The sequence below is a fragment of the Enterobacter cloacae complex sp. IR5459 genome, from assembly GCF_049238005.1.
Taxonomy (GTDB): Bacteria; Pseudomonadota; Gammaproteobacteria; order Enterobacterales; family Enterobacteriaceae; genus Enterobacter; species Enterobacter hormaechei_C.
Map to the genome: position 1 here is coordinate 1 of NZ_JBMKIG010000013.1, position 57,671 is coordinate 57,671.

Consider the following 57,671-nt stretch of genomic DNA (forward strand, 5'->3'; position numbering starts at 1 on the left):
CATGTGAGAGTAGGGAACTGCCAGGCATCAAACAAGTGAAGAGGCCATCCGCAAGGATGGCCTTTTTGCGTTTGTTTGCTGAAAAACGGCAGGCCTTAAGAAGCCGTCACCCGGCAGATTTCAGACTGCACACCACGCCGAAATAAACGCTGCAATCCCCTCCACATTATTTAAATCCAGAACCGGTACTTTCAGCGTCAACGCAACGTCACTGGCCACGGCAATCACATGTTCATCCAGCGTTAACTCACTTACGTCATGTCCGGCATCGCTTCTGAATAGCAGGATCTTCGCAACAGCCTCATGCTTAAACCCCTCAACCAGCACCAGATCCAGCGTGGAGTGATCCATCCGGCTGACAAGATAAGCTAGATCCAGCGGTGCTTCATCCGGTGTTTCTGTCATTAACGCCCAGCGCTGGTTACTCGCCACCATCGTTTGTGCAGCGCCAGCCTTACGCAGCTCATAGCTATCTTTCCCCGGTTTATCGACATCCATGTTATGGTGCGTATGCTTAATCAATCCGGGACGAATGCCTTTGGCGCAAAGTGCAGGTATCAGTTTTTTTAGCAGCGAAGTTTTCCCGGTGCCACTCCAGGCTGAGATCGCTAATACGGGTATCATTTTCTCTCCTGCATCATCTGCAAATCTTCCGTCGTGTTTACATTCACAAACGCCGATTTCATGTCGCTGAAATCAACGGAATGCCCTCCGGACTGGCGCATAAATACCATGACGCGTCGCTCTCCTGCGGCCAGGTAATCTTCCAGCGCGGATATTAACGAGCGATTAATCAATGCGATCGTTGGATGGTCGCGTTCACCGTCGTGTACCCAGACGACGGGAGCACCACCGCGCCGCTGCACCAGACGTTCAACCAGACAGGACGGGATGAAGGGCGTATCACATGAACAAAAGAGAAACCACTCTCCGTACGACTGCTGCATAACAGAAAGCATTCCCGCCAGCGGACCGGGGTAGTCCATCAGGTTATCCTGATAAACCGGATACCCGCTGCGCTGATAAATATCAACATGTCGGTTAGCGCTGATCGCCATCGATGACACCTGATCTGCAAGCGTATCAGCAACATGCTGCCATAATGGTGTGTTGTTCAGGAGCTGAAGTCCCTTATCCTTTCCACCCATTCGCGTTGCCCTGCCCCCGGCCAGAACAACCCCGATGATTTCCTGGCATTGATTCACGAATATCGCCTCTTTTATTGTGGGATTGACCCTGCTAACGTGTCTCTCTAAATGAAAGGAGCACTACCATGAAATGTAAACGTCTTAATGAAGTCATTGAGCTTCTCCAGCCGGCCTGGCAAAAAGAGCCAGAGCTGAATCTGATGCAATTTTTACAGAAACTGGCGAAAGAGTCAGGTTTTGATGGCGAACTGGCGGACCTTTCTGACGACATCCTGATCTACCACCTGAAAATGCGTGACTCGGCTAAAGATGCTGTTATTCCTGGCATTCAGAAAGATTATGAAGAGGATTTTAAAACCGCATTACTGCGCGCCCGAGGCGTAATTAAAGAGTAAAAGCTTGTAAGCGGAGCCACCGAAATCGCCACAAGATGATATCCTGAATCATTCGTATAATTTCCGGATGATCGGATGAACGACCAGGCTTTTACTTTCCAGACACTACACCCGGATACCATTATGGATGCGCTGTTCGAGCAGGGTATTCGGGTGGATTCCGGGTTAACCGCTTTAAACAGCTACGAAAACCGTGTCTACCAATTTCAGGACGAAGAGCGCCAGCGCTTTGTCGTAAAGTTTTACCGTCCACAGCGCTGGTCCGCAGAACAAATTCAGGAAGAACATCAGTTTGCCCACGATCTACTGGATGATGATGTTCCCGTTGCGGCACCGATTAAATTCAATAACCAAACGCTGCTGACCCATCAGGGCTTTTACTACGCGGTATTTCCGAGCCTGGGCGGAAGACAGTTTGAGGCAGATAATATCGATCAGATGGAATGGGTTGCCCGCTATCTGGGGCGCATTCATCAGACGGGACGTAAAAAACCGTTTGTTGCCCGTCCGACGATTGGTGTTCAGGAATATCTTATTGAGCCGCGACAGGTATTCGAAACATCGGCGCTGATCCCGAATGCACTAAAGGATAATTTCCTCACGGCGACCGATAAGCTTATTGATGCTGTAAAAGCCTGCTGGCGGGATGATATTACTACTCTGCGCCTGCACGGTGACTGCCACGCCGGGAATATTCTCTGGCGCGATGGGCCGCTATTTGTCGATCTTGATGACGCACGTATGGGACCCGCGGTGCAGGATCTATGGATGCTACTCAACGGTGATAAAGCCGAGCAGCGCATGCAGCTTGAGACCATAATTGAAGCTTATGAAGAATTTATCCCCTTTAATTCAGACGAAATTGCCTTGATAGAGCCTTTACGTGCGATGCGATTTGTTTATTATCTCGCGTGGTTAATCAGGCGTTGGGAAGACCCGGCTTTTCCCCGAAATTTCCCCTGGCTTACCGGGGAGGATTACTGGCGCAACCAGATATCCACATTTACCGAGCAGGTTAAGGTTCTACAGGAACCCCCTTTGCAATTAACGCCGATGTATTAATTGGACACACCCAGGAGAGAGTTGATCATGAAAAAAATTTGGCTGGCGCTGGCTGGTATGATTCTGGCATTTAGCGCAACTGCTGCGCAGTTTACCGACGGCAAGCAGTACATTACGCTAGACAAGCCTGTTGCTGGCGAGCCTCAGGTGCTGGAGTTCTTCTCCTTCTACTGCCCGCACTGCTACGAGTTTGAGCAGGTACTTCATGTTTCTGACAACGTGAAGAAAAAGCTGCCGGAAGGCACCAAAATGACGAAATACCACGTTGAGTTCCTTGGCCCACTGGGCAAAGATCTGACTCAGGCATGGGCGGTCGCGATTGCGCTGGGTGTGGAAGATAAGATCACCGCGCCTATGTTTGAAGCCGTACAGAAAACCCAGACCGTACAAACTACGGCAGATATCCGTAAAGTGTTCGTAGATGCCGGTGTGAAAGGTGAAGACTACGACGCTGCCTGGAACAGTTTTGTGGTGAAATCTCTCGTGGCACAGCAGGAAAAAGCTGCCGCTGACTTCCAGTTGCAGGGCGTGCCGGCGATGTATGTTAACGGCAAATACCAGGTGAATATGCGTGGTATGGACACGACCAGCATGGATATCTTCGTACAACAGTACGCTGATACCGTGAAATACCTGGTTGAGAAAAAGTAACAACCATAAAGAAAAACGCCGGTCACTGACCGGCGTTTTTGTATGAAGATTTAATCTTCGCTATCTGCTCGTCTTTCTCTTTCCAGAGTGTATTAAGCCAAAGCTGGAAACGACGTTTGAAGTTTTTATCGTTGACGTAATCCCCGTGCAGTTCAGTATTGACGGGCACCAGATCAACGCGGACAACGATACGCGTCAGCCTGCCGCTGAGCATGTCGTAGAATGGCGTCCTGTCGTTTTCCGGATAGCAGAGCGTTACGTTCAACAATTTATCGAACTGCTCACCCAGCACGTTGAGCGCCATTGCGATGCCCGCAGCCTTTGGCGGCAACAGGTTCTGATAAGGAGAGCGAGTTTGCTGGCGCTTCTCTTCGGTAAAGCGCGATCCTTCGACGAAGTTAACAATGGTGGTGGGATGCGCGCGAAACTTCTCGCAAGAACGGCGCGTGGTTTCCACGTCCTTACCGCGGCGTTCCGGATGACGAATCAAATAGCTGCGTGAATAGCGTTTCATAAACGGCATATCCAGCGCCCAGCAGGCCAGACCAATGAAAGGCACCCAGGCCAGCTGCTGTTTCAGAAAGTATTTATTCATCGGAATGTGTTTGCGAAACAGTACGCACAATACAACAATGTCGGCCCAGCTGTGGTGATTGCAGATCAGCAGATACCAGTTCTTTTTGTTCAGCTTCTCCAGACCCTGAACGTCCCACTTCAGCCAGGGGTTCAGATGCAGCAGGATCGCCAGGCCTTCACACCAGCAGTACATCATAAAATTACAAAAAGCAGACACCGCGCGCCATACCGGAGGGACAGGCAGCAGGAGCTTAATTATTCCGGCAACGATGATTGGCACAGAACAGGCGATAGTAACCAGAATAGTTAAAATGACGCTTAATAATAATGTTATCGCAGCGAGTATTCTCGACATGATGAATTTTTTCAGATAGTTAGCTGTAATTGAGCAGCCGGCTATCCGGTGCTGGGCGCCGATCTTATCAGAAATTCGCTCAGACCAGGGCGCTTTCACACCAGGAGGCCGCGGCTTTTCCTGGCAGGCCTCGAATTTTTCCCTATAGACAAGGTGCTTAAGCCTTATATCCACATAGACTAAATAACCATCAGTGAGGTGTGATCTTAATTGATCTTGTATTAATTGTTTGATTTAAATAGATAAATAAGTTTTCAATATCACTTTTATGAAGCTGTTATTCACCTGTATTAAAAATATGCACAAACTTATCCACAGTTTTGTTTTGCGAGCGATCTTCCCGATCGCAAAATCTTTTTCTGTATAAAGCGCTAAAACCTGATGTTTTCATCCTTCTGTGGCATCCTTTACCCATAAATTCATAACAGGCACGGACATTATGGTTCAGATCCCAGAAAACCCACTTATACTCGTCGATGGCTCTTCTTACCTGTATCGGGCGTATCATGCGTTTCCTCCTCTGACCAACAGCGCAGGGGAACCTACCGGCGCAATGTACGGCGTGCTGAATATGCTGCGCAGCCTGATTCTGCAATACCACCCAACCCATGCGGCCGTGGTGTTTGATGCGAAGGGTAAAACCTTCCGCGATGAATTATTTGAGCATTACAAATCACACCGTCCCCCTATGCCTGACGATCTGCGTGCGCAGATTGAACCGCTGCACGCTATGGTGAAAGCGATGGGGCTGCCACTGCTGGCGGTCTCTGGCGTTGAAGCTGACGACGTTATTGGTACCCTGGCGCGCGAAGCGGAAAAAGCAGGCCGCCCGGTTCTGATCAGTACCGGTGATAAAGACATGGCGCAGCTGGTAACGCCAGGGATTACGCTGATCAACACCATGACAAACACCATTCTTGGCCCGGAAGAAGTGGTCGCCAAATATGGTGTGCCGCCAGAGCTCATTATTGATTTCCTCGCCCTGATGGGCGATTCCTCGGATAACATTCCTGGCGTGCCGGGCGTGGGTGAAAAAACAGCTCAGGCGCTGCTGCAAGGGCTGGGCGGGCTGGATACGCTGTATGCAGAGTCCGACAAAATTGCCGGTCTTACCTTCCGTGGCGCAAAAACCATGGCCGGAAAGCTCGCCGATAACAAAGAGGTGGCTTATCTCTCCTATCAGTTGGCCACCATCAAAACTGACGTAGAGCTGGAGCTTACCTGCGAGCAGCTGGAAGTGCAGGAACCCGCCGCCGACGAACTGCTTGGTCTGTTCAGAAAATACGAATTTAAACGCTGGACCGCGGATGTTGAAGCCGGTAAATGGCTTCAGGCGAAAGGGGCTAAATCTGCGGCGAAGCCGAAAGAGACCATCGTTGTCGATGCCGTAGAGCAGGCAGAAGAAGAGGCGATAGCGCTCTCCTTCGACAACTATGAAACCATCCTGGAAGAGTCACGGCTCGTCGCCTGGATTGAAAAGCTAAAAAAAGCGCCAGTATTTGCTTTCGATACCGAAACGGACAGCCTTGATAACATTACGGCTAATATGGTGGGTCTGTCATTCGCGACGGAGCCGGGTGTTGCCGCCTATGTTCCGGTTGCTCACGACTATCTGGATGCGCCGGAGCAAATCTCCCGCGAGCGCGCCTTAGAACTACTGAAGCCGATTCTGGAAGACGAGAAAGCGCTGAAGGTCGGGCAAAACCTGAAGTATGACCGCGGTATTCTGCAAAACTACGGCATTGAGCTGCGTGGTATCGCTTTTGACACCATGCTTGAATCTTACATTCTGGACAGCGTGGCGGGCCGCCATGATATGGATTCCTTATCCGATCGTTGGCTGAAACACAAAACCATCACCTTTGAAGAAATTGCCGGTAAGGGTAAAAATCAGCTGACCTTTAACCAGATCGCGCTGGAAGAAGCAGGCCGCTACGCCGCGGAAGACGCTGACGTCACGCTACAGCTGCATCTCAAAATGTGGCCGAAATTGCAGAAGCACGAAGGGCCGCTGAATGTGTTCCGGAACATTGAGATGCCGCTGGTGCCTGTGCTGTCCCGCATTGAGCGCAATGGCGTTAAAATCGACCCAACGGTGCTGCATAACCACTCTGGTGAGCTGGCGCAGCGCCTGACCGAGCTTGAACAGAAGGCGCATGAGCTTGCTGGCGAGGCATTTAACCTGTCGTCACCGAAACAGCTGCAAACCATCCTGTTTGAAAAACAGGGCATCAAGCCGCTGAAGAAAACCCCAGGCGGCGCTCCTTCAACGTCTGAAGAGGTGCTGGAAGAGCTGGCGCTGGACTATCCGCTGCCAAAAGTTATTCTGCAATACCGCGGCCTGGCTAAGCTGAAATCGACCTATACCGACAAACTGCCGTTGATGATCAACCCGAAAACGGGCCGCGTGCACACCTCCTATCACCAGGCTGTGGCGGCGACCGGGCGACTTTCGTCAACCGATCCTAACCTTCAGAACATTCCGGTGCGTAATGAAGAGGGCCGCCGTATTCGCCAGGCTTTCATTGCGCCAGAGGATTACCTGATTGTCTCCGCGGACTATTCGCAAATCGAACTGCGTATTATGGCGCACCTGTCACGCGACAAAGGCCTGCTGACGGCCTTTGCCGAAGGGAAGGACATCCACCGGGCAACCGCTGCCGAAGTGTTTGGGCTGCCGCTGGAGAGCGTGACAAACGAGCAGCGTCGTAGTGCAAAAGCGATCAACTTCGGTCTGATTTACGGCATGAGTGCCTTTGGTCTTTCACGCCAGCTCAATATTCCGCGTAAAGAGTCGCAGAAGTATATGGATCTCTACTTCGAGCGGTATCCGGGCGTGCTGGAATATATGGAACGTACCCGCGCGCAGGCGAAAGAGAAAGGCTACGTTGAAACGCTGGATGGCCGTCGTCTCTACCTTCCGGACATCAAATCCAGCAACGCCGCGCGCCGCGCGGGTGCTGAACGTGCTGCGATTAACGCCCCTATGCAGGGCACTGCGGCGGACATCATTAAACGCGCAATGATCGCCGTCGATGCCTGGTTGGAAAAAGAGAAGCCGCGCGTGAAAATGATCATGCAGGTACACGATGAACTGGTCTTTGAAGTTCATAAAGACGATCTGGCGACGGTCTCTCAGAAGATCCATGAACTGATGGAAAACAGCATGAAGCTGGACGTTCCGTTGCTGGTGGAAGTGGGTAGCGGCGAAAACTGGGATCAGGCTCACTAAGGGTTAACGGAATAACGCGCGTTTTATGTAAGTAAGCAACATAAGTACGCGCGTTTTGTGACGATCATTAGAATTCCCTATGTAAAGAATGAAAAAAAACTACAAAAAGTGCTTTGTCCAGCGATAAAAAAAGAGTAGAGTTAACGACGTAGGGTACAGAGGTAAGATGTTCTATCTTTCAGACCTTTTACTTCACGTAATCGGATTTGGCTGAATATTTTAGCCGCCCCAGTCAGTAATGACTGGGGCGTTTTTTATTGCGGCAAAGAAAGTTTCAGGCGAAAAAAGCGCGGTCATCGCCGCGCCTGTTATTACTCTGCTTCCGCTTCTGTCGCCGGTTCCAGATCGTTAAACCAGCTGTCGAGCTTCTGACGCAGTTTATCCACGCCCTGCTTTTTCAGCGAGGAGAACGGTTCAACCTGTACATCACCGTTGAATGCCAGCACCGCTTCACGAACCTTATTCACCTGTGCCTTGCGCGCGCCGCTCGCCAGCTTATCCGCTTTTGTCAGCAGTACCAGCACCGCAATATCGCTTGCCACCGCCCAGTCAATCATCTGCTGGTCGAGATCTTTCAGCGGATGACGAATATCCATCAGCACCACCAGGCCTTTCAGACACATGCGTTTTTCCAGGTATTCACCCAGCGCACGCTGCCATTTGATCTTCATCTCTTCCGGTACCTGCGCGTAACCGTAGCCCGGTAAATCGACCAGGCGTTTGCCTTCAGCCACTTCAAACAGGTTAATCAGTTGTGTACGGCCAGGTGTTTTTGAGGTACGCGCCAGGTTTTTCTGATTGGTCAGCGTATTCAGGGCACTGGATTTTCCCGCATTGGAGCGGCCAGCAAATGCCACTTCAATCCCTGTGTCTGAGGGCAGGTGGCGAATATCGGGCGCACTGGTGACAAAATGCGTCTGTTGGTAGTTCCAGGTAGTCACGTGGTCGTCTCCAAAAATCGTAATCTGCGGGGATTATACCTGAATGCGGGCAAAAGGCTTTTCCCTTCGTCATTGACATGTAAGTGAAAGCCCTGCGAAATGTAAGAGATTTGCCCTTAAGCGTATGAGAAATTTAAGAGAAATCGCAGGGGCTAAAAAACTCAAGATATTAAAATTCAAAGAGTTATTAATGAGTAATTATCTGAAAATCCGGTTTTGTACCTTTTCGTTGCTTGTTAGTTTAAAGGAACAAGGTAAAGTGTGTGCTACGGCGAGGATGCCAACAGGATAACGACTTAAGGATAAGGGTCAGGAGCGCCAGGAGGCGAAGACTCAGGATTGTCAGGATGACCGGCGCCTGGAGGCGTTTTTAACAGGAAACGGAACCGTATCACGGACGGTAGTAGCCAAGGGATAAACAGGGTTTGTTGCAGGCAAACAGGGAATGTCTGACCCGTTAAGGGTTGTGAGTCAGGAAAAAAGGCGACAGATTGCTCTGTCGCCTTTTTTCTTTGCTTGCTTTCTGCTAGATTTCGCCGCAATTCTATACTGAAGAAAACGACTTAAAGATAAAACATCATGAAAAAACCGACCTCCGCTGCGGGCGCGAAACGCCCTGCAAAAGCACGCCGCAAAACGCGCGAAGAACTGAATCAGGAAGCGCGCGATCGCAAACGCGATAAAAAACATCGTGGCCATGCTGCGGGTAGCCGTGCTAACGGTGGCGGTGCCGCAGGCGCTTCTGCAAAAGGCAAACAGCAGAAAGATCCTCGTATCGGCAGTAAAACTCCCATTCCACTGGGCGTGACAGACACCCCGGTCACTAAGCAGCACAAACCAAAGAGCGAGAAACCTATGCTTTCACCGCAGGCTGAGCTGGATTTGCTGGAGAACGATGAGCGCCTGGACGCGCTGCTGGAACGTCTTGAAGAGGGTGAAACCTTGACCGCCGAAGAGCAGTCATGGGTGGATGCCAAACTGGATCGCATCGACGAGCTGATGCAGAAGCTGGGTCTGTCTTACGATGACGAAGACGACGAAGAAGAAGACGAAAAGCAGGAAGATATGATGCGTCTTCTGAAGGGTGGAAACTAACATTTGCACCCGGCAGGTACACTCGTCCTGCTTATAACCCTTCCGGTTATATGTTATCTGGTGTGGTTATTCGTTAAACTACGGCGGTTGTCGCGGCGACAGAAGTGGCTGCGCACCCGAATGATGGCCCGCAACGGGACCAGAACGGGCCGCCGTATACGAACGCGACACCAACGGAAGGAGTGAGCATGTCTGTACCATCTATCGACTGGGATTTGGCCCTGATCCAGAAATATAACTATTCCGGGCCGCGTTATACCTCATACCCCACCGCGCTGGAGTTTTCTGACGCTTTCGGCGAGGCGGATTTTCAGCATGCTGTGGTGCGCTATCCCGAGCGCCCGCTGTCGCTCTACGTCCATATTCCATTCTGCCATAAGCTCTGCTACTTCTGCGGCTGCAATAAAATCGTTACCCGCCAGCAGCACAAAGCCGATCAATACCTCGATGCGCTCGAACAGGAAATTCTGCACCGCGCACCGCTGTTTAAAGGGCGTCACGTTAGCCAGCTTCACTGGGGCGGTGGTACGCCAACCTATCTGAATAAAGCGCAGATCAGCCGCCTGATGGCGCTGCTGCGCGACAATTTCAGTTTTAACGACGACGCCGAAATTTCGATCGAGGTCGATCCACGTGAAATCGAGCTGGATGTGCTGGATCATTTACGCGCTGAAGGCTTCAACCGCCTGAGTATGGGCGTACAGGACTTCAATAAAGAAGTACAGCGCCTGGTAAACCGCGAGCAGGACGAAGCGTTTATCTTTGCCTTACTCAACCATGCGCGTGAAATCGGCTTTACCTCAACGAATATAGACCTGATTTACGGCCTGCCGAAGCAGACGCCGGAGAGCTTCGCCTACACGCTTAAACGCGTGGCTGAGCTTAACCCGGACCGTCTGAGCGTCTTTAATTACGCGCACCTGCCGACGCTGTTCGCCGCTCAGCGCAAAATCAAAGATGCGGATCTGCCTTCCGCCCAGCAGAAGCTAGACATTTTGCAGGAGACCATCGCCTCGCTGACCGAAACCGGCTATCAGTTTATCGGGATGGATCACTTTGCCCGCCCTGACGACGAACTGGCAATTGCCCAGCGCGAAGGTGTTCTCCACCGTAACTTCCAGGGTTACACCACCCAGGGCGATACCGATCTGCTCGGAATGGGCGTCTCCGCCATTAGCATGATTGGCGACTGCTACGCTCAGAACCAGAAAGAGCTGAAGCTGTACTACCAGCAGGTTGATGAAACGGGTAACGCATTGTGGCGCGGCATTGCGTTAACGCGTGACGACTGCATCCGTCGTGATGTGATTAAGGCGCTTATCTGCAACTTCCGTCTCGAATTCCGCGAGGTGGAGTCGCAATGGGATCTGCAATTCAGCGATTACTTTGCCGAAGACCTGAAACTCCTTGCGCCGCTGGCGAAGGACGGGCTGGTGGATGTGTCGGAAAGCGCGGTGGTCGTCACGCCGAAAGGACGTCTGTTGATTCGTAATATCTGCATGTGCTTCGATGCCTATCTGCGTCAGAAGGCGCGTTTACAGCAGTTCTCGCGGGTGATTTAAGTTGAAAAGCCGGGTAAGCGAAGCGCCACCCGGCTTTTCATCAACAGCTCGTTAGCTAAACAGCCCAACCAGCGCCGCACACAGCACCGCCGCAACGGCAGTTTGTGGCGTGTGGCTTTCTGCTGCTCCGCTCGAAAGCAAAGTCACTAATGATTCCAGCATGATGCTCCCCCCTGTTTCCGGGCACGATCATACAAAACTCATCGGAACAGTAAAGCGCAAAATAACGGCACTTTGCGCTCAATTAGTAACCTTTACACAGCGGAGTAAGATCACTCCATTCCCAGCTCTTTCAGCTTGCGCGTCAGGGTGTTTCGACCCCATCCCAACAGGCGAGCCGCTTCCTGTTTGTGGCCCTGGGTATGACGAAGCGCGGTAGTTAACAGCGTGCGCTCCATCTCAGGCTGCGCTTCGGAGAGCAGATTTTGATGACCGGAACGCAGCGCGCGATCTGCCCACTGCGCCAGCAGCGTCGCCCAGCTGTCCGGCAGCGCATGTCCGGCGGTGCTTTCGGGCACGGTGGCTTCAAACAGCTCGGCGGGGAGATCCTGAATCAACACTTCCTGTCCGGCGGCCATCACGGTCAGCCAGCGACAGGTGTTTTCCAGCTGACGCACGTTGCCAGGCCACGCCAGACGGGTGAGGGCGGCATCCGTTTCCGGATGAAGCTGCTTGGCTTCCACGCCCAGCTCGCGGGCCGCCACTTGCAGGAAATGGCGCGCCAGACGCGGGATATCTTCCCGACGCTCGCGCAGCGGCGGCAGGTGGACACGGATCACGTTCAGACGATGGAATAAATCCTCACGGAATTTCCCCTCCTGCACGCGCAGCTCCAGGTTCTGGTGCGTCGCGGCAATAATACGCACGTCCACCTTCACCGGCGCATACCCGCCCACGCGGTAAAACTGGCCATCTGCCAGCACGCGCAGCAGTCGGGTCTGAACATCCAGCGGCATATCGCCGATTTCATCCAGGAAAAGCGTGCCGCCGTCAGCCTGTTCAAAGCGTCCCTGACGAATGGTATTGGCTCCGGTAAACGCCCCTTTTTCGTGGCCGAACAGCTCAGATTCAATTAAATCCTTAGGGATCGCTGCCATGTTCAGGGCGATAAAGGGGGCTTTCGCCCGCGGGCTGTGGCGATGCAGGGCGTGTGCAACCAGCTCTTTACCGGTCCCTGATTCACCGTTAATCAAGACGCTGATAGACGAGCGCGACAGACGCCCGATGATGCGAAACACGTCCTGCATGGCCGGCGCTTCACCGATGATGTCCGTCGTAGGCCCGAAATCCGGCGCGTGGCGGGGCTGCTGTTGCTCCTGATAGTGGCTGATGGCGCGTTCGACCAGGGCAACGGCTTCGTCGATATCAAACGGTTTTGGCAGATAATCAAACGCCCCCTGCTGGTAGGCGCTAACGGCGGCATCCAGGTCGGAGTGGGCGGTCATTATGATGACCGGAAGCATGGGGTGGCGCTGTTTGATCTGCTTTAAGAGCGCCAGTCCGTCCATGCCCGGCATGCGAATATCCGAGAGCAGAACGTCCGGCGTTTTGGTGGTGAGTGCGTCGAGCACCTCGCTGCCGCTCTCAAACGTCGTGCAGCTTAATCCCGCTCCTGTGAGTGCGCGTTCAAGCACCCAACGGATGGAGCTATCGTCATCGACTACCCAGACTATCCCTCGTTGCATAAACGTCACCTTTATTTTTTAATCGGCAGGAAAACCGAAAACTCGGTATGTCCCGGCCAACTGGTAAATTCAATTTTGCCGGAGTGTTGGTCAATCAAATTACGGGCTATGGATAACCCCAGCCCGGTGCCGCCTTCGCGACCGCTGACCATCGGGTAGAACAGAGTGTCCTGGAGATGCGGCGGGATCCCCGGCCCGTTATCTTCCACATCAATACGTGCCGCCAGACGATAACGCACGCCGTGCAGCGTCAGCTGGAACGCGGTGCGGGTACGCAGAATAATTTCGCCACCCTCCGGGCCCAGCGCCTGCAACGCGTTACGCACAATGTTCAACAGCACCTGTTCAATCTGGTCCGGATCGTGCGCCAGCTCCGGCAGGCTTGGGTCGTAATCACGCACCAGCGTGACGTTATCCGGCAGCTCCATAGAGACGAGTTTCACCACCCGCTCCGCGACCTTGTGAATGCTTTCTGAAACATGCATCCCCGGCTGCTGTGGCCCGAGCAGGCGATCGACCAGATTACGCAGACGGTCCGCCTGCTCAATAATGACGTTGGTATACTCCGCCAGGGCAGGGTCAGGCAGCGCTTTGGTCAAAAGCTGTGCCGCACCGCGTAAGCCGCCCAGCGGGTTTTTGATCTCATGGGCCAGCCCGCGCACCAGGTCGCGCGCCGCAATCTGCTGCGCATGCTGAAGCTGCTCCTGGCTGAGACGACGTTGGTTATCCATCGGCGCCATTTCCAGCAGAATCATGCCATCTGGCAGGCGCTGTGCGGTGAGGGACAAAATATGCGAGCGTCCGTCAATCACCAGCGTCACTTCGTTATCGGTGAAGCCCTGACCCGCCTGCAAACTCTCCTGCATCAGACCAATATTCAGCGAGAAATAGCTCAGCAGTTCCGGCAGCGGCGTGCCAAACAGTTTTCGGGCGCTTTGGGCGAGCAGCTGTTGCGCCGCCGGGTTGGCGTAATGCACCGCCAGCTCGTCGTCGACCAGCAAAATACTGTTAATCAAAGAATTGAGGATCTGCCCAGCATCGGGCAGCGTGCCAGTTGCCATTCAGCAGTCTCCTGGAGTCGTTGCACTATTTTAGTGCAGTATAGCGTTTTAGAGGTAAAAAGCGCGTGAGATCAGGTTGTTGGTGGAGAAAAAAGCCCATCCGAAGATGGGCTAAAGTTTCCACGGCAACTACTCCCGACGCGTATGCGCCGGGTAAAACAAAACAATTAAACGCTGTAGTACAGTTCAAACTCAACCGGGTGCGGCGTCATGCGAACGCGGTCGTTTTCTTCGGTACGCAGCGCGATGTAAGCGTCGATAGCTTCATCGGTGAACACGCCGCCAGCGGTCAGGAACTCGCGGTCTGCGTCCAGCGCTTGCAGGGCTTCTTCCAGAGAGCCGGCAACCTGTGGGATCTCTTTCGCTTCTTCTGGCGGCAGGTCGTACAGGTTTTTGTCCATGGCTTCGCCCGGGTGGATCTTGTTCTTGATACCGTCCAGACCGGCCATCAGCAGTGCTGCGAAGCACAGGTATGGGTTAGCCGCCGGGTCCGGGAAGCGCACTTCGATACGACGCGCTTTCGGAGACGCAACCACCGGGATACGGATAGAAGCAGAACGGTTACGGGCAGAGTACGCCAGCATCACGGGTGCTTCGTAGCCTGGAACCAGACGCTTGTAGGAGTTCGTGGTCGGGTTCGCCAGGGCGTTGATCGCTTTAGCGTGTTTGATAACACCGCCGATGTAGTGCAGCGCCTGCTCAGACAGACCCGCATACTTGTCACCAGAGAACAGGTTGGTGCCGTTCTTGGACAGGGACATGTGGCAGTGCATGCCGGAACCGTTGTCGCCAAACATTGGTTTTGGCATGAAGGTCGCGGTTTTACCGAAACGGTGCGCAACGTTGTGTACAACGTATTTGTAGATCTGAATCTCATCCGCTTTTTTGGTCATGGTGTTGAAGCGGGTAGCGATCTCGTTCTGGCCAGCCGTTGCCACTTCGTGGTGGTGCGCTTCAACAACCAGGCCCATCTCTTCCATGATCAGACACATGGTAGAACGGATGTCCTGTGAAGAATCGACCGGAGGAACCGGGAAGTAACCGCCTTTCACGCCCGGACGGTGACCTTTGTTACCACCTTCGTACTTGGTGGAAGAGTTCCATGCGCCTTCGATGTCATCGATAGCGACGTGGGAGCCAGAAATGGAAGCGCCAAAACGGATGTCGTCGAACAGGAAGAACTCTGGCTCTGGCCCGAACAGAACGGTGTCTGCGATGCCGGTAGAGCGCAGGTACTCTTCAGCGCGTTTTGCGATGGAGCGTGGGTCACGGTCATAGCCTTGCAGCGTGCCAGGTTCCAGAATATCGCAGCGGATGATCAGCGTAGGTTCTTCGTAGAACGGGTCAATGAGCGCAGTGGTTGCATCTGGCATCAGAACCATGTCGGATTCGTTAATGCCTTTCCAGCCGCCAATGGAGGAGCCGTCAAACATTTTGCCTTCTTCAAAGAATTCGGCGTTCACCTGATGAGCAGGGATCGTGACGTGCTGTTCTTTACCTTTGGTATCGGTGAAGCGCAGATCAACAAACTTCACTTCATGTTCGTTCAGCATCGTCAAAACGTGTTCAGCGGACATACTTAACTCTCCAGATTGGTCATTGTCGTCGTGGTAACGAGGTCTTCAAATCGGCTGGGCTGCCATATTTTTACTGTATTTCTGTAAAGCGAAATCTGTGCCAACTTTTAAAACACCCCAAAAAGGCGTTATCATGCGCACCATAGTGCAGAAGGGCTGCACCACATTGGATTTGTTGCACCATTATAGTGCTTCTGTGTGAACATCGAGCACCATATTGGTGCAATTTACGTTAAAGTGCCCTTTTACCGCTCCGTGAAAGCGATCACAAAGCATCTCTGCAATACTTGTTTGCGGGGGATGTTTGTGATCCTGTTTTGTAGTGCGATTAATCCGTGTACAATAACGCGCTATTTCTAAATGCCTGAGGCAAAGTTGTGATCGAAAAATTGCGTAATATCGCCATCATCGCGCACGTCGACCATGGTAAAACTACCCTGGTTGATAAGCTGCTACAGCAGTCCGGTACGTTTGATGCTCGTGCCGAAACTCAAGAGCGTGTGATGGACTCCAACGATTTGGAGAAAGAGCGTGGGATTACCATCCTCGCCAAAAACACCGCTATCAAATGGAATGACTACCGTATCAACATCGTTGATACCCCAGGGCACGCCGACTTCGGTGGTGAAGTTGAGCGCGTGATGTCCATGGTGGATTCCGTGCTGCTGGTGGTTGACGCATTTGATGGCCCTATGCCGCAAACGCGCTTCGTGACCAAAAAAGCATTTGCCCACGGCCTGAAACCTATCGTTGTGATCAACAAGGTTGACCGTCCTGGCGCGCGTCCTGACTGGGTTGTTGACCAGGTCTTCGACCTGTTCGTTAACCTCGACGCGACCGACGAACAGCTGGACTTCCCTATCGTTTATGCGTCTGCGCTGAACGGTATCGCCGGTCTGGATCACGAAGACATGGCGGAAGACATGACTCCGCTGTACCAGACGATTGTTGACCGCGTTCCTGCGCCAAACGTTGACCTGGAAGGCACCCTGCAAATGCAGATCTCTCAGCTCGACTACAACAACTATGTTGGCGTAATCGGCATTGGTCGTATCAAGCGCGGTAAAGTGAAGCCTAACCAGCAGGTCACTATCATCGATAGCGAAGGGAAAACCCGTAACGGTAAAGTCGGTAAAGTGCTGACTCACCTGGGTCTTGAGCGTATCGAGAGCGACATCGCTGAAGCGGGCGACATCATCGCTATCACCGGTCTGGGTGAACTGAACATCTCCGACACCATCTGCGATCCGCAGAACGTCGAAGCGCTGCCAGCCCTGTCCGTTGATGAACCAACCGTATCCATGTTCTTCAACGTCAACACCTCTCCGTTCTGTGGTAAAGAAGGTAAGTTCGTTACCTCTCGTCAGATCCTTGACCGCCTGAACAAAGAGCTGGTGCACAACGTTGCGCTGCGCGTTGAAGAAACCGAAGACGCTGATGCATTCCGCGTTTCGGGTCGTGGTGAGCTGCACCTGTCTGTTCTGATTGAGAACATGCGTCGTGAAGGTTTCGAGATGGCGGTTTCCCGTCCGAAAGTTATCTTCCGCGAAATCGATGGCCGTAAACAAGAGCCGTTCGAAAACGTAACGCTGGACGTTGAAGAGCAGCACCAGGGTTCTGTGATGCAGGCACTGGGTGAGCGTAAAGGCGACCTGAAAAACATGAATCCAGATGGCAAAGGCCGCGTACGTCTCGACTACGTGATCCCAAGCCGTGGCCTGATCGGCTTCCGTTCTGAGTTCATGACCATGACTTCCGGTACCGGTCTGCTGTACTCCACCTTCAGCCACTACGACGACGTTCGTCCGGGCGAAGTGGGCCAGCGTAACAACGGCGTGCTGATCTCCAACGGTCAGGGTAAAGCGGTTGCGTTTGCGCTGTTCGGTTTGCAGGATCGCGGTAAGCTGTTCCTGGGTCATGGTGCTGAAGTTTACGAAGGCCAGATCATCGGTATTCACAGCCGTTCTAACGACCTGACGGTAAACTGCCTGACCGGTAAGAAACTGACCAACATGCGTGCGTCCGGTACTGACGAAGCAACGGTTCTGGTTCCACCGATCAAGATGACGCTGGAGCAGGCTCTGGAATTCATCGATGATGACGAACTGGTCGAAGTGACGCCTCAGTCAATTCGTATCCGTAAACGTCACCTGACTGAGAACGATCGTAAACGTGCAATGCGCGGTGCGAAAGAAGACTAATTCGGTTATGCCGTAGGCCGGGTAAGCGCATGCGCCACCCGGCAACGAAAAAGCCGCTGAGCGATCAGCGGCTTTTTTATTAGAACGAATACCGTAACCCTAAACGGATCCGGTACTGCTCCCGGTTGTAATCATTCCATCGGTCCAGCCACTGTAGCTCAAGATACGGCAGCCAGTTTCTGTCGATTTTATAGCTGAACTTGTTAGTAATTTCCCAGTGATGATCTTTGCCATTTTTGCTGTGGTAATCATTCACCCGCTGGAAAAAGTGCGGCTCAAATGTGTAGAAAAACGCATCCGTCACTTTGAAATTCCAGTAGTTGGCGAATTCATGCGTGTCGTTCTTATCCATCTGCCCGTTATAGTCCGGCGTATCGTAATTGTTATGGTTATAGCGATAGCGGAACGTCAGATTAAACCAGTCCGTAAATTTATAGTTAGTATCTAAATAAACCGCGCCACCTGATCCTGCGCTGCTGTCATTAATCAAGCCGCCGGGCTGGAAGGTCAGTTTGTCGGTCGGTTTGAAGAGTGGATACCACCCCTCAATTTCGTTATAGCTGTGCTTCAGTTCGTCCCATTTCCCCACGTTATAAGCGTTGGTGAACATCAGTCCCGCGCCCATATCGAAGTTATAGCCCGCACGCAGGATCACTTCGTGCAGCTCAGAGGCGGTGTTGTAGGCTTCGCGCGTTTCGACATAGGCCCCGGCAAAAACCGGGCAGGACACAGACGACACGATCAGTACGGTGATGATTCTTTTCATAATTTGTCCATGTATCAGGTACAGAAAGGCCTCCCTCCTGATAAACAGGAAGGACATACTGGCCGGATTTATTGTTATAAAGTGACTGCTGACGCTTTATTGTTGGTGGTTATCTCAGGGGTATTCGCGGTCTGTTTTTTCCGTTTTCCAATCTCCTCGATAATAAAGGCGAAGCGCGCTTCGTTGAGTTTATAAAATAGCCCCATGGTCACGGCGGCAACGATCGCCAGGCCGCACGGCCAGAGGAAAATAAGCTGACGCAACCCAAGCAGCGTGCCCGCGCTCTGCACGGCATGGGGAACGTAGCCAATCTGGGTCAGCATAATACCGGGCAGAAAACCGGCGAGCGCGGCGGAGATTTTGCGTGAGAAGGTATAGCCGGTATACACCGACCCTTCGGCGCGTATCCCGGTTTTCCACTCGCCGTAATCAACCGTATCCGGCACCAGCGCCCAGTTCAGGCTGTTCACAAACGCGGTGCCGAAAAAGGCCATGCAGGAAAAGAGCACGAACAGCAGGGAACTGGTCCCCCAGACGAAGTTCAGCACGTCGCCCACCGCCCACAGCGTCAGCCCGCCCAGATAGACCGGTTTCTTGCCAAAGCGCTTCACCGCGCCAGGCACCAGAAACACGCCAATCAGAATGCAGCCCATGCTGAAAAAGCCCATCCACGACAGGAGATGCACATCGTTCAGCACGTACTGGGTGTAATAGACCTGAATCGCCAGCTTGATGTTAAACGCGGCGAGGGTACATAGGTTGGCGATGCACAGCACCAGCAGCGGCGGGTTACGGAAAATCGCGCAGAACGATTTCAGAATGCCGGGCTTATGGTGATCGGGCGTAAGCTCGACGTAGCGCTCTTTCACCCCGCTGTAGCACCACCACATGCAGAACAGCCCCCCGGTGACAAACACCAGCGCGGCCACCAGATAGCCGAGTGAGGGCTGGCTGACGAACAGCGCCTGGATCGGCATAAAGCCGACGGTGCAGAGCAACAGCCCTACCGTTGCGCCGCCCTGACGCCACGCCGCAAGCTGCGCGCGCTCGTTCGGGTTTTTGGTGATGGCCGGAACCATTGCACCGTAGGCACAGTTCATCAGGCTGTAGCAGAGGCCAAACATCATGAAGAGCACGGTGGCGAGGGCCGTTTTCACCGTCAGGCTAAAGTCGTTGGCCATAAACTGCGCCGTGGCCACCAGCGCCACAGGAACGGAGGCGTAGAGAATGAATGGCCGGAATTTCCCCCGCGCGCCGATGTTACGCCGGGAGTCCAGCAGCACCCCGGTCAGCATGTCGGTAAACGCGGTGAAAAACTTCGCGACGAGGAAAATAATGCCGCCATAGAACGCCGGCATGCCCAGTTCATCGGTGTAAAACTTCAGCAGATACAGCGTGCCAATACACAGCATCAGGTTCGAGCCAAAATCACCCATCCCGTAGGCGCACTTCTCTCGCAGGCTCAATTTCAGGGTTAACGGATCAGTATTATGTGTCATGGTCGATCCTCAAAGCGCCCCGCAGGGCGCTCAATCACGTCATTTATGCCGTACGTTTGCGCAGTTCGATCTCTTCGACGATGCGCACATACATCTTCTCGTTGAGGTTGTAGAAGCAGCCCATCGCCACGATGGTGATGACCGCCAGCAGGCTCGGGTAGATAAATATCAGCTGCCGCAGCCCTTCAACCGTCCCGGCGGACTGCACCACGTTGGGCACATAGCCGATCTGGGTGAGCATGATCCCCGGGAAGAAGCCCGCCAGCGCCTGCGAGACCTTACGGAAGAAAGTAAAGCCGGTGTAGACCGTCCCTTCGGAGCGCACGCCGGTGCGCCACTCGCCGTACTCCACGGTATCGGATACCAGCGCCCAGTTCAGGCTGTTCACAAACGCGGAGCCGAAGAACGCCAGGCAGGAGAACGCCACAAAGCTCACCGAGCCGCCGCCGAAGAAGTAGTTAAGCAGATCGCCCGCCACCCAAATCACCAGCCCGCTGATGTAGACCTTTTTCTTGCCGAAGCGCCGCACCGCGCCGGGCATCATAAAGACGCCGATAAAAATACAGCCCATGCTGAAGAAGCCCATATACGACAGCAGGATCGGGTCGTTCAGCACGTACTGCGTGTAGTAGACCTGAATGGCGAGCTTAACGTTAAAGGCGCCCAGCGTGCACAGGTTAGCGATGCACAGGATAAACAGCGGACGGTTCCCGGCGATGGCGCGAAACGACTGCAACAGCCCCGGTTTCTGCGCCGGGTTAGCAGGCTGCGTCTCGACGTAACGCTCGGTTACGCCCTTATAGCACCACCACATAAAGAACAGCCCGAACAGCGAGAAGAGGGTGGCGGCAAAGATGTAGCCAAGCTGGTCGTTGCCCTCAATCAGGTTCATCACCGGGACAAAGCCCACCGTACAGAGCAGCAGACCCAGCGTGGCGCCGCCCTGGCGCCAGGCGGCCAGCGAAGCACGCTCGTCCGGGTTTTTGGTAATGGCGGGCACCATCGCGCCGTAGGAGCAATTCATCATGCTGAAGAACAGGCCGTACAGCATGAACAGCACCGTCGCCATCACCGTTTTACCGGTGATTTCAAACGGTGTGCCGACGAAGTTGGCAATCGCCAGCAACGTTACCGGGAAGGCTGCATACAGCACAAACGGGCGGAATTTCCCTTTCGGGCCGATCTTGCGCCGGGAATCGAGCATGATCCCGGTGCCCATATCGGTGAAGGCGGTAAAAAACTTCGCAATCAGGAAGATAATCCCGCCGTAGGTGCCCGGCAGCCCCAGCACGTCGGTGTAGAACTTCAGCAGATACAGCGTGCCGATATCAAGCAGGATGTTAGAGCCGAGATCGCCCATCCCGTAGGCGAGTTTTTCTTTAAACGGCAGGCGCAGGGTTGCCGGATCAGAAGTATGTTGACTCATTATTGTTCTCCGTCTGCCCGCAGGTTTTCCCGCGGGCGAGCCTTATCAGATATGACGTAAGGTGCTAAACAGATCAGCCCATTCGCTTTGCTGGCGATAGAAGACCGGCGGTTTGCCGAGCGGGGCATCAACGGTGATGTCACCGCCCTGGCAGGTTTCTCCGGTCCACGCATTGACCCAGGTGTCCTGCGGCAGATAGAGCGACCAGTCGCGGCGTCCCTCTTCATGGACCGGCGCCACCAGCAGATCGCGGCCAAACAGATACTGGTATTTCAGCGTGTAGGCGCGCGCGTCGTCCTCGTAGTGCAGGAAAAGCGGACGCATCACCGGCAGGCCGCTTTTCGCGTTCTGCGCAACCGCAGCTTTGATATACGGCTTCAGGGTGGTGAAGACGGTGGTCATGCGCGCGAAGTGGGCGATGGTTTCCGCGTCGCCGTCGAACTGCCAGTTATCGCCAGGGCGGTTGCCCTCGTGGGTACGCATCATCGGCGTAAAGGCGCTGAAATCACACCAGCGCAGCAGCAGCTCTTTGCTGCGCTTCATCTCGAAGAGCGTCGTATAGCCGCCAATGTCGCTGTGGTGCAGGCCGTGCCCGGTCATCGCCAGCGACAGCGCCGCCGGTACGACGGAAGCCAGACCGTCGTCCAGGCTCCAGTCGACGTTCTGATCCCCCGCCCACATCATCACCGAGTGCTTCTGGCTACCGGTGTAGCCTGCGCGCATGAAGAACAGGATCTCCCCGAGCTTGCCGGTCTCCTCCAGCGCTTCGTAGTTACATTTCGCCCACAGGGCAGGCCAGGCGTTATGCATGATCTCCGCGCTCACGCCGTTGTGCAGGAAGGTATCGGTCGGCAGGTACTCCCCGAAATCGGCCATCCAGCCGCCGCAGCCCAGTTCGATCAGGTTCTTTTTAATGACCTCTTTGTACCAGTCGTAGGCTGCCGGGTTGGTCAGGTCGATAACGCCCGCGTAGAACTCGCCGAACTCGACGTGGTAGTCCTTGCCGTCGGCGTTTTTGGTCAGATAGCCGCGTTTCGCGGCCTCTTCGCAGAGATCTTTATCGCTGGCGACGTACGGGTTGATATAGGAGAGGAACTGCACGCCTTCTTCTTTCCACTGCGCAATCCGCGCATCAAGCTGCGGATAGAGCGCGCTGTTCCACTTCCAGTTCCACATTACGCGTTTGCCGAAGGAGGTCATGCGGATGCCGGACCAGTCCTGCGCCCAGATGCCGTTCACCTTTACGCCGCCGTTACGCATGGTGTCGAGCTTCTGCTGGCACACCTCGGTGCCGCCCTGGATGCCCAGCGTCACGCCGTCGTACACCCAGTCCGGCAGCTCCGGCTGGCGTCCCAGCAGGCCGGTCAGTTTTTCCAGCAGATCGACGTACGTTTCCGCACATTCGAAGCGCAGCGTGGCGTTATCTTCCCAGAACGCCAGCTCGTGGAAGTCAGGGGCGCTGAAGTCAAAGTTCATGTAGCAGCTGTTATCCACGTGGCAGTAGTACTTCTGGGTGCTCACGAAGGTGGGCTGCGGGAAGAAGGTCCAGTAGTAGTCACCGCCTGCGTTCTCTTTGCAGTCGGCCTGCCAGGTGACATAGGTCTGCTTGTTGCGGCCCACGCCCTGCTCGCTGGTCCACAGCGGGAACGGCTTGCCGCGCAAATCGAAGTACGAGAACTGCTCGCCGCAGCCGTAAATATGATCTTCTGGCTGCGCCGCCAGCCGCAGCCAGATGCGGTTATGGCCGGGAGCATCATTTTTCAGTTTCAGCTCCAGACGGCCTTCCGCATCCACGCCCACCAGCAGCGTGGCGCTTACCGCATCGCCGCGGGTAAAGCGGATTGCCCAGCCCGCGCTTTGCTGCGTAACGGTCGCGTTCGTCAGGGCAATCTTTTCGTTGAGCTTGTCTTTGATGCTGAAGTTGCCGCGAAACATCTCGATATCCGCCTCACCTGCGCCAATCCACAGGCAAGGGGCATCCGCGGTGTGGGATAAAATCAGACGGTCCTGCCAGCGCAGGGTGAAGCCACTTTCGTTATTTTTCAGGTCAATATTGTGTAGGGTACGCATAAAAACTCCGTCTTAATTATTTGGCCTGGCTATCCAGTAATCCGGCGGCGACGGCAGGCGCTAAGCCCGGCGCCAGCGGCAGGCGGGGGATCACCAGGCAGTGCAGCAGATGGTAAATATCCTGCTTGCCGTCCCAGACTTTGGTGGTCACTTCGTTATTGGTGTCCAGCTCCTGCCACCAGGATCCGTTTTCGTAATCCATCAGATACTTGATGCAGTAATCCCACCATTTCTGATACCAGGCTTCGTACTGCGCCTCGCCGGTCACGGTATAGAGGGCATAGGCCGTGCCCATCGCCTCGACGATTGGCCAGCGCACGCGTTCGCGCACGATTGGCTTGCCGTCCCAGCCCACGGAGTAGACAAAGCCGTCCGCCCCGTCGGGTGCCCAGGCGTCGCGGATGGTGGCGTGGAACAGTCCTTTCGCATCTTCCAGCAGCCACTCCGGCGGGGTTTCAAAGCGCGCTTCCAGGGCGGCGCGCAGGTGCAGCATCAGGCGGCCCCACTCAATCCAGTGCCCAGGCGTGCCGCCATAGGCGCGGAAGCGGTGGGCGGGGTTATCGATGTTATAGTCGCGGATCGGGTTCCAGTTGGTGTCAAAATGCTCGTTAACGCGGTACTCCCCTTTGCGCGCCACGTCGTGAATAATCACCGAGGCGATGCGCAGGGCGCGGTCGAGCCATTTGCGGTCGTGGGTCACGTCATAAACGATGAGGAAAGCTTCCACGGCGTGCATGTTGGCGTTACCGCCGCGATAGTCTTCCGTTTTGCTGAAGGCTTCGTCCCAGGACTCCAGGCACATCTGCTCCTGTTCGCTCCAGAAGTAGCGCTCAATCACCTCGATGGCGTCGTCCAGCAACTTGCGTGCCTGCGGATGGCCGGTGGTGACGGCGCTCGCCGCGCCCAGCAGAACGAAGAAATGCTGATAGCCCTGCTTGGACGCATCAATCACGCCTTCATCGTTTACGCAGGCGTACCAGCCGCCGTGCTGCTTGTCGCGCAGCGGACCGTTCAGGGCATTAATGCCGTGCTCAACCAGGGCGTACGCGCCGGGGCGCCCCATGTTCGCCGCCACCGCGTACACATGCAGCATGCGGGCGGTGATCCACAGATGTGTGCCCATATCGCTACGCACCTGCCCGTTATTGCCCAGCCAGCCAAAGCCGGTCGGTACGGCGGCGTTTTTACCGAAATCGAGAATGCGGTCGGTCTCTTGTTCGAGCCAGCGGTTATGGCTCAGGGTGTTAAACCATTTCATGTTCGGATCCTTTCTTAACGGCGAGCCATCATTTCGTCGACGATCTCACCCAGACGCTGAAGTTTTGGTACGGAAATATCACGCAGCATCAGCTCGGTGTCCGGCAGGCCAATCACAGAGGACCAGACGGCGCGACCGGCTAAAAAGCCCGATGCCCCCGCCTGCATCGCCACGCTCACCGCGCGCGGGAATAACTTATCGTCAACGCCGGACGAGAGGATCACCCACGGCATGGCGATGTTCTCGTTAAGCTTTTGCGAGGCCGCCAGCAGCTCTTGCTGCGTGCCCTTGCCAAACAGTGGCATCTCCACTTTGTAGAGGTCGGCACCGCTGTCGCCCAGCTCTTTGGCCGCGTCGATAATCGCCTGTTCGCGGTTAAACGCGGCACCGCGACGCGGTGGACGCACCACCGGCTCGATAATGCTCAGCAGACCGTTATCGTGGCACAGCGTATTGAACGCTTTCACCATCTCCAGGCGCTGCTGCGGATCTTCATCGCTGCGCCACAGCACCAGCAGCTTCAGTGCTTTGCCGCCATCGCGCTTGACCGCCTGCGCGTCGACGTTCTTGTCGATCGCCACGCTGTCGACCGGAATACCGTTCCCCGGGATAAATTCGTCGGCGGCCACAATCATCGCGCAGCTTTTGGCCACGGCCTGCTGCCCGACAATCTGGCGATAGCAGAACTGCTGGTCGACAAGGATCGCAGAGGCGTACGGCGACAGAATTTTTGCCGCGTTGACTTTAAAATCCGTCAGGTGCTGGTCGGTTACCGGTACCGGCGCGCCTGCCGCCGCAAACATCAGGCGCATCGCTTCGCGCTGATCCACGGCCAGCATCGCAAAACCGCCGGAAGGTCGGGTGATATCTTTCAGGGTGTACATCGTCATTCCTCAGTCCTTTCGTATCAGTGTGATTTTTTCAGCCCGGCAGATGCGCGAACCTGTTCAAGAATGGCCGTCCAGTCCTCGCGCCCGCGCCCGGCGGCGCGTGCCTGGTTGTAAACTTCGCGGGAGGCCGCGCCCAGCGGCATCGGAACGTGGAGCTGGTTGGCCACGTCGAGGGCGATCCCCAGGTCTTTATGCGCAAGGTCGATCATGAAGGCGGGAGAAAGATCCCCTTTCAGCACCTTGTTCGGCCAGGATGTCGTGAAGTGGCCTTTACCCGCAGGCGTACCGCTCATGACCTTGAGCGCCACGTCAAAGGAGAGGCCAAGCGCTTCGCACAGCACGGCGGCCTCGGCGGAAAGGGCGTTCAGGGCAATGCTCATGTAGTTATTGATAAGCTTCACGCGGATGCCCATGCCTGGCCCGCCGGCGTTAATCAGCTCATTGCCCATCGCCATTAAGACCGGGGTGGCGCGCTCAACCTGCTGGGCCGTGCCGCCTGCCAGCAGGAGCAGCGTGCCGGCGATGGCATGGTCAGAGGTGCGTCCGACGGGCACGTCCATCAGGCTGAAGCCTTGCTCAGCCATGTCGCGTATCAGCGCGTCGGTTTGCAGCGGGTGAATGGTGGACATATCAATGACCAGCGCGTCGCGGGATAACCCTTCGCACACGCCGTGCTCGCCGAACAGGACGCTGCGCACCAGGTCGCCGTTGGGCAGCATGGTGATGACGAACTCGGCATCCGTTGCGGCCTGTGCTGGCGTAGCCGCCGCCCGAGCGCCGCTCTCTACCAGCGCCTGAACCGCCTGCGGGTTCACATCAAAAACGTTAAGCTGGTGGCCCTGTTTCAACAGATTCTTCGCCATGGGCGCGCCCATCTGTCCTAAGCCGATAAATGCGATTGCTGACATGCCTCTCTCCTGTCACATTGTGTCAATTTTTGCGCGTTTGTAGTGTCTGTTTTTGATCGTATTTGTAATTTATAGTCAAAAAATTGACACGGGTCACTTTTTAAACATTTGGTGAAATTAAAATGAAGGCATCAGAAATCGCAGAAGGAATCACCATGACTCGCATCGTTTGTGTCGGCATTACCGTGCTGGATCGCATCTGGTATCTCGATGATTTACCGAAAGAAGGTGGGAAATATGTCGCAAAAGACTATACGGAAGTGGGCGGTGGCCCGGCGGCAACGGCGGCAGTGGCAGCCGCGAAACTGGGCGCGGAAGTGGATTTTATTGGCCGGGTGGGGGACGACGATACCGGCAGACGACTGCTTGCGGAGCTGGAATCCCTGGGGGTGAACACCCGCTATACGCGCATAGTTAAGGGAGCCCGATCGTCGCAATCGGCGGTGCTGGTGGACGCAGGTGGGGAAAGAGTGATTGCCAACTACCCCAGCCCCGATCTCCCTGCGGCGGCAGACTGGCTGCATGAAATCGACTTCTCGCAGTGGGACATTGTCTTAGCCGACGTGCGCTGGCATGACGGGGCAAAACAGGCATTTACCCTGGCCCGCCAGCAGGGCGTACCGACGTTGCTTGATGCGGATGTCACCCCGCAGGACATCGCGGATCTGATTGCCTTAAGCGACCACGCGGCCTTCTCCGCGCCGGGATTGCGGCGTTTAACGCAGCGGGATGAAACCGAAAACGCGCTGAAGAAAGCACAAACGCTCACAAATGGACATGTGTATGTTACGCAGGGGCGAGACGGCTGCTTCTGGCTGGAAAACGGCGCACTGTGTCATCAGCCCGGCTTTGAGGTGAACGTGGTGGATACCACGGGGGCGGGCGACGTGTTCCACGGTGCGCTGGCGGTCAGTCTGGGGCAACAATCGTCCACTTCAGACGCCGTGCGTTTTGCCAGCGCCGTCGCAGCGCTGAAATGCACAAAGCCCGGCGGGCGCGCGGGTATACCCGACTGTGATCAAACCCGCTCTTTTTTGTCACTTTTTGTATAAAATGCGGGGCGTGATGGTTTTCAGAGGACAGCCCATGAGCCTTACCGAACTGACCGGCAACCCGCGTCACGATCAGCTGCTGACGCTGATTGCCGATCGCGGCTATATGAACATTGATGAACTGGCGCAGCTGCTGGATGTGTCGACGCAAACCGTGCGCCGGGATATCCGTAAGCTCAGCGAGCAGGGGCTGATCACCCGTCATCACGGCGGCGCGGGCAGGGCATCCAGCGTGGTCAACACGGCGTTCGAACAGCGTGAAGTCTCGCTTACCGAAGAGAAACGGGCGATTGCCGAAGCGATTGCGGACTATATTCCCGACGGTTCGACCATTTTTATCACCATCGGGACGACCGTGGAGCACGTTGCCCGGGCGCTGCTTAACCATAATCATCTGCGCATCATCACTAACAGCCTGCGGGTGGCGCACATTCTTTATAAGAATCCGCGCTTTGAGGTGATGGTGCCCGGCGGTACGCTGCGCCCGCATAACGGCGGCATTATCGGTCCTGCGGCAACGGCGTTCGTGTCAGGATTTCGCGCAGATTACCTGGTCACCAGCGTCGGGGCGATAGAGCACGACGGCGCGATGATGGAATTTGACGTTAACGAAGCCAGCGTGGTGAAAACCATGATCGCTCACTCCCGTCACATTTTACTGGCGGCCGATCATACGAAATACCACGCCTCCGCGGCGGTTGAAATTGGCAACGTGGCGCAGGCGACGGCGCTGTTCACCGATGAGCTGCCCGGCCCGGCGCTGCAAAATCACCTCAAATCCAGCAAGGTTGAGGTTGTCGAAGTCAATTCCGGAGAAGAGCAGCAGGCTGGCTGATCATCCTATGGCCCGATATTGCGATTCGGGCCTTTCCTTTCTCTAAGCTGAATCTGGCGCATAGCTAAAGTTTCTCTTTCCCGCTACAGTTACTTCTCCACGGCGAAAGGAGATAAACATGCTTTATATCTTTGACTTAGGAAATGTAATCGTCGATATCGATTTTAACCGGGTGTTGGGCGCATGGAGCGATTTTAGCCGTGTTCCGCTGGCGACGTTAAAGCAGAATTTCGCGATGGGTGAGACTTTCCATCTGCACGAGCGCGGTGAGATCAGCGACGAAGCGTTCGCAGAGCGTTTCTGCCAGGAAATGGGTCTTTCGTTAAGCTACGAGCAGTTTTCCCACGGCTGGCAGGCCATATTTGTCGCGATCCGCCCGGAAGTGATCGACATCATGCACAAGCTGCGCGAGCAGGGGCATCGTGTTGTCGTGCTGTCTAATACTAACCGCCTGCATACCACCTTCTGGCCGGATGAATACCCGGAAATTCACGCGGCGGCAGATAAAGTGTATCTCTCCCAGGAGATGGGGATGCGTAAACCTGAGGCGCGCATCTATCAGGCAGTATTGCAGGAAGAAGGATTCACGGCAGCGGATGCGGTCTTTTTTGACGACAACGCCGATAATATAGAAGGGGCTAATCAGTTAGGTATCACCTCCATTCTGGTGACCGGAAAAGAGACGATACCGAACTACTTTGCGAAGCAGTTATGCTAAAAACCGTTCATCAAAAAGCCAATCACCACACGCGCCCGCTGAGGGCGTGGCTGAAACTCCTCTGGCATCGCATTGATGAGGACAACATGACCACGCTGGCGGGCAATCTCGCTTACGTGTCGTTGCTCTCGCTGGTGCCGCTGGTGGCGGTGATTTTTGCGCTTTTTTCGGCATTTCCAATGTTTGCCGATGTGAGCATGCAGCTTCGCCATTTTGTTTTCGCAAACTTTATTCCTGCCACCGGCGATGTGATCCAGAACTACATTGAGCAGTTTGTCGCAAACTCCAGCAAGATGACGGCGGTGGGGGCGTGTGGGCTTATTGTTACCGCGCTGCTGCTGATGTACTCCATCGACAGTGCGCTCAACACCATCTGGCGGAGCAAAAAAGTCCGCCCGAAGGTTTACTCCTTTGCCGTCTACTGGATGATTTTAACCCTTGGCCCATTGCTGGCGGGGGCAAGCCTGGCGATCAGCTCCTACCTTCTTTCGCTGCGCTGGGCGACCGACTTAAACAGCGTGATCGATAACGTGCTGCGTATCTTACCGCTGATTTTATCGTGGCTTTCGTTCTGGCTGCTCTACAGCGTGGTACCAACCACGCGCGTACCCAACCGGGATGCCGTGGTGGGTGCGCTGGTCGCGGCGTTGCTCTTTGAGCTGGGCAAGAAAGGATTCGCGCTTTATATCACCATGTTCCCCTCTTATCAGCTGATTTACGGTGTGCTGGCGGTGATCCCCATTTTATTTGTCTGGGTCTACTGGACGTGGTGTATCGTCTTGCTTGGCGCCGAAATAACTGTCACTCTCGGAGTCTACCGCGAACTCAAAAAAGCAGCAGAAGCTGAAAAACAACAAGAAGCAGACCAACCATGATTGCATTGATTCAGCGCGTAACCCGTGCCAGCGTCACCGTGGCGGATGAGGTGACGGGTGAAATTGGCCCAGGACTTTTGGTGCTCCTGGGTGTCGAAAAAGATGACGACGAACAAAAAGCTAACCGCTTATGTGAGCGCGTGCTGGGCTACCGCATTTTCAGCGATGCGGAAGGCAAGATGAACCTGAACGTTCAGCAGGCGGGCGGCAGCGTGCTGGTGGTTTCCCAGTTCACGTTGGCTGCGGATACCGAACGCGGCATGCGGCCGAGTTTTTCGAAGGGCGCGGCACCGGATCGCGCAGAAGCCCTATACGAGTACTTTGTTGAGCGCTGTCGCCAACAGGACATGAATACACAAACCGGACGATTCGCTGCGGATATGCAGGTTTCGCTGGTGAACGATGGCCCCGTCACATTCTGGCTCCAGGTATGAGCCAACTGGCGGTATGGCCGCGGGTAACAAGAGAGAGTACAGCTATGTATCACCTTCGAGTACCGCAAACGGAAGAAGAATTAGACGCTTATTACCATTTCCGCTGGGAAATGCTGCGCAAACCACTGCATCAACCGAAAGGCTCTGAACGCGACGCCTGGGACGCGATGGCGCACCACCAGATGGTGGTTGATGAAGAGGGCAACCTCGTTGCCGTGGGACGTCTGTACATCAATGCCGACAACGAAGCTTCAATCCGCTTTATGGCCGTTCATCCCTCCGTGCAGGACAAAGGCCTTGGAACGCTGATGGCAATGACGCTGGAATCCGTTGCCCGTCAGGAAGGGGTCAAGCGCGTCACCTGTAGCGCCCGCGAAGATGCCGTTGAGTTCTTTGCCAAGCTTGGTTTCGTGAATCAGGGGGAAATCACCGCCCCGCAAACTACGCCGATTCGTCACTTTTTGATGATCAAACCCATCGCCACGCTGGACGATATTCTCCATCGCGCCGACTGGTGCGGGCAGCTCCAGCAGGCGTGGTATCAGCACATACCGCTCAGTGAAAAAATGGGCGTGCGTATTCAGCAGTATACCGGACAAAAATTTATCACCACCATGCCGGAAACCGGCAACCAGAACCCGCACCATACCCTGTTTGCCGGCAGCCTGTTTTCACTCGCCACGCTCACCGGATGGGGACTGATCTGGCTGATGCTGCGCGAACGTCATCTCGGCGGCACCATTATTCTGGCCGATGCCCATATCCGCTACAGCGCGCCGATCAGCGGCAAGCCGAGCGCGGTAGCTGACCTGGGCGCACTGGGCGGCGATCTCGACCGTCTGGCGCGTGGACGTAAAGCACGCGTACAGATGCAGGTTGAGCTGTTCGGCGATGAAACGCCAGGCGCGGTGTTTGAAGGCACCTATATCGTTCTGCCTGCGAAGCCGTATGGCGCGTATGAAGAGGGTGGGAACGAGGAGGAGTAGTCTCCTTCTCACTCTCGCCCGGCATGGTTAATGCGCCAGGCAATATCTCGCATAATGTCTCGCGCTGACTGGCTAATTCCACCCAACTGGAAGAAGCCGTGAATTACACCCCGCCATTGTTGAGCGGTACACTTCACGCCTTGCGCCGTGAGGCGCTGATAAAGCGCCTCGCCTTCGTCGCGTAACGGATCATACTCAGCGGTAACAATATGGACCTTCGGCAGACCGCTAAAGTCGTTGCGCCACAGTGGACTGACTTCAGGATGCTGACGGTCGGCTCCAGCCAGATACATTTCATAGCCGCTCAAAAGGGTATCGCGAGTAATCACGTAATCCATGCCGTTGAGGGTATAGCTTTCAAAACTGGCCGTGGCGTCGAGCATGGGATAGATAAGAATAAGCTGCGCAGGTTGCCACAGCCCTTTAACCTTAAGCCGCAGCGCCGTTACCAGCGCCAAATGCCCTCCTGCGCTGTCTCCACAGAGGGTGAGTCGGTTCTTATCCACGCCTAATTCGTCTGCATACTGCCAGACCAGATTCGCACCTCTTTCAGCATCGTCATGTGCGGCGGGGAAGGTATGCTCCGGCGCCAGTCTGTACTGAATCGCAATCACCCGGCAATTGCCGTAGTAGGCTAACTGACGGAGCTGGTTGTCATGGGTATCAAAGCCGCCGCTGATAAAACATCCGCCGTGGTAGTAGATGGCAGCAGGCAATATTTCAGGCGCATTGAGAGGTGAAAATACCCGAATGGTAAGACCCTCAAGAACAAGCGTCTCCAGCTGAACGCGCGTTTCGGTCTTCCCGGCAAGCTCCGTGCTGGCAATATAGCCTGCTCGTCGTACCTCAATTGTCTGGCGACGCGATGAGGGGCGACCTGCAGCGATAAATCCTTGAACCAGCCGTTCAATACCCTTTTCCAGTGCCATGAAAACACCTTTTAACTGTATGAATGTACAGCTTTATAGCCTGGTTTGATTCAAAAGAAAACAAGAATATTATTGAGGGGAAAAGTCTTGAAAGCTGCTCGCAAAGGCGAGAGCTTTTTTATTATCTGCTTTCGTCACAGACATAAAGTGCGGATGTTGCCTGAGATTTGCCGTGGAAGCGATGCTAAAGCGATAACGCGTCTTTAGACGGATCCTGGACTACGGGCTGAAGAGCATCTGGCATATAAGACGGCAGGTATTGCTGTCGAGGTGTAGGCCGGGCAAGCTCGCGCCGCCCGGCACTGTCACAGGAGATTACTCCCCTTCACCCGGGAACAGGAACGGGTTGATCGAGCTGCGGGCAAAGCCCTCCTGCTCCATTTTGGCGTCCAGAATCAGCGAGGCGAGATCGTCGGCCACCGCTTCGACTTTCGGGTCTTTTTCCTGATACAGAATCTTCAGGTAAGTCCCGCAGTCGCCGCAGCTTTCGGCTTTCACCGCCGCGTCTTCGTTTTCCAGCGACCAGTAGTTCAGATCGCGGGTCTGCTCGCAGTTGCTGCACTTCACGCGCACCACGTGCCATTCGGTTTCACACAGGTTGCAGTGCAGGTAGCGCAGCCCCTGTGTCGTACCAATCTGTACCATGCTGGAGACTGGCATTGAACCACACACCGGACAGAACTGGCGCGCTTCGCCGTATTCGGCGCGGGCTTTGCCTGGGATCAGGCTCGCCATTTGCGCCCAGTAGAGCGACAGCGCAGCCCAGATGAACGGCGCTTTATCGCTGCTCACCAGCGAGAAGTCGGAGGCAAACAGCGCGCTCGCCATCTCTTCCAGCTCTTGCTCTGAGGCTTTTTCCAGGTTCTCAATGACCGCCAGCGCCGTACCGCTCATCTCCGGCTTCAGCTCGGCGATCAGGGAATGCAGCAGCTTATGCCAGTGCTTGTCGCGCGGCAGGACGTGAATATCCAGCGGCGGTTTGCCCTGCTCGTTGGCTTCTTTGATGCGTGCGGTCAGGTCCATTTGCAGCGGATGGTCGTACAGCACCACTTCCTGCGCATGGGCGACCAGCGCGGCAAAACGCAGAAAATCGCCCAGCGGGTTGTTCTCTGCCAGCTCGCGCAGACGCTCTGCGCGGCGGTTGTAGAGGTTCTTGAGTCTGGGGAATAACAACGGCGGAATATACTCCGCCGTACGTTTCTCGCTCGACCCCAGCTCATCTTGCGGGATTATGCGAATACTCATTCAGATGACTTTTCCTGTTTCTGGCGGACTTCACGGTACCAGCGCGGGTGATGTTTCTTCGCCCACGTTTTGGTGACCCAGCCTTCCACCATCGCGGTAATGGTGCCTTTCACCCAGAGGGCGGCGTAAATATGCACCATGATAACCACAATTAACGCCACTGCGGCAAATGAATGCAGCATTAGCGCAAATCGGATCACCGGGATTGAGAAAGCAGGCGCAAAGTACGGACGCCAGATGATCACGCCGCTCACCAGCAACAGGACCAGGAAGATAATCGCCGCCCAGAATACGCATTTCTGGCCGAAGTTATAACGCCCGGTATCACCCACTTCCTCGTTGACGACGATCTTACGAATATTCTTCGCCCAAAAGATATCATCCCGATTGATTAGGTTATGGTGCCAGTAACGGAAAAACATGATGATGAACGACGCGAACATGATGACGCCCACAAACGGGTGCAGTATACGCGCCAGCTGTGGTGTCCCCATGATCTGCATCAGCCAGTTGAAGGACGGGAAGAAGAACCCCAGCCCGCTTATCGCCGCCAGCATGAAGCAGAAGGCGGTGACCCAGTGGTTGATACGTTCCGGCGCGGTGTAGCGCACGATGGTGTCACGTTTTCTCATTTGCGCACCTCGTCTTTCTCTTCATGCAGGTTGTCGTCTTCCTCTTCCGCGCGGTTCGGACCAACGCCGACGTAGTGGAAGATGCTCGCTGCGAAGGTGGCAGCAAAACCGACCGCGGCCAGCGGTTTCCAGATACCTTTCCAGAACTTCACGGTGGCGCTGATTTCCGGGTTCTCCGGCAGGCCGTGATACAGGTTCGGCTTGTCGGCGTGGTGCAGCACGTACATGACGTGCGTACCGCCAACCCCGGCCGGATCGTACAGGCCCGCGTTATCGTAACCACGGGTTTTCAGCTCGCCCACGCGCTCTGCCGCCAGCGTTTTCATATCCTCTTTGGAGCCAAAGTGGATAGCGCCGGTTGGGCAGGTCTTCACGCACGCTGGCTCCTGGCCGACATTTACGCGGTCAACGCACAGCGTACATTTGTAGACGCGGTTGTCTTCCGGGTTCATGCGCGGCACGTCGAACGGACAGCCCGCAATGCAGTAGCCGCAGCCAATGCACTGCTCGGACTGGAAGTCGACGATGCCGTTGGCATACTGAATGATAGCCCCTTCTGACGGACACGCCTTCAGGCAGCCCGGATCCGCACAGTGCATACAGCCGTCTTTGCGAATAAGCCATTCCAGCTTGTCGTTCTGCTCCACTTCCGAGAAACGCATTACCGTCCAGGACTTGGCGGTCAGGTCCGCCGGGTTGTCGTACACCCCGACGTTGTGACCCACTTCGTCACGGATGTCGTTCCACTCAGAGCAGGCCACCTGACAGGCTTTACAGCCGATACAGGTGGTCACGTCGATAAGCTTCGCCACTTCCTGCTGGTGGTCCCGCGCCTGAGGCGCGGGCGTGAAACCGTTAGTCGCGGAACGACGGATAATGTCTTGAGATTGATAAGCCATAAGTCGTCTCCGTTACACCTTTTCCACGTTCACGAGGAAGGCCTTAAACTCCGGCGTCTGCGTGTTCGCATCACCGACGAACGGCGTCAGGGTGTTCGCAATGAACCCTTTCTTCGCCACGCCCTCATAACCCCAGTGAATCGGGATGCCGATGGTATCCACCTGCTGACCGTGAACGTTCAGCGTGCGAATACGCTTGGTCACCACCGCCTTGGCTTTGATGTAGCCGCGGTTAGAGGAGACCTTCACGGTATCGCCATGGGCAATGCCGAGTTTGTTCGCCAGCTTCTCGCCGATCTCCACAAACTGTTCCGGCTGCGCGATGGCATTCAGCAGCGCGTGCTTGGTCCAGTAGTGGAAGTGCTCGGTCAGACGGTAAGTGGTGCCGACATACGGGAACTTGTCCTTTTTACCCAGCGCTTCAAAATCGCTCTTGAAGATACGGGCTGCCGGGTTAGAGACCACGTTCGGGTGCAGCGGGTTAGTACCCAGCGGCGTCTCAAACGGCTCGTAGTGTTCCGGGAATGGCCCTTCCGCCATCTTATCGATAGCAAACAGACGGCCCATCCCTTCAGGCTGCATGATAAACGGCCCGACATCGCTGCCTGGTGCGGCAGTGCTGTAGTCCGGAATATCCACGCCGCCCCATTTCGCGCCGTCCCACTTCAGAAGCTGACGCTTCGGATCCCACGGGTTGCCCTGCGGATCAGCGGAGGCACGGTTATAGAGGATGCGGCGGTTAAGCGGCCACGCCCATGCCCAGCCCAGCGTATTACCGAGGCCCGACGGGTCGGCGTTATCGCGGTTGGCCATCTGGTTGCCTTTCGGCGTCCAGCTCCCGGCAAAGATCCAGCAGCCGCTTGACGTCGTACCGTCATCGCGCAGGTGCGCGAAGGTGCTGAGCTGATCGCCTTTCTTCGCCAGCACCGCACCGGTCGCCGGGTCGATAACGTCCGCCAGCGCTTTACCGTTGCTCTCCATGGCCACTTCTTCCGGCGCTGGGTTTTCCGGCGTCGAGTAGTTCCAGGTCATGTTCAGTACCGGCTCAGGCGTTGCGCCGCCCTCAGAGGCGTACATCTTACGCAGGCGTAAGAAGATGCCGGCCAGGATCTCGCCGTCATTCAGGGCGATGCCCGGGGCGTCTGCGCCTTTCCAGTGCCACTGCAACCAGCGGCCGGAGTTGACGATAGACCCGTTCTCTTCCGCGAAGCAGGTGGACGGCAGACGGAACACTTCGGTCTGAATCTTCGACGGATCGACGTCGTTCGACTCACCGTGGTTCTGCCAGAACGTCGACGTTTCGGTATTGAGCGGGTCAATCGTCACCAGGAACTTCAGCTTCGACAGAGACTCGACAACCTTGTTCTTGTTCGGGAACGACGCCACCGGGTTAAAGCCCTGGCAGATATAGCCGTTGACCTGGCCCTGGTGCATCATTTCGAAGTACTGAAGTACGTCGTAACCTTTGTCCCACTTCGGCAGCCAGTCAAAGCCCCAGCTGTTTTCCGCCGTCGCCTTGTCGCCGTAGAAGGCTTTCATCAGCGAGACGAAGAACTTCGGATAGTTGCCCCAGTAGTTCACCTGGCCTTCGAGCAGCGGTTTTGGCGTGCTGGCCGTCAGGTAGGTTTGCAGGTCAGTCTGTTTCTCGCTCGGCAGGTTCATGTAACCCGTCAGGCTCTGAGACAGCAGGCCGAGGTCGGTCAGACCCTGTATGTTGGAGTGACCGCGCAGGGCGTTCACGCCGCCGCCTGCCATCCCCATGTTGCCGAGGAGCAGCTGAACCATCGCCATGGTGCGGATGTTCTGCGCGCCGATGGAGTGCTGCGTCCAGCCGAGCGCATACAGGAACGACGCGGTTTTATCTTTCGCGCTGGTTTCCGCAATCAACTCGCACACCTTCAGGAAATCCGCTTTCGGCGTCCCACAGATGTTTTCGACAACCTCCGGCGTGTAGCGGGAAACGTGCTCTTTCAGCAGGTTCCACACGCAGCGGGGGTGTTGCAGGGTGGTGTCGCGCTTCGCAAAGCCGTTTTCGTCCAGCTCGTAGTTCCAGCTGGTTTTGTCGTACTTGCGTTTTTCGGCGTCGTAACCGCTGAACAGGCCATCTTCGAAGTGGTAATCCTCACGCACGATCAGGCTGGCGTTGGTATAGGCTTCGGTGTACTCGCGGTTATATTTTTCGTTGGTCATCAGGTACAGCAATACGCCTGACAGGAAAGTGATGTCAGTACCTGAACGAATAGGGGTGTAGAAATCCGCCACTGACGCTGTACGCGTAAAGCGGGGATCGATCACAATCAGCTTCGCGCCGTTGTGGATTTTGGCTTCCATCGCCCAGCGGAACCCGACAGGGTGCGCTTCAGCGGCGTTACCGCCCATCACCACAATAAGGTTGGCGTTCTTGATGTCGACCCAGTGGTTGGTCATCGCACCGCGACCAAATGTTGGAGCAAGACTTGCTACCGTTGGTCCGTGTCAGACACGCGCCTGGTTGTCGACCGCGAGCATACCGAGTGCGCGCGTAAATTTCTGGGTTAAATAGCCGGTTTCGTTACTGGACGCTGAAGCACACAGCATGCCGGTGGAGAGCCAACGGTTAACGGTGGTGCCTTCGGCATTCTTCGCGATAAAGTTGGCATCGCGGTCTTCTTTCATCAGCTTAGCGATGCGATCGAACGCTTCTTCCCAGCTGATTTGCTGCCATTTGTCAGAGCCGGGAGCGCGATACTCAGGAAACTTCAGGCGGCTTTCGGAGTGGATAAAATCTACCAGACCGGCCCCTTTCGGACAGAGTGCACCACGGTTTACCGGGTGATCCGGATCGCCTTCGATGTGGAAAATAGATGCTTTGGCGTTTTTCGCACCGTCGCCGAGGCTATACATTAACAGCCCACAGCCGACGGAGCAGTACGTACAGGTGTTACGGGTTTCGCGGGTGCGCAGCAGTTTATACTGCCGTGTTTCCGCCAGCGCTACACCGGGCGCAAAGCCCAGTGCCGCCGCCGTGGTGCCTGCCATACCGCCAGCGCAGATCTTAAAGAACTGCCTTCTGCTGACCTGCATGGGTCACTCCTTGGTTCATTACGACATTGCTATGTAGTTTTACTTTGCGGTTGAGAATTAACCGCAAAGGAGAAAAATTTGCGTTAATCCCTCATTTCTCCGAGGGATAAGCCCAGAATACCACAATGTCGGTACGCCTGTTCCAACGGGGTTAAAACAAAGTGAACGTATTATCACGGCATTGATTATAAAATGTGATATCAATCACATTTTAACCTGTGCATGTTAAAGAGGTGTAGCAGGTGATCGGTTGCACCCCTCCGTATTGAGTAGGAGAATGGTTGCTGAAAAGTTGATCCATACTATGCGTAAGGCCTGCCGTTTGTGTTGCAATAGCAGGCTCACTTCCGTGGTTGTTCAGGAATACCGTTGTGTCTAAACAAAACCGTGTTGCCCACGCGTCGCCACTGCCTGCGGGTATTGTGGAACTGTCGGTACACAGACCGCCTCACATTTCACATGCCACGCCGGATTTTCTGGCGGAAGAGGTCCCCGTTGCCCTGGTTTACAACGGTATTTCGCATGTGGTGATGATGGCCTCGCCGAAAGATCTGGAGCTGTTCGCCATAGGTTTTTCCCTCTCGGAAGGCATCATTGCGCATCCGCAGGAGATCTACGGCATGGATGTGGTTCATGCCTGTAATGGTCTTGAAGTGAAAATCGAACTCTCCAGCCGCCGCTTTATGGGGCTGAAAGAGCGCCGCCGGGCGCTGGCCGGACGTACCGGCTGCGGCGTGTGCGGCGTTGAACAGCTTAACGATATCGGCAAACCCATTATCCCGCTGCCGTTCACCCAGACGTTCAATCTGGCGCACCTTGATCGGGCGCTTGAGCACCTGAACGACGTGCAACCCATCGGTCAGCTCAGCGGCTGTACCCACGCGGCGGCATGGATATTGCCGTCAGGCAACATTGCCGGCGGTCATGAAGATGTGGGCCGCCACGTCGCGCTGGATAAGCTGTTAGGTCGCCGCGCTCGGGAAAGCAACGTCTGGCAGCAGGGCGCGGCGTTAGTCTCCAGCCGCGCCAGCTATGAGATGGTGCAAAAGTCCGCCATGTGCGGCGTGGAAATTCTGTTTGCGGTGTCAGCGGCAACCACGCTGGCGGTGGAAGTGGCGGAGCGCTGCAACCTGACGCTGGTGGGGTTCTGCAAGCCGGGTAGAGCAACTATTTACACCCATCCGCAGCGATTGATAGTTGATCAGTAATTTTGAATGAGTATAGCAAATCCTTCCGCTTTTAGTTGTTCATGATGAGGTCTAATATTTATCTCATCAAGGCACGGCGCCTTATCTAAACAACTTAACGAAAGGGTTTATCTCATGAAAAGCATCAAAACTTTTGTCGCAGTAATCGCTCTGGCTACCTCTTTTGGTTCTTTCGCTGCGCAGACAGTGACCGCATCCGCCTCTACCCTGGATGGTGCAGAAGCTAAAATCGCTGCACAGGCTCAGGAAGCGGGCGCGTCATCCTACAAAATTACCCAGGCATTCACCGGTAACCGCGTACACATGACCGCTGAACTGAACAAATAATTCCGCTATACCGTCGAAAGAGCGCCCCTGGGGCGCTTTTTAGTTTATGCCTGCCAGACGCAGCAGTGCGGTCACCACCGCCGCCGCGACGATCACCACAATTAACGGCATTTTGCGCCAGGCCAGAAACACCGCGAACCCCACGCCCAGCACACGTGCCATCCCGGCAAAATGGTCCCCTTCATAAAACGTTGTCGCCAACGCGACGGAGAACAGCAAAACGGTAGCCGCGTCTGAAAGCAGCGCCTGCGACCGTTCTGAAAGCGCCAGCCGGTTGCCAAGCTTCGCTCCGCCAAGACGCATCAGATAGGTTCCGGCAGAAAGAATGGCGATGCCGAGAATAAAGACCGTCATGTTTTCCATTATTTTTTCCTCGCGGCAAGGCCGAGCAAAGAGAGCAGCACCGGCAGACCCACCGGCGCAAACGGTACGGCGGCCAGCGACAACACTGCGCCGCTACAGGCGCGGATCAGCGTGGTACGGTTTTTAAATGCCGGCACCACTAACGCCAGCAGGATCGCCGGGAACACCGCGTCCAGCCCGATGGTTTCCGGGTCTGGCAGCAGCTTGCCGACCATCGCCCCCAGCACCGCCCCCAGCGGCCAGATAATTGCCACGCCCAGGCCGCACAGCCAGTAGGCCGCTTTACGCTGCTCGGCGGTTTTTTGCGAAAGGCCGAACACCACGCTTTCATCGTTCATGATATGACAGCCCAGAAAGCTCAGGCCGCGCTTGCCCACCAGGTCACGCACCGTTACGCCGAACGGCACATGGCGCGCGTTTACCAGTAAACCGGCCGCGGCCGCTGCCAGCGGATTGCCGCCGCTTGCCACGATGCCAATAAACATAAACTCGGATGCGCCTGCCAGCACCGTGAGGGAGAGGACAAACGGCACCCACAGCGGGAAACCGTAGGCCATCGCCAGTGAGCCATAAGACATGCCGACTACGCCCACCGCGAGGCAGACCAGGACGATCGCTTTTATCGTGTCGCCTTTCAGACAGGAGAGGTGTTTCTTCATACCATTTTAGCCATATCGAACGTATTTCCATTATAATGAACGCATCAAAATCGTTTTACAAGGCGAACGATTCGTTCGTTATAGAGAGAAAGAGGCCGTTTTATGACGCAGCCAATCAGCGTGATCGCCAAAAGCCTGGTACGAGAACGCCTGCGAACCGGGCTCTCACTGGCGGAAATTGCCCGCCGTGCCGGGATCGCCAAATCCACGCTTTCACAACTGGAGTCTGGCAACGGCAATCCTAGCCTGGAAACGCTGTGGTCGCTTTGCGTGGCGCTGGATATTCCGTTTGCCCGGTTACTGGAGCCGCAGCAACCCGTCACGCAGGTGATCCGCCGCGGCGAGGGCACAAAAGTCGTCGCCGGGCAGGCGAACTACGAGGCGATTTTGCTCGCGGCGTGTCCGCCGGGCGCGCGTCGTGATATCTATCTGCTGCTGACTCAGCCGGGGGCAGACCGTATTTCCCAGCCCCATCCGCCTGGTTCGGTTGAGCATATTATCGTGACCCAGGGGCGGGCGATGGTCGGTCTGATCGACGCGGCGGAAGAACTCGGCCCGGGAGATTACATTTGCTACCCTGCTGACCAGCCGCATATCTTTAAGGCGCTGGAGCCCGATACGCACGCGCTGCTGGTGGCGGAACAAAACTAAAGAAGATACGGAAAATCATGTCGCTTAAAGCCATTGCCAAAGAACTGGGGCTGTCTGTTACCACCGTCAGCCGCGCCCTCAACGGATATGACGACGTTTCTGCTGAGACGCGCGCCCGCGTGGAAGCGGAGGCCCAGCGCCGTGGCTACCGACCAAATACCTTTGCCCGTCGCCTGAAGATGGGCAAAATCGACGCCGTCGGGCTGGTATTTCCGGTGCATCCTGTTCCGCTCAATAACAGCGTTTTTATGGACATGGTCGGCGAAATTAGCCACGAACTGGCGCGACATGAGATTGACCTGCTGCTCATCGCTGACGACGATCTGGCGGACAAACACAGCTATATGCGCATGGTGCAGAGCCGACGCGTGGATGCGCTGATAGTGGCGCATACGCTGGATCACGATCCGCGTCTTGAGCAGCTTCAGGCCGCCGGGTTTCCGTTCCTGGCGCTCGGCCGCAGCCAGCTCCCGCAGCCGTACGCGTGGTTCGATTTCGACAACTATGCCGGTACGTATCAGGCCACCCGCTGGCTGATCGAGAAAGGCCATCAGCGCATTGCGCTGCTGGGCGAAAGCAACAACCAGGCATTCATCACCCAGCGCCGCCAGGGCTACCTGGACGCGCTGCGGGAAGCCGGACTTTCCAGCGAATGGCTGCGCGCCATGCCTCCTTCGCGCCGCGTGGGTTATGCCACCACGCAAGAACTTCTCTCCCTGCCGCAGCCGCCCACGGCCATCATTACCGACTGCAACACCCACGGCGACGGCGCAGCGATGGCCCTGGCGCAGATGGGACGCTTAACCGGTGAAAATGCCGTCTCGCTGGTGGTCTATGACGGCTTACCGCAGGACAGCATTGTCGATATCGACGTCGCGGCGGTGATCCAGTCTACCCGTCAGGGCGTCGGGAAACAGATTGCCGATATGGTGCGCCAGTTGATTAACGGCGACGACATTGACACCCTTCAGGTGCTCTGGCAGCCAGAATTCTCCCCAGGCCAGACGGCCTAATCACACGAAAAATTCCAAACCCGATCACAGATCCGAAACGTTTTGGTTTGTATCCGAAACGTTTCGGATCAAAACTCAGGACATCCCGATGACAGGAGATGTCCGATGCAAGATGCCATTTTTCGACTTGAAAGCAATACGGTTGACGTGGTGCTAAAAACTCACCCGTTCGCCGAAATTCTCTACTGGGGGCCGCACCTTCAGCACTTCTCGCCGCAGGATGTCCTGAGTATTGCGCGCCCGGTTGCTAACGGCAGGCTGGACGTCGACTCCCCCGTCACGCTGATGGCAGAGCTGGGGCATGGGCTGTTTGGCTCGCCGGGCATCGAGGGGCATCGCCAGGGGCTGGACGGATCGCCGGTATTTAAAACCACGCAGGTGCAGCAGGCGTTAAACGCCCTGACAATCACTGCTGAAGACGAGCATGCAGGCTTGCGCCTGACCAGTGAAATAACGCTGGATGCCAGCGGCGTACTGGTGGTGCGCCATGGGTTAACCAACCTGAAAACGCTGGCGTGGCAGGTGGATCGCTTTGCCGTTACGCTGCCGGTGGCCGAACGCGCGCAGGAGGTGATGGCCTTCCACGGACGCTGGATCAGGGAGTTTCAGCCGCACCGCGTTACGCTTGAGCACGACAGCTTCGTGATTGAAAACCGCCGGGGTAAAACCTCCCACGAACATTTCCCGGCACTGATTTCAGGTACGCCGTCATTCAGTGAAATGCACGGCCACGTCTGGGGTGTGCATCTGGGCTGGAGCGGCAACCATCGCCTGCGCGCAGAGGCGAAAACCGATGGCCGCCGCTATATGCAGGCCGAAGCGCTCTACCTGCCGGGTGAAATGGCGATTGAAGAGGGGGAAACGCTCTGGACGCCACGCCTGTATGCCAGCCACTCCCCGCACGGGCTGAACGGCATGAGCCAGCAGTTCCACCGCTACCTGCGCGATAACGTTATCCGCTTCCCGGAAGATAAACCGCGCCCGGTGCATCTCAACACCTGGGAGGGGATCTACTTCGACCACGATCCGGACTACATCATGCGCATGGCCGACGAGGCCGCAGCGCTGGGCGTGGAGCGCTTTATCATTGACGACGGCTGGTTCAAAGGCCGCAACGACGACCACGCCGCGCTGGGCGACTGGTATCTGGACGAGAAAAAATACCCGAACGGCCTTAAGCCGGTGATCGATCACGTTAAACAGCTCGGCATGGAGTTTGGTATCTGGGTTGAGCCGGAGATGATTAACTCGGATTCCGATCTGTACCGCGCGCACCCTGACTGGGTGCTGGCGCTGCCGGGCTACGCCCAGGCGACCGGGCGACATCAGCTGGTGCTCAATCTTAATATTCCTCAGGCCTTTGATTATCTGGTCGAGCGCATGAGCTGGCTGCTGGGCGAACACGCGGTCGACTACGTGAAATGGGACATGAACCGCGAGCTGGTGCAGCCAGGGCACAAGGGCAAAGCCGCCGCCGACGCCCAGACGCGCCAGTTTTATCGCCTGCTGGACGTGCTGGGCGAGCGTTTCCCGCACATTGAGTTTGAATCCTGCTCCTCCGGCGGCGGGCGAATCGATTATGAAGTGCTGACCCGCTGCCACCGCTTCTGGGCGTCCGACAATAACGACGCGCTGGAGCGCAACACTATCCAGCGCGGCATGAGCTACTTCTTCCCGCCGGAGGTGATGGGGGCGCATATCGGTCATCATAAATGTCACGCTACCTTCCGCCAGCACAGCATTCAGTTCCGCGGGCTGACGGCGCTGTTTGGTCACATGGGGCTGGAGCTGGATCCGCTCACCGTCGACGCGCAGGAGCGTGAAGGCTATCGACATTACGCCGCGCTGTATAAGCGGTGGCGCGGGGTCATTCATCACGGCACCCAGTGGCGCGTGGATATGCCGGACGCCACCACCCTGGCGCAGGGTATAGTGAGCGAAGACAAGACGCAGGGGCTGTTTTTGGTCAGCCAGCTCGCGATGCCGGATTACACCCTGATGATGCCGCTGCGCATGCCGGGGTTAGACGCCAGCGCGCAGTACCGCATCACGCTGCTCGATCACCCGAACATTCAGATTACGGGCGAGGGCGGGCACACCATGCGCAAGCTGCCGGCGTGGATGGACGCGCCGCAAACGGTAAGCGGTGAATGGCTGATGCAGGCGGGTATTGCGCTGCCGATTCTGGATCCGGAAACCACCATTCTGATTGGTGTGGAACGCGTGTAAGGGTGACGGGCCGGGCAACCGGCCCTCCGTTGAGGATAAAAATAATGAACACAACAACCTGTACCCACAAAGACAACCCTAACTTCTGGATCTTCGGGCTGTTCTTCTTTCTCTACTTCTTCATCATGGCCACCTGTTTTCCGTTCCTGCCGATCTGGCTGTCGGACATCATCGGCCTGAACAAAACCCATACGGGGATTGTTTTCTCCTGCATCTCGCTGTCGGCCATTGCCTTCCAGCCGGTGCTGGGGGTCATTTCGGACAAGCTGGGGCTGAAAAAACATTTGCTTTGGATCATTTCGGTGCTGCTGTTCCTGTTCGCGCCGTTCTTCCTGTACGTCTTCGCCCCGCTGCTGAAAACCAATATCTGGCTGGGGGCGCTGAGCGGTGGGTTGTATATCGGCTTTGTCTTCTCAGCGGGTTCGGGGGCGATTGAGGCCTACATTGAACGCGTGAGCCGCAACAGCTTTTTTGAGTACGGCAAGGCGCGCATGTTCGGCTGTCTCGGCTGGGGGCTGTGCGCCTCAACGGGCGGCATCCTGTTCGGCATCGATCCGTCGTATGTTTTCTGGATGGGATCGGCGGCGGCGCTGTTGCTGATGCTGCTGCTGGTGGTCGCGAAACCGAAGCCCAACCAGACGGCGCAGGTCATGAACGCCCTGGGCGCGAACCAGCGGCAGATCACTGCTAAAACCGTGTTCAACCTGTTCCGCCAGCGCAGAATGTGGATGTTCATCCTGTACGTGATTGGCGTGGCCTGCGTATATGACGTCTTCGACCAGCAGTTTGCTACCTTCTTCAAAACCTTCTTCGCCACGCCGCAGGAGGGGACCCGCGCCTTTGGTTTCGCCACCACAGCGGGGGAAATCTGTAACGCGATCATCATGTTCTGCTCGCCGTGGATCATTAACCGCATCGGTGCGAAAAACACGCTGCTGATTGCCGGGGTGATCATGGCGACGCGCATTATCGGATCGTCGTTTGCCACCACCGCCGTGGAGGTGATTGCCCTGAAGATGCTGCACGCGCTGGAAGTCCCGTTCCTGCTGGTGGGGGCATTCAAGTACATCACCGGGGTGTTTGATACGCGCCTGTCGGCCACCATCTACCTGATTGGCTTCCAGTTTGCCAAACAGTCGGCGGCGATCTTCCTCTCCGCCTTTGCCGGAAATATGTATGACCGGGTCGGCTTCCAGGAGACGTATCTGATACTGGGCTGTTTCGTGCTGGCGATCACGGTGGTGTCGGCGTTTACGCTGAGTGGCAGGCGGGAGATTGCTGCTACCGCTGGGGCAGCAGCGTTAACACATCAGTCCAGGTAAAACACCTCGTTCAGCGCCGCACTCACCGGGCTGTTGTCAGGGTTAGACGGCATAACGTCAGCCATATGTTTCCACCAGCGCTGGCAGACATCGGTGTTTGCCACCGCATTCCAGCGCTCCTCCGATTCAATCTCCACGGTTGCAAACAGCAGGTTGCGGGCTTTGTCGAGGTAAATGGCGTAGTGGTGCGCACCGTGGGCTTTCAGTACCGCTTCCAGCTCGGGCCAGATCGGGTTGTGGCGACGCGCGTACTCCTCGTGCGCGTCCGGGTTTACCTGCATCACAAACGCTTTGCGGATCATAAAGCCTCCAGGTACAGCTCGCGGACCTCATCGCGGCTGGCGGTGCGCGGGTTACACGGCGCGCACGGGTCGGCGAGAGCTTTATCCAGCCAGCCTTCAATATCGGCTTTGGTCACGCCGAGCTGGCTAAATCCGGACGGAATGCCGACCCGGGCGCTCAGGTCGCGAATCGCCTGAATGGCTGACATGCTGGCCGCTTCATCGCTCATGCCGCGCGTGTCAACGCCCATCGCCTGCGCCACGCGGGCAAATCGGACAACCGCGTTCGGGCGGTTAAAGTTTTCGATGATCGGCAGCAGAATGGCGTTGCACACGCCGTGCGGCAGGTTGTGCGTCGCGCCCGGCTGGTGCGCCAGGGCATGCACCAGCCCCAGACCGGCGCTGTTAAACGCCATGCCCGCCAGATACTGACCAAAAGCCATCTGCTCGCGCGCTTCCAGGTTGTGACCGTCGTCGACCGCTTTCGGCAGCCAGAGGTTGATCAGGCGAATCGCCTCCAGCGCGTTGGCATCGGTCAGCGGGTGCGCGCCGACGGACACGTAAGCTTCAATGGCGTGAGTCAAGGCATCCATGCCGGTTGCGGCGGTCACGGAGGCCGGAATATCAAGCATCACGCTGGCATCGTCCACGGCGATATCCGGGATGATGTTCGGGTCGATAATCACCTCTTTCACCTGTCGTGCGGCGTCAATGATCACCGCGTTGCTGGTCATCTCCGCTGCCGTGCCTGCGGTGGTGTTGATCGCCACCAGCGGCACGCCCGCGTTTTTCACCTTGCCGACGCCAGAGTAATCGGTTGACGGACCGGGGTTGGCGGTGAGGATTTTGATTGCCTTGGCGGTATCAATCGGGCTGCCGCCGCCAAAGGCAATCAGGTAATCACACTCCGCATCCTGATATGCCGCATAGCCTTTTTGCACCAGCGCTTCCGTCGGATTCGGGAATACCTCATCGAACAGGTGATACGACATCTGATGGGCGTCGAGCGCGGTAAACAGGCTGTCGAGCAGGCCCAGCTTCACCAGCTGACCGTCGGTGACAATCAGCGCTTTTCCCCACTGTTTGTTTGCCACCAGATTGACCATATCGCCGATCGCGCCCGCGCCGTGCAGGCTGATTTTGGGGAGTGCCAACATAAAGCTCATGATAATTCTCCTTAATTACTGTGAATTTTATGCCCGGCGGCGCTGCGCTTGCGCGGGCCTACGGTTAAGCAGGCCGGGTAAACGCAGTGCCACCCGGCTATGAGATCCGTCTTCGCTGCATAATCCGGCGGGTAATAATCGGCAGCGAAATCACCACGATCAGCATCGCGCCGATAATCACCGACATCACAATGCCGGGCACGTTGAGCAGGCTCAGGCCGAAGGTCACCAGCCCCATCAGGAAGGCGGCGATAATCACGCCCACCATGCTGCCGGACCCACCGAGAATATTGACGCCGCCGAGCACCGCCATCGTCACCACCGCCAGCTCCCAGCCCATCGCGATGGTCGGACGGGTGCTGCCCAGACGCGAGGTGAGCAGCACCGACGCCAGGCCGGACATCAGCCCCACCAGCGCGAAGAGGATCAGGTTGTGGCGCTTCACGTTGATGCCGGAGTACCACGCGCCGGTCGGGTTGTTGCCGATGGCGTAGGTGCGGCGGCCAAAGTTGGTACGGTGCAGCACAAAGGCAAACAGAGCGGCCAGGACGATAAACAGCGCGAACTCAAACGACAACGCGCCCCAGACGTAGCCCTGGCCGAACCAGGCAAAGCTCTCCGGGTAGCTGTTCAGCGCCTGGTCCCCGAGCAGGATGTAGGTGATCCCGCGGTATAGGCTCATGGTGCCGATGGTGATGACGATGGACGACAGGTTAAAGCGCGTCACCAGAATGCCGTTGAACAACCCGCACAGTAGCCCGACGCCTAATCCCACGCACACCAGCAGTGGCGTATCGACGCCCGCCGCCGCGCAAAAGCCCATCACCGTCGAGCTGAGCGCGATGGTGGAGGCCACCGACAGGTCAATTTCCCGGGCGATAATCAGCATCGCCATCGGCAACACAATGATCGCTTTTTCCGTGAAGTTGAACGTCGCGTCGGAGAGGTTCCAGATATTGAGGAAGTAGGGCGAGGCGAGCGCGTTCACCACAAATACCGCCAGCGTCACCGCCAGCAGGAAGCCCTCCCAGCACAGCAGACGCTGGAAGATGCCCGGCGCAGAAGTGGGTTTGAACTCTTCAGATGTCATCATTTTACTCATGGTTTCACCGCCAGTTTCTGACGTGCCAGCGCCGCGTCGCGCAGGATCAGCCTGCCTTTGCGCTTGTTGCCGCGCTCGTTCAGCAGCACAGCGATGACAATGACCGAGCCGGAAATCGCCATCTGCCAGAACGGGGAGACGCCGATCACCGGCAGGGCGTTGTTGATGACGCCAAGGAACAGCGCCCCGAACAGACAGCCGAGCACGCGGCCGGTGCCGCCCATGGTGCTGATCCCGCCAATCACGCAGGCTGCCACCACCTGCAATTCAAAACCGTTAGCGACGTCAACATACGCAACGGCAAAGCGCGATATCCACAGGTAGCCGCAGAACCCGGCCAGCAGACCGGAAAGGCAGAAGCTGATGAACTGCATTTTCCCGGCGTTGATCCCGGTGTAGTACGCTGCCGTGGCGTTCCCGCCTGCGGTGTAGAGCGCCCGTCCGGTGCGGCTGTAGCGCAGGAAGTAGCCCACCAGCAGCAGTACGGCGATGGCGCACCAGCTCAGCACCGGCAGGCCCAGCACTGACGCACGCGGCAGGCCGAGGAAGTCTGCACCCATCTGGTTGGAGTTCACCCAGCCGCCGCCGGAGAGCAAAAAGATCATTCCGCGGTAGATGCTCATGGTGCCGAGTGTTACCACAATCGCCGGAATGCCCAGCTTCCACACCAGCAGGCCGTTTATCGCGCCCATCAGCAGCCCAAGCGCGCTGGCGAGGATCAGCAGCGCCCAGACGGGCACGTCCGGGTAATGGAAGTTAATCAGGGCGACAATCATCCCGGTCAGGGCCAGATTGGCCGCCATCGACAGGTCGATGCCTTTAGTGAGCAGCACCATCATCTGCCCGAGCGCGAGGACGATCAGAATGGCGGTGTCGTTAAACATCTCCACCAGGTTGCCCGGCGCGATAAACGATGGCACGCGGCTGCCAATGGCGACGATCATCAGGATAATCACCGCGCCCAGCAGGGCTTCGCGGTGTTTTAAGAGTGAGCTAAGCATTTATGCCGCCTCCTGTTTTGCACCGCTGGCGGCGCTGACGATGGTTTCCGCCGTCGCGTCTCCCGCCTGGTATTCGGCCACCATCAGCCCCTCGTGCATGACGATAATGCGATCCGCCATGCCCATCACTTCCGGTAGTTCGGACGAGACCATAATCACCGCCAGCCCCTGACTGACCAGCTCGGACATAAACTGATGCACGGCTGCCTTTGAGCCGATATCGATGCCTTTTGTTGGCTCATCGAGGATGATCACGTCAGGGTGCGTCGCCAGCCATTTGCCGATCACCACCTTTTGCTGGTTGCCGCCAGAGAGGGTCTCCACCGCCTGCTTCCAGCTGAAGGCTTTCACTTGCAGGCGTTTGGCGTACTCGTTCGCCAGTTTCCATTCACGGTCGTCATGCAGCACGCCGTTCGGATTGAGCGTGCTAAGCTGAGGCAGGCTGATGTTCTGGGCAATCGGCAGGGCGATAATCGCCCCCTGTTTCTGCCTTTCTTCCGGCACGCAGACAATACCGGCTTTGATCGCATCCGCAGGCTGGCGGAAGCGCCGGGGCTGTCCGTTGAGGATAATTTCCCCGGACGATGGCCGAGTGACGCCGGAAAGCGCCTGCATCAATTCGGTACGCCCGGCACCCACCAGCCCGTAAAAGCCGAGGATTTCCCCTTTACGCAGGGAGAACGAGATATGCGCAAACTCGGTCGGATGGCAGAGGTTTTTCACCTCCAGCACCGTCTCGCCTTTTTCGCAGTCGATTTTCGGGAAGGTTTGGGTAATGGCGCGCCCGACCATCATCGACACCATCCGCTCCTCGGTGATCTCATTTATTGCCCCTGCACCGACGAACACGCCGTCGCGCAAAATGGTGTAGTGATCGGCCAGCTCAAAAATCTCGTCGAACTTGTGGGAGATAAACAGGATGGCTTTTCCCTCCTGCTTTAAGCGCTCCACAATCTGGTAAAACTCGAGGATTTCATGCTGCGACAACGCCGCCGTGGGTTCGTCGAGGATCACCACCTGTGCCTCAAACGACAGCGCGCGGGCAATCGCCACCATGTGACGCTGGGCGATGCTTAGGGTTTTCAGCGTTGCGCGCGGGTCGATTTGCACCTCAAGGCGGGCGAGAATAGCCTGCGCCCGGCGGTGCATTTCCGGCCAGTCGAGCTTTTTCAGGAAGCCTTTGTGAAGGTACTGACCAACAAAGATATTTTCGGTGACCGAGAGTTCATCAAACAGGACGGTTTCCTGGTGTATGGCGGTGATACCCATTTTATGCGCCGACTCCGGCGTTGGAAGGTGAACGGGGATCGCCTTGTAGAGAATTTCGCCCTCGTCGGGCTGGTATATGCCGGTCATCACTTTGACCAGCGTCGACTTGCCCGCGCCGTTTTCGCCGATAAGCGCCGTCACTTTGCCGGGCCACAGCGCAAGCTGCACGTTCTCAAGAGCACGTACGCCGGGGAACACCTTGGTGATGCCAGAAAGCTGTAGCAATGGGGTCATGATAGTTCTCCGTTTGGTTCACCCTCACCCCGACCCTCTCCCTTTGGGAGAGGGCTAGGGTGAGGGGGGAAAGGATCAAAAGATTTTCGAGAACTTATCAATATTGCTGGCATCGTAGACGAACGGCTCGGCCATCGCGCCGTTGCCGTCCGCATCCAGCTTCACTTTGCCCAGTTTGCCCATGCTGGCCTCACCTTTCGTGGCCGTGCCTTTCACCAGATCGTCCGCTAAGTAAGTCGCGGCATAGCCCAGGTCAATCGGGTTCCAGATGGCAAAGCTCTTGCTCGCGCCGGATTTCACCGCGCCCGCCATCTCAGACGGCAGGCCTAAACCGGTGACGTACACTTTGCCAATCTTGCCCTGGTCCTTCACCGCCTGCGCGGCAGCCACAATGCCCACGGACGACGGCGAGACGATGACTTTCAGCTCCGGGTAGGTTTTCAGCAGGCCGACCGCTTCGCGGTAGCTTTTGTCAGAGAGATCGTCTCCGTAGGCCACGGTCACCAGATTGACGGACGGGTACTTCGGCAGCACCTTTTTCATCTCCGCAATCCAGGTGTTCTGGTTGGTGGAGGTTGGCGTGGCGCTCAGCACCGCTACTTCGCCCTTCTCCACGTTCAGCGCTTTCAGGGCATCGGCGGCGAGCTTGACGTTGGTTTCGCCAATCAGGGCGTTATTGGACGGGTTGAGATGGATCTGACGCCCGGCTTTCGCCACCCCGGAATCCCACGACACAACCTTAATGCCGCGCTGCATCGCTTTTTTCAGCACCGGCACGACGGCGTCCGGATCGTTCGCGGAAATTGCGATCGCATCCACGCCCTGGGCGATCAGCCCGTTCAGCACCTCGATCTGCGCTTCCGCCGTGGTGGTGGTCGGGCCGGTATAAATCACTTTTACATCGCCTAACTCTTTGGCCGCCTCCTGCGCGCCGACGTTCGCTGCCTCGAAGAATCCATTCCCTAAGGACTTCGCCACCAGGGCGATTTTCACTTCTGCTAAAGCGGAACCGGACAACGCCAGAGCGGCAACGGTGAGGATCAAGCTTGCTTTTATTTTCATTGCTTTTACTCCACTGACTTGAGTTAGTTGTAGGGATTGCAGGTGGTTTTCGCCCCGTCTCGGTGAGCGGGGCGCGATGTTGTTATTGGTACAGATCTAACGCCGACTGCATCGGGGTGACGCCAAAGCGTTTGCCCAGGGCAATCAGCTCTTCCCGGGTGATGGTCTGCTTCATGCCGCCCATGGAATAGACCTTCACCAGCACCTCCGCGGATTTCTCGGCGGTGTCGATCAGGCCGAAGGTTTCATCCAGTGTCGGGCCGCTGCCGAAGACGCCGTGGAACGGCCACAGCACCAGTGAGTGCTTCTGCATGTCCGTCGCGGTCGCCTGGCCGATTTCGTCGGTACCCGGCACCATCCACGGCAGAATGCCGACGCCGTCCGGGAACACCACCAGACACTCGGTGCTGCCTTCCCAGAGTTTGCGGGTGAAGAAATCAGAATTATTTTCCAGCACGTAGGTCAGGGCGATCAGGTTGGTGGCGTGGCAGTGCATGATTACGCGGTCCTTGCCATTGGTCGCCTTGATGCGCTCGCAGTGGGAGAGGAAGTGCGCCGGCAGTTCGGATGTGGGTACCGCGTCGTCCGTCAGTCCCCAGAGAATGTGGTAACCCGCGCCGTCGCTGTCCACCTTCACCACGCCGAGGTTGGCTTCCGGGTCCAGCTGTACGTTGCGGAAAAACTTCCCGGAACCGGTGACGATAAACGGCGTGTTGGCGAGCAGCGGCATCGGCTGGCTCAGGGCGATATAGCGCGGCTTCTGGTGGAAATCGGAGGCAAATGGCTCGATATCCGCGTCGTCCAGGCGTAGCGTCAGGTTGCCGCCGTTGCGCTCATCCCAGCCCTTGAGCCAGGCGTCAGAGGTGGCTTTGATCATGCCCTGGACGAACCAGGAAGTGGTGATGGTCTGCATACTGTAGTTCCTTTGAAAATGCCGGGTGGCGTTACGCTTACCCGGCCTGGTCTTATCTGTAGGCCCGGCAAGCAACGCGCCGCCGGGCGATGTTTTTTACTGACGAGCGGCAAGAACCTCTTTCTCATACGCCCGCACGTTATCCAGCCACTGGCTACCCGCAGGTGCATCGTGACGCTGGCAGTACATCTCCCACACCGCCTGCCACGGCAGGGATTTCTGCTCTTCCAGCAGCGCCAGGCGCGCGGTGTAGTCGCCGTTTTCTTCCAGCTGTTTCAGGGCGGCGACAGGCTCCAGCAGCGCGCGCAGCAGGGCTTTCTTCATGTTACGGGTGCCGATAACCCACGCCGCGATGCGGTTGATGGAGGCGTCGAAGAAGTCGAGGCCGATATGTACGCGGTCAAAGAGGTTGTGGCGGATGATTTCGCTGGCAATGGCCTGGGTTTCGTCATCCAGCAGCACCACGTGGTCGCTGTCCCAGCGCACCGGGCGGCTGACGTGCAGCAGCAGGCGCGGCACGTAGAGCATGGCGGCGGAGATCTTGTCGGAGATGACTTCCGTTGGGTGGAAGTGGCCAGCATCCAGGCACAGCGCGGTCTGGCGGCTGGTGGCATAACCCATGTAGAACTCGTTTGAGCCCACGGTGTAGCTCTCTGCGCCAATGCCGAACAGCTTGCTCTCGACGGCGTCGATGTGGTGCGCCGGGTCCAGCTTCTCGCTGATGGCTTCATCCAGCGCGGCCAGCAGGCGCTGACGCGGGGCCAGTCGGTCTACGGTGATGTCCTTCATGCCGTCCGGGATCCAGATATTCATTACCGATGGCGTGCCAAGCTGCTCGCCAAAATAAGCCGAGACGCGGCGGCTGGCTTTGACATGGTCGATCCAGAACTGGCGGATTTCATCGTTGGCATGCGCAAGGGTAAACCCGTCCGCGCTCAGCGGGTGCGAGAAGCAGGACGGGTTAAAATCCAGACCCAGCCGGTTGGCTTTCGCCCACGCCACCCAGTTCGTAAAGTGTTCCGGTTTGATTTCGTTACGCGCGACCGGCTCATCGGATTCGAGATAAATGGCGTGCAGGTTCAGGCGCTTTGGCCCGGGGATCAGGCTCAGCGCCAGCTCCAGATCCGCACGCAGTTCGGTGGCGTTGCGCGCTTTGCCAGGATAGTTACCCGTGGCCTGAATACCCCCCGTCAGGGAACCGCCCGGGTTCTCGAAACCGGCGACATCATCACCCTGCCAGCAGTGCATGGAGACGGGCAGACGATCGAGCTGGCGCAGCGCCTCTTCGACATCCACGCCGACGGCGGCGAAACGCTGTTTAGCCAGGTCCCAGGCTTGTTCAAGTTGAGTGGTCATGCGCAAAGCTCCTTAGTCAGTCGTTTTTGCTGAAACTGCGCCCGGTAGCGGGCAATTTCATGGCAGGGATGGGGGGTGAAGGTGGTCAGGCTGTTATTCGCCGTCACCACCGAACGGAAATCGTCGACGTTGGACAGTTCGTCCAGGGTCATCAGCTGAATGCCGATATTGCCGAGCGTGGAGGCTTCAATCGGACCTGCCACCACGGTAATGCCGCATGCATCCGCGCAGAGCTGGTTCAGCAGTTGGTTCTGGCAGCCGCCGCCCACGATATGCAGTTGTGTGAACGGTTTGCCGCGAAGGTCAGCCAGCTCGCTCAGGATGTCGGCATACAGCAGGGCGAGACTGTCAAAAATGCAGCGTGCCAGCTCGGCGGGGCGGGAAGGTACCGGCTGCCCCGCTTCAAAACAGGCGGCCTGGATTTCGGCGCTCATGTGCGCCGGGTTGATAAAGCGGTCATCGTTCGGGTTAATCAGGAAGGTACAGGCCTTCAGCGTTTCGGTTTCGGCGATAAGCTCGGGCAGGTCGGTGATGTTCTGCTCTTTCAGCACCCGCTGGAGCAGCCACAGGCCCATGATGTTCTTCAGCACCCGGTAGCGCCCTTCGGCACCGCCTTCGTTGGTGATGTTCGCGGCCAGCGCGGCATCGCTGGTGTAGGGCGTTTTGCTCTCAAAGCCCATCAGCGACCAGGTGCCGGATGAGAGGTAGGCCGCATCTTTGCCGGCGAGCGGCGAGGCAATGACCGCGCTCGCGGTGTCGTGGCTGGCGACGGCGACAACGGGGATTTTATTCCCCTGCGGGCAAAGCCAGTGGCCGATCACATTGCCCGGATGGGTTGGCGCGCCAAACCAGGACGGCGAGGCGCCCGTCCAGGCCAGCAGATGTTCATCCCAGTTATCGGTGTTGATGTTGACCAGCTGCGTGGTGGTGGCGTTGGTGTATTCCCAGTTCATGTTGCCGGTCAGACGGTAGCTTAAGTAGTCCGGGATCAGCAGCGCATGCGCCACCTTTTCGACCAGCTCTGGCTGTTGCTCAACCAGCGCGCGCAGCTGATACAGCGTGTTAAACGGCAGAAACTGAATGCCGCTGCGACCATAGATGTTCTCCTTGCCAAGCTGGGCGATGGCGTGCGCCATTAGCCCATCGGTGCGGCTGTCGCGGTAGGAGACGGGCAGGCCGACGCGTTCGCCGTGACGGTCCAGCAGTACGTAATCCACACCCCAGGTATCAATGCCGATACTGTCGATGCGAATACCGTCTTCGCAGACGTTGTGAAGTCCGGTGCGGAGCTCTGCTTCCAGGGCGTCGATATCCCAGGTAACAAAACCGTCCTGTTTTTGCAGACAATTGGCGAAACGGTGCATTTCGCGAAGCGTAAGGGTGTGCAGGTCGCAGTCCCAGGTGGCGAGCATTACACGGCCGCTGGATGCGCCTAAATCGACAGCCACACAATGGCGAAAAGTCATGGTCGGGTCCTTTCTTAAGTCATTAGCGAGGAGTGTAAGAAAGGGAAGAAATAGCCACCTTCTCGCCACTGACAGCCCAAATCTCGCGCTGGCAAGAAAGCAAAGATGAACGTGAGGGAGTTCACAGTTTCCAGTAATGGCGGGGTTTGCAGGCAGTGTGACGCTGACCGCATTTCCCGATCTTTCCGCCTGTTTCTTGAAAAACCGACAGCTTTTGCGCGGTTTGCTGTCAAAAATTTAAGGTGAGCGTGAAAGGCCTTAATTACTATTTTGAGAACTTTTCTCATTGGTGGGGGCCGTTATGACCGTACTGCACAGCGTCGATTTTTTTCCTACGGGGGCTTCGCCGGTCGCGATTGAGCCACGGCTGCCTCAGGCTGCGTTCCCGGAGCATCATCATGATTTTCATGAAATTGTGATTGTTGAGCACGGAACGGGCATCCACGTGTTTAACGGTCAGCCGTATACCATCAGCGGCGGTACGGTGTGCTTCGTGCGCGATCACGACAGGCACCTGTATGAACATACCGACAACCTGTGCCTGACCAATGTGCTCTATCGTTCTCCGGATGCGTTCCAGTTTCTTTCCGGGCTGAATCAGCTGTTGCCGCAGGAGAAGGACGGCCATTATCCGTCGCACTGGCGGGTGAATCAGTCCACGTTGCAGCAGGTGCGTCAGCTGGTGAGCCAGATGGAGCAGAGCGAGGATGGACAGGAGACGCACGCCATTGCTACCCGCGAGCTGCTGTTTATGCAGCTGCTGGTGCTGCTGCGGCGCAGCAGCCTGGTGGAAGGGCTGGAAAATAACGACGCGCGCCTGAATCAGCTGATGGCATGGCTGGAAGATCATTTCGCCGAAGATGTCTGCTGGGAAACGCTGGCGGATGACTTTTCGCTCTCGCTGCGCACGCTGCATCGTCAGCTCAAGCAGCATACCGGCCTGACGCCGCAGCGTTACCTTAACCGTCTGCGCCTGATCAAAGCGCGTCACCTTTTACGTCATACCGACGAAAGCGTCACCGATATCGCCTATCGCTGCGGTTTCGGCGACAGTAACCACTTTTCGACGCTGTTTCGCCGGGAGTTTAGCTGGTCGCCGCGCGATATTCGTCAGGGGAAAGACGCGTTGCTTCAGTAACGCGAGGGCAGTCACCGTTTTTTTGCTGCAAAAAGGCTAATAATGTCCGGTTATTCGCCGTAGAGGTTGTGGTGTGGCTGCTCAGCTCATTCTTCGCAAAGATGATTTTTTTGCCTCCGCGAGTCAGGCCGTCGCGGTGGCCGACCGCTACCCGCAAAACGTCTTCGCCGAGCACACCCACGAGTTTTGCGAGCTGGTGCTGGTGTGGCGGGGCAATGGCCTGCACGTCCTCAACGACCGTCCCTACCGCATCACGCGCGGAGACCTGTTCTACATCCGCGCTGAAGACAAACACTCCTACGCCTCGGTTAACGATCTGGTGTTGCAGAACGTCATCTATTGCCCCGACAGACTTAAACTGAATGTCGACTGGGCGGGCAATATCCCCGGTTTTCATGATGCCAGAGGCGAACCGCACTGGCGCTTAAGCAGCAACGGCATGGCTCAGGTGCGCCAGACGATTTCCCAGCTGGAGCAGGAGAGCCAGAAGAGCGATCCGGTGGCAAACCAGATGTCGGAGCTGCTTTTCGCCCAGCTGGTGATGACCCTGAAGCGCCATCGTTACGCTACGGATAATCCCTCTGCCACCATGCAGGAAGCGTTGCTGGATAAGCTCATCACCCGGCTTGCGGGCAGTCTGAACAAGAGTTTCGTGCTGGAAAAATTCTGCGAGCAGGAGCAGTGCAGCGAGCGCGCGCTGCGCCAGCAGTTCCGCACCCAGACGGGGATGACGGTAAACCACTATCTGCGCCAGCTGCGCATCTGCCACGCCCAGTACCTGTTACAGCATACGGAGCTGATGGTGAGTGAAGTGGCGATGCGCTGCGGCTTTGAGGACAGTAACTACTTCTCGGTGGTGTTTAACCGTGAGGTGGGGATGACGCC

Annotated in this window: 52 protein-coding genes (1 of these 52 running past the window's edge); 21 read left to right on the forward strand and 31 right to left on the reverse strand. The window is 56.5% G+C overall.

Features of this window, described 5'->3' with window-relative positions; translation table 11 throughout:
• Positions 1-120 precede the first annotated feature (120 nt).
• A complete protein-coding gene (gene mobB, locus ACOTX4_RS21465) occupies positions 121-624 on the reverse strand; it encodes a molybdopterin-guanine dinucleotide biosynthesis protein MobB (RefSeq protein WP_003861899.1) in 504 nt (167 codons plus the stop codon).
• Positions 621-1,205: a molybdenum cofactor guanylyltransferase MobA gene (gene mobA, locus ACOTX4_RS21470; protein ID WP_003861901.1), complete on the reverse strand. Its 585-nt coding sequence runs from the start codon at positions 1,203-1,205 to the stop codon at positions 621-623. The genes mobB and mobA overlap by 4 nt, the downstream gene beginning before the upstream one ends.
• 68 nt (positions 1,206-1,273) lie before the next feature.
• Here mobA and ACOTX4_RS21475 point away from each other — a divergent pair, with 68 nt between their 5' ends.
• The 3 genes from ACOTX4_RS21475 (at position 1,274) to dsbA (ending at position 3,256) form a co-directional block, all read left to right on the forward strand.
• The gene (locus ACOTX4_RS21475; protein ID WP_003861904.1) at positions 1,274-1,543 is read left to right on the forward strand and encodes a YihD family protein; all 270 of its coding nucleotides are present in this window, start codon (positions 1,274-1,276) and stop codon (positions 1,541-1,543) included.
• Between the two features lie 75 nt (positions 1,544-1,618).
• Positions 1,619-2,605: a serine/threonine protein kinase gene (locus ACOTX4_RS21480; RefSeq protein WP_003861905.1), complete on the forward strand. Its 987-nt coding sequence runs from the start codon at positions 1,619-1,621 to the stop codon at positions 2,603-2,605.
• 27 nt (positions 2,606-2,632) lie between these two features.
• Positions 2,633-3,256, forward strand: a complete 624-nt coding sequence (dsbA, locus tag ACOTX4_RS21485) for a thiol:disulfide interchange protein DsbA (RefSeq protein WP_003861908.1) — start codon at positions 2,633-2,635, stop codon at positions 3,254-3,256.
• Between the two features lie 22 nt (positions 3,257-3,278).
• Here the strand turns inward: dsbA and ACOTX4_RS21490 are convergent, their stop codons facing one another.
• The gene (locus tag ACOTX4_RS21490; protein ID WP_003861910.1) at positions 3,279-4,187 is read right to left on the reverse strand and encodes an acyltransferase; all 909 of its coding nucleotides are present in this window, start codon (positions 4,185-4,187) and stop codon (positions 3,279-3,281) included.
• Positions 4,188-4,626: 439 nt separating this feature from the next.
• On the opposite strand from ACOTX4_RS21490, the gene polA reads away from it, so the two are divergent.
• Positions 4,627-7,419: a DNA polymerase I gene (gene polA, locus ACOTX4_RS21495; RefSeq protein WP_045331505.1), complete on the forward strand. Its 2,793-nt coding sequence runs from the start codon at positions 4,627-4,629 to the stop codon at positions 7,417-7,419.
• Positions 7,420-7,730: 311 nt separating this feature from the next.
• On the opposite strand, the gene yihA is transcribed toward polA, so the two are convergent.
• Positions 7,731-8,360 (reverse strand): ribosome biogenesis GTP-binding protein YihA/YsxC, encoded by a 630-nt coding sequence (gene yihA, locus ACOTX4_RS21500; protein WP_003861913.1) that lies wholly within the window; start codon positions 8,358-8,360, stop codon positions 7,731-7,733.
• Positions 8,361-8,939: 579 nt separating this feature from the next.
• Between yihA and yihI the strand changes: the two genes are divergently transcribed.
• A complete protein-coding gene (gene yihI, locus ACOTX4_RS21505; protein WP_014885763.1) occupies positions 8,940-9,455 on the forward strand; it encodes a Der GTPase-activating protein YihI in 516 nt (171 codons plus the stop codon).
• 188 nt (positions 9,456-9,643) lie between these two features.
• Positions 9,644-11,017, forward strand: coding sequence for an oxygen-independent coproporphyrinogen III oxidase (hemN, locus tag ACOTX4_RS21510; RefSeq protein ID WP_023315061.1), 1,374 nt, complete (start codon positions 9,644-9,646; stop codon positions 11,015-11,017).
• A gap of 51 nt (positions 11,018-11,068) precedes the next feature.
• On the opposite strand, the gene ACOTX4_RS21515 is transcribed toward hemN, so the two are convergent.
• The 4 genes from ACOTX4_RS21515 to glnA form a co-directional block, all read right to left on the reverse strand.
• Complete coding sequence (locus tag ACOTX4_RS21515; protein WP_017382667.1) at positions 11,069-11,179, reverse strand: YshB family small membrane protein; 111 nt, start codon at positions 11,177-11,179, stop codon at positions 11,069-11,071.
• A gap of 110 nt (positions 11,180-11,289) precedes the next feature.
• On the reverse strand, positions 11,290-12,702 hold the full coding sequence (gene glnG / locus ACOTX4_RS21520) for a nitrogen regulation protein NR(I) (protein ID WP_003861919.1): 1,413 nt from the start codon (positions 12,700-12,702) through the stop codon (positions 11,290-11,292).
• An 11-nt stretch (positions 12,703-12,713) separates the two neighbouring features.
• Positions 12,714-13,763, reverse strand: coding sequence for a nitrogen regulation protein NR(II) (gene glnL / locus ACOTX4_RS21525; RefSeq protein WP_003861923.1), 1,050 nt, complete (start codon positions 13,761-13,763; stop codon positions 12,714-12,716).
• A gap of 167 nt (positions 13,764-13,930) precedes the next feature.
• Complete coding sequence (gene glnA, locus ACOTX4_RS21530) at positions 13,931-15,340, reverse strand: glutamate--ammonia ligase (RefSeq protein ID WP_003861925.1); 1,410 nt, start codon at positions 15,338-15,340, stop codon at positions 13,931-13,933.
• 377 nt (positions 15,341-15,717) lie between these two features.
• On the opposite strand from glnA, the gene typA reads away from it, so the two are divergent.
• Positions 15,718-17,541, forward strand: a complete 1,824-nt coding sequence (gene typA / locus ACOTX4_RS21535) for a ribosome-dependent GTPase TypA (protein ID WP_003861927.1) — start codon at positions 15,718-15,720, stop codon at positions 17,539-17,541.
• A 79-nt stretch (positions 17,542-17,620) separates the two neighbouring features.
• Here typA and ompL read toward each other — a convergent pair whose 3' ends face one another.
• The 7 genes from ompL to yihU all read right to left on the reverse strand — a co-directional run bounded on the left by ompL (position 17,621) and on the right by yihU (position 26,358).
• Entirely contained in the window at positions 17,621-18,307 is a 687-nt protein-coding gene (gene ompL / locus ACOTX4_RS21540) for a porin OmpL (protein ID WP_003861929.1), read from the reverse strand.
• A gap of 74 nt (positions 18,308-18,381) precedes the next feature.
• Positions 18,382-19,806, reverse strand: coding sequence for an MFS transporter (locus tag ACOTX4_RS21545; RefSeq protein WP_045331508.1), 1,425 nt, complete (start codon positions 19,804-19,806; stop codon positions 18,382-18,384).
• A gap of 43 nt (positions 19,807-19,849) precedes the next feature.
• Complete coding sequence (locus ACOTX4_RS21550; RefSeq protein WP_022652084.1) at positions 19,850-21,232, reverse strand: MFS transporter; 1,383 nt, start codon at positions 21,230-21,232, stop codon at positions 19,850-19,852.
• 45 nt (positions 21,233-21,277) lie between these two features.
• Positions 21,278-23,302, reverse strand: a complete 2,025-nt coding sequence (locus tag ACOTX4_RS21555) for an alpha-glucosidase (RefSeq protein ID WP_022652083.1) — start codon at positions 23,300-23,302, stop codon at positions 21,278-21,280.
• A gap of 16 nt (positions 23,303-23,318) precedes the next feature.
• A complete protein-coding gene (yihS, locus tag ACOTX4_RS21560; protein ID WP_003861936.1) occupies positions 23,319-24,560 on the reverse strand; it encodes a sulfoquinovose isomerase in 1,242 nt (413 codons plus the stop codon).
• Positions 24,561-24,574: 14 nt separating this feature from the next.
• Entirely contained in the window at positions 24,575-25,450 is an 876-nt protein-coding gene (yihT, locus tag ACOTX4_RS21565) for a sulfofructosephosphate aldolase (RefSeq protein WP_045331509.1), read from the reverse strand.
• A gap of 17 nt (positions 25,451-25,467) precedes the next feature.
• On the reverse strand, positions 25,468-26,358 hold the full coding sequence (gene yihU / locus ACOTX4_RS21570; protein ID WP_023323900.1) for a sulfolactaldehyde 3-reductase: 891 nt from the start codon (positions 26,356-26,358) through the stop codon (positions 25,468-25,470).
• A 155-nt stretch (positions 26,359-26,513) separates the two neighbouring features.
• On the opposite strand from yihU, the gene ACOTX4_RS21575 reads away from it, so the two are divergent.
• The 6 genes from ACOTX4_RS21575 (at position 26,514) to fabY (ending at position 31,258) form a co-directional block, all read left to right on the forward strand.
• Entirely contained in the window at positions 26,514-27,410 is an 897-nt protein-coding gene (locus ACOTX4_RS21575) for a sugar kinase (protein ID WP_003861942.1), read from the forward strand.
• A gap of 34 nt (positions 27,411-27,444) precedes the next feature.
• Positions 27,445-28,245 (forward strand): DeoR/GlpR family DNA-binding transcription regulator, encoded by an 801-nt coding sequence (locus ACOTX4_RS21580; protein WP_003861944.1) that lies wholly within the window; start codon positions 27,445-27,447, stop codon positions 28,243-28,245.
• A 118-nt stretch (positions 28,246-28,363) separates the two neighbouring features.
• Positions 28,364-28,963 (forward strand): glucose-1-phosphatase, encoded by a 600-nt coding sequence (yihX, locus tag ACOTX4_RS21585; RefSeq protein ID WP_003861947.1) that lies wholly within the window; start codon positions 28,364-28,366, stop codon positions 28,961-28,963.
• Positions 28,957-29,838, forward strand: a complete 882-nt coding sequence (locus ACOTX4_RS21590) for a virulence factor BrkB family protein (protein WP_023315055.1) — start codon at positions 28,957-28,959, stop codon at positions 29,836-29,838. The genes yihX and ACOTX4_RS21590 overlap by 7 nt, the downstream gene beginning before the upstream one ends.
• Entirely contained in the window at positions 29,835-30,272 is a 438-nt protein-coding gene (gene dtd / locus ACOTX4_RS21595; RefSeq protein ID WP_015569909.1) for a D-aminoacyl-tRNA deacylase, read from the forward strand. Before ACOTX4_RS21590 ends, dtd begins: the two co-directional genes overlap by 4 nt.
• A 44-nt stretch (positions 30,273-30,316) precedes the next feature.
• The gene (fabY, locus tag ACOTX4_RS21600; RefSeq protein WP_015569910.1) at positions 30,317-31,258 is read left to right on the forward strand and encodes a fatty acid biosynthesis protein FabY; all 942 of its coding nucleotides are present in this window, start codon (positions 30,317-30,319) and stop codon (positions 31,256-31,258) included.
• An 8-nt stretch (positions 31,259-31,266) separates the two neighbouring features.
• Here fabY and ACOTX4_RS21605 read toward each other — a convergent pair whose 3' ends face one another.
• The 5 genes from ACOTX4_RS21605 to fdnG form a co-directional block, all read right to left on the reverse strand.
• Entirely contained in the window at positions 31,267-32,187 is a 921-nt protein-coding gene (locus ACOTX4_RS21605; protein ID WP_023323897.1) for an alpha/beta hydrolase, read from the reverse strand.
• 315 nt (positions 32,188-32,502) lie between these two features.
• A complete protein-coding gene (gene fdhE / locus ACOTX4_RS21610) occupies positions 32,503-33,432 on the reverse strand; it encodes a formate dehydrogenase accessory protein FdhE (protein ID WP_023323896.1) in 930 nt (309 codons plus the stop codon).
• Positions 33,429-34,064, reverse strand: coding sequence for a formate dehydrogenase cytochrome b556 subunit (gene fdoI, locus ACOTX4_RS21615; protein WP_003861958.1), 636 nt, complete (start codon positions 34,062-34,064; stop codon positions 33,429-33,431). Before fdoI ends, fdhE begins: the two co-directional genes overlap by 4 nt.
• Complete coding sequence (gene fdxH / locus ACOTX4_RS21620) at positions 34,061-34,963, reverse strand: formate dehydrogenase subunit beta (RefSeq protein ID WP_003861960.1); 903 nt, start codon at positions 34,961-34,963, stop codon at positions 34,061-34,063. The genes fdoI and fdxH overlap by 4 nt, the downstream gene beginning before the upstream one ends.
• Before the next feature lie 12 nt (positions 34,964-34,975).
• Positions 34,976-38,026: a formate dehydrogenase-N subunit alpha gene (fdnG, locus tag ACOTX4_RS21625; protein WP_086527948.1), complete on the reverse strand. Its 3,051-nt coding sequence runs from the start codon at positions 38,024-38,026 to the stop codon at positions 34,976-34,978.
• 371 nt (positions 38,027-38,397) lie between these two features.
• Here fdnG and fdhD point away from each other — a divergent pair, with 371 nt between their 5' ends.
• Entirely contained in the window at positions 38,398-39,234 is an 837-nt protein-coding gene (gene fdhD, locus ACOTX4_RS21630; RefSeq protein ID WP_032660806.1) for a formate dehydrogenase accessory sulfurtransferase FdhD, read from the forward strand.
• A gap of 114 nt (positions 39,235-39,348) precedes the next feature.
• Positions 39,349-39,561 (forward strand): DUF1471 domain-containing protein, encoded by a 213-nt coding sequence (locus ACOTX4_RS21635; protein ID WP_003861966.1) that lies wholly within the window; start codon positions 39,349-39,351, stop codon positions 39,559-39,561.
• 39 nt (positions 39,562-39,600) lie between these two features.
• Here ACOTX4_RS21635 and ACOTX4_RS21640 read toward each other — a convergent pair whose 3' ends face one another.
• Positions 39,601-39,924: an AzlD domain-containing protein gene (locus tag ACOTX4_RS21640; protein ID WP_003861969.1), complete on the reverse strand. Its 324-nt coding sequence runs from the start codon at positions 39,922-39,924 to the stop codon at positions 39,601-39,603.
• Positions 39,924-40,583: an AzlC family ABC transporter permease gene (locus tag ACOTX4_RS21645; protein ID WP_022652076.1), complete on the reverse strand. Its 660-nt coding sequence runs from the start codon at positions 40,581-40,583 to the stop codon at positions 39,924-39,926. The genes ACOTX4_RS21640 and ACOTX4_RS21645 overlap by 1 nt, the downstream gene beginning before the upstream one ends.
• A 102-nt stretch (positions 40,584-40,685) precedes the next feature.
• Between ACOTX4_RS21645 and ACOTX4_RS21650 the strand changes: the two genes are divergently transcribed.
• The 4 genes from ACOTX4_RS21650 to ACOTX4_RS21665 all read left to right on the forward strand — a co-directional run bounded on the left by ACOTX4_RS21650 (position 40,686) and on the right by ACOTX4_RS21665 (position 45,798).
• Positions 40,686-41,234: a helix-turn-helix domain-containing protein gene (locus ACOTX4_RS21650; protein ID WP_003861973.1), complete on the forward strand. Its 549-nt coding sequence runs from the start codon at positions 40,686-40,688 to the stop codon at positions 41,232-41,234.
• A gap of 17 nt (positions 41,235-41,251) precedes the next feature.
• A complete protein-coding gene (locus tag ACOTX4_RS21655; protein ID WP_003861974.1) occupies positions 41,252-42,247 on the forward strand; it encodes a LacI family DNA-binding transcriptional regulator in 996 nt (331 codons plus the stop codon).
• Positions 42,248-42,352: 105 nt separating this feature from the next.
• Complete coding sequence (locus ACOTX4_RS21660) at positions 42,353-44,476, forward strand: alpha-galactosidase (protein WP_063938201.1); 2,124 nt, start codon at positions 42,353-42,355, stop codon at positions 44,474-44,476.
• Positions 44,477-44,520: 44 nt separating this feature from the next.
• On the forward strand, positions 44,521-45,798 hold the full coding sequence (locus tag ACOTX4_RS21665) for an MFS transporter (RefSeq protein ID WP_003861977.1): 1,278 nt from the start codon (positions 44,521-44,523) through the stop codon (positions 45,796-45,798).
• Here the strand turns inward: ACOTX4_RS21665 and rhaM are convergent.
• The 9 genes from rhaM to rhaB form a co-directional block, all read right to left on the reverse strand.
• Positions 45,786-46,100 (reverse strand): L-rhamnose mutarotase, encoded by a 315-nt coding sequence (rhaM, locus tag ACOTX4_RS21670; protein ID WP_022652074.1) that lies wholly within the window; start codon positions 46,098-46,100, stop codon positions 45,786-45,788. The genes ACOTX4_RS21665 and rhaM overlap by 13 nt on opposite strands.
• On the reverse strand, positions 46,097-47,245 hold the full coding sequence (gene fucO / locus ACOTX4_RS21675) for a lactaldehyde reductase (protein ID WP_045331511.1): 1,149 nt from the start codon (positions 47,243-47,245) through the stop codon (positions 46,097-46,099). Before fucO ends, rhaM begins: the two co-directional genes overlap by 4 nt.
• Positions 47,246-47,342: 97 nt before the next feature.
• Positions 47,343-48,347 carry an ABC transporter permease gene (locus ACOTX4_RS21680; protein ID WP_003861982.1) on the reverse strand — a complete coding sequence of 335 codons (1,005 nt, stop codon included), beginning with the start codon at positions 48,345-48,347 and terminating at the stop codon, positions 47,343-47,345.
• On the reverse strand, positions 48,344-49,348 hold the full coding sequence (locus ACOTX4_RS21685; protein WP_022652071.1) for an ABC transporter permease: 1,005 nt from the start codon (positions 49,346-49,348) through the stop codon (positions 48,344-48,346). The genes ACOTX4_RS21680 and ACOTX4_RS21685 overlap by 4 nt, the downstream gene beginning before the upstream one ends.
• Entirely contained in the window at positions 49,349-50,851 is a 1,503-nt protein-coding gene (locus ACOTX4_RS21690; protein WP_023315046.1) for a sugar ABC transporter ATP-binding protein, read from the reverse strand. It lies immediately after the preceding gene.
• Positions 50,852-50,926: 75 nt separating this feature from the next.
• The gene (gene rhaS, locus ACOTX4_RS21695; protein ID WP_003861987.1) at positions 50,927-51,913 is read right to left on the reverse strand and encodes a rhamnose ABC transporter substrate-binding protein; all 987 of its coding nucleotides are present in this window, start codon (positions 51,911-51,913) and stop codon (positions 50,927-50,929) included.
• A gap of 82 nt (positions 51,914-51,995) precedes the next feature.
• Positions 51,996-52,826 carry a rhamnulose-1-phosphate aldolase gene (rhaD, locus tag ACOTX4_RS21700; RefSeq protein WP_003861989.1) on the reverse strand — a complete coding sequence of 277 codons (831 nt, stop codon included), beginning with the start codon at positions 52,824-52,826 and terminating at the stop codon, positions 51,996-51,998.
• Between the two features lie 96 nt (positions 52,827-52,922).
• Positions 52,923-54,182, reverse strand: a complete 1,260-nt coding sequence (rhaA, locus tag ACOTX4_RS21705; protein ID WP_003861990.1) for an L-rhamnose isomerase — start codon at positions 54,180-54,182, stop codon at positions 52,923-52,925.
• Positions 54,179-55,648: a rhamnulokinase gene (gene rhaB, locus ACOTX4_RS21710; RefSeq protein WP_045331515.1), complete on the reverse strand. Its 1,470-nt coding sequence runs from the start codon at positions 55,646-55,648 to the stop codon at positions 54,179-54,181. The genes rhaA and rhaB overlap by 4 nt, the downstream gene beginning before the upstream one ends.
• 301 nt (positions 55,649-55,949) lie before the next feature.
• Between rhaB and rhaS (ACOTX4_RS21715) the strand changes: the two genes are divergently transcribed.
• Together rhaS (ACOTX4_RS21715) and rhaR are read left to right on the forward strand one after the other, a co-directional pair.
• Positions 55,950-56,786 carry an HTH-type transcriptional activator RhaS gene (gene rhaS, locus ACOTX4_RS21715; RefSeq protein ID WP_022652068.1) on the forward strand — a complete coding sequence of 279 codons (837 nt, stop codon included), beginning with the start codon at positions 55,950-55,952 and terminating at the stop codon, positions 56,784-56,786.
• 73 nt (positions 56,787-56,859) lie between these two features.
• Positions 56,860-57,671 carry the 5' portion of an HTH-type transcriptional activator RhaR gene (rhaR, locus tag ACOTX4_RS21720; protein ID WP_003861996.1) on the forward strand. Its footprint extends 37 nt past the window's final position, so the window shows 812 of its 849 coding nt (coding positions 1-812); it begins with the start codon at positions 56,860-56,862; its stop codon lies beyond the right edge, outside the window.

Bases quoted from the DNA above. Each gene is read 5' to 3' on its own strand.
- mobB (WP_003861899.1), bottom strand. From the start codon at position 624: ATGATACCCGTATTAGCGATCTCAGCCTGGAGTGGCACCGGGAAAACT.
- ACOTX4_RS21475 (WP_003861904.1), top strand. From the start codon at position 1,274: ATGAAATGTAAACGTCTTAATGAAGTCATTGAGCTTCTCCAGCCGGCC.
- ACOTX4_RS21480 (WP_003861905.1), top strand. From the start codon at position 1,619: ATGAACGACCAGGCTTTTACTTTCCAGACACTACACCCGGATACCATT.
- dsbA (WP_003861908.1), top strand. From the start codon at position 2,633: ATGAAAAAAATTTGGCTGGCGCTGGCTGGTATGATTCTGGCATTTAGC.
- ACOTX4_RS21490 (WP_003861910.1), bottom strand. From the start codon at position 4,187: ATGTCGAGAATACTCGCTGCGATAACATTATTATTAAGCGTCATTTTA.
- polA (WP_045331505.1), top strand. From the start codon at position 4,627: ATGGTTCAGATCCCAGAAAACCCACTTATACTCGTCGATGGCTCTTCT.
- yihI (WP_014885763.1), top strand. From the start codon at position 8,940: ATGAAAAAACCGACCTCCGCTGCGGGCGCGAAACGCCCTGCAAAAGCA.
- hemN (WP_023315061.1), top strand. From the start codon at position 9,644: ATGTCTGTACCATCTATCGACTGGGATTTGGCCCTGATCCAGAAATAT.
- ACOTX4_RS21515 (WP_017382667.1), bottom strand. From the start codon at position 11,179: ATGCTGGAATCATTAGTGACTTTGCTTTCGAGCGGAGCAGCAGAAAGC.
- glnG (WP_003861919.1), bottom strand. From the start codon at position 12,702: ATGCAACGAGGGATAGTCTGGGTAGTCGATGACGATAGCTCCATCCGT.
- glnL (WP_003861923.1), bottom strand. From the start codon at position 13,763: ATGGCAACTGGCACGCTGCCCGATGCTGGGCAGATCCTCAATTCTTTG.
- glnA (WP_003861925.1), bottom strand. From the start codon at position 15,340: ATGTCCGCTGAACACGTTTTGACGATGCTGAACGAACATGAAGTGAAG.
- ompL (WP_003861929.1), bottom strand. From the start codon at position 18,307: ATGAAAAGAATCATCACCGTACTGATCGTGTCGTCTGTGTCCTGCCCG.
- ACOTX4_RS21545 (WP_045331508.1), bottom strand. From the start codon at position 19,806: ATGACACATAATACTGATCCGTTAACCCTGAAATTGAGCCTGCGAGAG.
- ACOTX4_RS21550 (WP_022652084.1), bottom strand. From the start codon at position 21,232: ATGAGTCAACATACTTCTGATCCGGCAACCCTGCGCCTGCCGTTTAAA.
- ACOTX4_RS21555 (WP_022652083.1), bottom strand. From the start codon at position 23,302: ATGCGTACCCTACACAATATTGACCTGAAAAATAACGAAAGTGGCTTC.
- yihS (WP_003861936.1), bottom strand. From the start codon at position 24,560: ATGAAATGGTTTAACACCCTGAGCCATAACCGCTGGCTCGAACAAGAG.
- yihT (WP_045331509.1), bottom strand. From the start codon at position 25,450: ATGACGATGTACACCCTGAAAGATATCACCCGACCTTCCGGCGGTTTT.
- yihU (WP_023323900.1), bottom strand. From the start codon at position 26,358: ATGTCAGCAATCGCATTTATCGGCTTAGGACAGATGGGCGCGCCCATG.
- ACOTX4_RS21575 (WP_003861942.1), top strand. From the start codon at position 26,514: ATGACTCGCATCGTTTGTGTCGGCATTACCGTGCTGGATCGCATCTGG.
- ACOTX4_RS21580 (WP_003861944.1), top strand. From the start codon at position 27,445: ATGAGCCTTACCGAACTGACCGGCAACCCGCGTCACGATCAGCTGCTG.
- yihX (WP_003861947.1), top strand. From the start codon at position 28,364: ATGCTTTATATCTTTGACTTAGGAAATGTAATCGTCGATATCGATTTT.
- ACOTX4_RS21590 (WP_023315055.1), top strand. From the start codon at position 28,957: ATGCTAAAAACCGTTCATCAAAAAGCCAATCACCACACGCGCCCGCTG.
- dtd (WP_015569909.1), top strand. From the start codon at position 29,835: ATGATTGCATTGATTCAGCGCGTAACCCGTGCCAGCGTCACCGTGGCG.
- fabY (WP_015569910.1), top strand. From the start codon at position 30,317: ATGTATCACCTTCGAGTACCGCAAACGGAAGAAGAATTAGACGCTTAT.
- ACOTX4_RS21605 (WP_023323897.1), bottom strand. From the start codon at position 32,187: ATGGCACTGGAAAAGGGTATTGAACGGCTGGTTCAAGGATTTATCGCT.
- fdhE (WP_023323896.1), bottom strand. From the start codon at position 33,432: ATGAGTATTCGCATAATCCCGCAAGATGAGCTGGGGTCGAGCGAGAAA.
- fdoI (WP_003861958.1), bottom strand. From the start codon at position 34,064: ATGAGAAAACGTGACACCATCGTGCGCTACACCGCGCCGGAACGTATC.
- fdxH (WP_003861960.1), bottom strand. From the start codon at position 34,963: ATGGCTTATCAATCTCAAGACATTATCCGTCGTTCCGCGACTAACGGT.
- ACOTX4_RS21635 (WP_003861966.1), top strand. From the start codon at position 39,349: ATGAAAAGCATCAAAACTTTTGTCGCAGTAATCGCTCTGGCTACCTCT.
- ACOTX4_RS21640 (WP_003861969.1), bottom strand. From the start codon at position 39,924: ATGGAAAACATGACGGTCTTTATTCTCGGCATCGCCATTCTTTCTGCC.
- ACOTX4_RS21645 (WP_022652076.1), bottom strand. From the start codon at position 40,583: ATGAAGAAACACCTCTCCTGTCTGAAAGGCGACACGATAAAAGCGATC.
- ACOTX4_RS21650 (WP_003861973.1), top strand. From the start codon at position 40,686: ATGACGCAGCCAATCAGCGTGATCGCCAAAAGCCTGGTACGAGAACGC.
- ACOTX4_RS21655 (WP_003861974.1), top strand. From the start codon at position 41,252: ATGTCGCTTAAAGCCATTGCCAAAGAACTGGGGCTGTCTGTTACCACC.
- ACOTX4_RS21660 (WP_063938201.1), top strand. From the start codon at position 42,353: ATGCAAGATGCCATTTTTCGACTTGAAAGCAATACGGTTGACGTGGTG.
- ACOTX4_RS21665 (WP_003861977.1), top strand. From the start codon at position 44,521: ATGAACACAACAACCTGTACCCACAAAGACAACCCTAACTTCTGGATC.
- rhaM (WP_022652074.1), bottom strand. From the start codon at position 46,100: ATGATCCGCAAAGCGTTTGTGATGCAGGTAAACCCGGACGCGCACGAG.
- fucO (WP_045331511.1), bottom strand. From the start codon at position 47,245: ATGAGCTTTATGTTGGCACTCCCCAAAATCAGCCTGCACGGCGCGGGC.
- ACOTX4_RS21680 (WP_003861982.1), bottom strand. From the start codon at position 48,347: ATGAGTAAAATGATGACATCTGAAGAGTTCAAACCCACTTCTGCGCCG.
- ACOTX4_RS21685 (WP_022652071.1), bottom strand. From the start codon at position 49,348: ATGCTTAGCTCACTCTTAAAACACCGCGAAGCCCTGCTGGGCGCGGTG.
- ACOTX4_RS21690 (WP_023315046.1), bottom strand. From the start codon at position 50,851: ATGACCCCATTGCTACAGCTTTCTGGCATCACCAAGGTGTTCCCCGGC.
- rhaS (WP_003861987.1), bottom strand. From the start codon at position 51,913: ATGAAAATAAAAGCAAGCTTGATCCTCACCGTTGCCGCTCTGGCGTTG.
- rhaD (WP_003861989.1), bottom strand. From the start codon at position 52,826: ATGCAGACCATCACCACTTCCTGGTTCGTCCAGGGCATGATCAAAGCC.
- rhaA (WP_003861990.1), bottom strand. From the start codon at position 54,182: ATGACCACTCAACTTGAACAAGCCTGGGACCTGGCTAAACAGCGTTTC.
- rhaB (WP_045331515.1), bottom strand. From the start codon at position 55,648: ATGACTTTTCGCCATTGTGTGGCTGTCGATTTAGGCGCATCCAGCGGC.
- rhaS (WP_022652068.1), top strand. From the start codon at position 55,950: ATGACCGTACTGCACAGCGTCGATTTTTTTCCTACGGGGGCTTCGCCG.